65 protein-coding genes, 5 tRNA genes and 1 rRNA gene (1 of these 71 cut by a window edge) are annotated in these 56,626 nt (G+C 50.5%); 6 read left to right on the top strand and 65 right to left on the bottom strand.

The features are described 5' to 3' along the window. The 4 genes in view from ABD836_RS13395 to lpxL are tightly spaced (at most 39 nt apart) and all read right to left on the bottom strand, a layout consistent with a single transcriptional unit that may run on beyond the window. Positions 1-413, bottom strand: the beginning of a protein-coding gene (locus ABD836_RS13395) for a glycosyltransferase family protein (protein ID WP_344936771.1). The gene continues 631 nt to the left of window position 1, outside the view; 413 of the gene's 1,044 nt are visible here — the first part of the coding sequence; the start codon lies at positions 411-413; its stop codon lies off the left edge, out of view. Beyond that, the gene (locus ABD836_RS13390) at positions 413-1,549 is read right to left on the bottom strand and encodes a glycosyltransferase family 4 protein (protein WP_344936769.1); all 1,137 of its coding nucleotides are present in this window, start codon (positions 1,547-1,549) and stop codon (positions 413-415) included. The genes ABD836_RS13395 and ABD836_RS13390 overlap by 1 nt, the downstream gene beginning before the upstream one ends. A 39-nt stretch (positions 1,550-1,588) precedes the next feature. After that, positions 1,589-2,512 carry a mitochondrial fission ELM1 family protein gene (locus ABD836_RS13385; protein WP_344936767.1) on the bottom strand — a complete coding sequence of 308 codons (924 nt, stop codon included), beginning with the start codon at positions 2,510-2,512 and terminating at the stop codon, positions 1,589-1,591. After that, entirely contained in the window at positions 2,512-3,408 is an 897-nt protein-coding gene (gene lpxL / locus ABD836_RS13380) for an LpxL/LpxP family Kdo(2)-lipid IV(A) lauroyl/palmitoleoyl acyltransferase (protein WP_344936764.1), read from the bottom strand. The genes ABD836_RS13385 and lpxL overlap by 1 nt, the downstream gene beginning before the upstream one ends. A 168-nt stretch (positions 3,409-3,576) precedes the next feature. On the opposite strand from lpxL, the gene ABD836_RS13375 reads away from it, so the two are divergent. Then, on the top strand, positions 3,577-3,948 hold the full coding sequence (locus ABD836_RS13375) for a diacylglycerol kinase (protein WP_344937161.1): 372 nt from the start codon (positions 3,577-3,579) through the stop codon (positions 3,946-3,948). A 131-nt stretch (positions 3,949-4,079) separates the two neighbouring features. Next, positions 4,080-4,352 (top strand): 30S ribosomal protein S20, encoded by a 273-nt coding sequence (gene rpsT, locus ABD836_RS13370; RefSeq protein ID WP_344936762.1) that lies wholly within the window; start codon positions 4,080-4,082, stop codon positions 4,350-4,352. 86 nt (positions 4,353-4,438) lie between these two features. Here rpsT and proB read toward each other — a convergent pair whose 3' ends face one another. From proB to rplU, 4 genes are all read right to left on the bottom strand, one after another. Continuing rightward, a complete protein-coding gene (gene proB / locus ABD836_RS13365) occupies positions 4,439-5,566 on the bottom strand; it encodes a glutamate 5-kinase (RefSeq protein ID WP_344936760.1) in 1,128 nt (375 codons plus the stop codon). Positions 5,567-5,577: 11 nt separating this feature from the next. Continuing rightward, positions 5,578-6,780, bottom strand: coding sequence for an Obg family GTPase CgtA (cgtA, locus tag ABD836_RS13360; protein WP_344936758.1), 1,203 nt, complete (start codon positions 6,778-6,780; stop codon positions 5,578-5,580). Between the two features lie 98 nt (positions 6,781-6,878). Beyond that, the gene (gene rpmA, locus ABD836_RS13355; protein ID WP_159270096.1) at positions 6,879-7,136 is read right to left on the bottom strand and encodes a 50S ribosomal protein L27; all 258 of its coding nucleotides are present in this window, start codon (positions 7,134-7,136) and stop codon (positions 6,879-6,881) included. Positions 7,137-7,154: 18 nt separating this feature from the next. Further along, positions 7,155-7,466 carry a 50S ribosomal protein L21 gene (gene rplU, locus ABD836_RS13350; protein ID WP_008248242.1) on the bottom strand — a complete coding sequence of 104 codons (312 nt, stop codon included), beginning with the start codon at positions 7,464-7,466 and terminating at the stop codon, positions 7,155-7,157. A 274-nt stretch (positions 7,467-7,740) separates the two neighbouring features. Between rplU and ABD836_RS13345 the strand changes: the two genes are divergently transcribed. After that, entirely contained in the window at positions 7,741-8,700 is a 960-nt protein-coding gene (locus ABD836_RS13345; protein WP_344936753.1) for a polyprenyl synthetase family protein, read from the top strand. A gap of 139 nt (positions 8,701-8,839) precedes the next feature. Here ABD836_RS13345 and ABD836_RS13340 read toward each other — a convergent pair whose 3' ends face one another. Continuing rightward, on the bottom strand, positions 8,840-10,189 hold the full coding sequence (locus ABD836_RS13340; RefSeq protein ID WP_344936751.1) for a phosphohexomutase domain-containing protein: 1,350 nt from the start codon (positions 10,187-10,189) through the stop codon (positions 8,840-8,842). Continuing rightward, positions 10,186-11,022: a UTP--glucose-1-phosphate uridylyltransferase GalU gene (galU, locus tag ABD836_RS13335; RefSeq protein ID WP_344936749.1), complete on the bottom strand. Its 837-nt coding sequence runs from the start codon at positions 11,020-11,022 to the stop codon at positions 10,186-10,188. The genes ABD836_RS13340 and galU overlap by 4 nt, the downstream gene beginning before the upstream one ends. Positions 11,023-11,249: 227 nt before the next feature. Between galU and fabA the strand changes: the two genes are divergently transcribed. Together fabA and fabB are read left to right on the top strand one after the other, a co-directional pair. Continuing rightward, a complete protein-coding gene (gene fabA / locus ABD836_RS13330; RefSeq protein ID WP_344936747.1) occupies positions 11,250-11,771 on the top strand; it encodes a bifunctional 3-hydroxydecanoyl-ACP dehydratase/trans-2-decenoyl-ACP isomerase in 522 nt (173 codons plus the stop codon). 52 nt (positions 11,772-11,823) lie between these two features. Beyond that, a complete protein-coding gene (gene fabB / locus ABD836_RS13325; RefSeq protein ID WP_344936745.1) occupies positions 11,824-13,047 on the top strand; it encodes a beta-ketoacyl-ACP synthase I in 1,224 nt (407 codons plus the stop codon). Positions 13,048-13,117: 70 nt separating this feature from the next. On the opposite strand, the gene ABD836_RS13320 is transcribed toward fabB, so the two are convergent. The 5 genes from ABD836_RS13320 to ABD836_RS13300 form a co-directional block, all read right to left on the bottom strand. After that, positions 13,118-14,317, bottom strand: coding sequence for a molybdopterin molybdotransferase MoeA (locus tag ABD836_RS13320; protein ID WP_344936743.1), 1,200 nt, complete (start codon positions 14,315-14,317; stop codon positions 13,118-13,120). A gap of 2 nt (positions 14,318-14,319) precedes the next feature. Next, positions 14,320-14,847: a molybdenum cofactor biosynthesis protein B gene (gene moaB / locus ABD836_RS13315; protein WP_344936741.1), complete on the bottom strand. Its 528-nt coding sequence runs from the start codon at positions 14,845-14,847 to the stop codon at positions 14,320-14,322. After that, entirely contained in the window at positions 14,844-15,701 is an 858-nt protein-coding gene (locus ABD836_RS13310) for a sugar nucleotide-binding protein (RefSeq protein ID WP_344936739.1), read from the bottom strand. Before ABD836_RS13310 ends, moaB begins: the two co-directional genes overlap by 4 nt. A 230-nt stretch (positions 15,702-15,931) precedes the next feature. Next, on the bottom strand, positions 15,932-16,465 hold the full coding sequence (gene ssb, locus ABD836_RS13305; protein ID WP_344936737.1) for a single-stranded DNA-binding protein: 534 nt from the start codon (positions 16,463-16,465) through the stop codon (positions 15,932-15,934). Between the two features lie 83 nt (positions 16,466-16,548). Continuing rightward, entirely contained in the window at positions 16,549-17,898 is a 1,350-nt protein-coding gene (locus ABD836_RS13300) for an MFS transporter (protein ID WP_344937158.1), read from the bottom strand. A gap of 167 nt (positions 17,899-18,065) precedes the next feature. Between ABD836_RS13300 and uvrA the strand changes: the two genes are divergently transcribed. Continuing rightward, complete coding sequence (gene uvrA, locus ABD836_RS13295; RefSeq protein WP_344936734.1) at positions 18,066-20,915, top strand: excinuclease ABC subunit UvrA; 2,850 nt, start codon at positions 18,066-18,068, stop codon at positions 20,913-20,915. A 103-nt stretch (positions 20,916-21,018) separates the two neighbouring features. On the opposite strand, the gene rplQ is transcribed toward uvrA, so the two are convergent. The 50 genes from rplQ to rrf form a co-directional block, all read right to left on the bottom strand. Further along, complete coding sequence (rplQ, locus tag ABD836_RS13290) at positions 21,019-21,402, bottom strand: 50S ribosomal protein L17 (protein WP_184464435.1); 384 nt, start codon at positions 21,400-21,402, stop codon at positions 21,019-21,021. Between the two features lie 64 nt (positions 21,403-21,466). Then, on the bottom strand, positions 21,467-22,468 hold the full coding sequence (locus tag ABD836_RS13285) for a DNA-directed RNA polymerase subunit alpha (protein WP_344936731.1): 1,002 nt from the start codon (positions 22,466-22,468) through the stop codon (positions 21,467-21,469). 33 nt (positions 22,469-22,501) lie between these two features. Beyond that, entirely contained in the window at positions 22,502-23,122 is a 621-nt protein-coding gene (gene rpsD, locus ABD836_RS13280) for a 30S ribosomal protein S4 (RefSeq protein ID WP_344936728.1), read from the bottom strand. 23 nt (positions 23,123-23,145) lie between these two features. Beyond that, positions 23,146-23,541: a 30S ribosomal protein S11 gene (rpsK, locus tag ABD836_RS13275; RefSeq protein WP_008248301.1), complete on the bottom strand. Its 396-nt coding sequence runs from the start codon at positions 23,539-23,541 to the stop codon at positions 23,146-23,148. A 72-nt stretch (positions 23,542-23,613) separates the two neighbouring features. Next, a complete protein-coding gene (rpsM, locus tag ABD836_RS13270) occupies positions 23,614-23,970 on the bottom strand; it encodes a 30S ribosomal protein S13 (protein WP_008248303.1) in 357 nt (118 codons plus the stop codon). 126 nt (positions 23,971-24,096) lie between these two features. Beyond that, a complete protein-coding gene (gene rpmJ, locus ABD836_RS13265) occupies positions 24,097-24,213 on the bottom strand; it encodes a 50S ribosomal protein L36 (RefSeq protein ID WP_008248307.1) in 117 nt (38 codons plus the stop codon). Between the two features lie 36 nt (positions 24,214-24,249). Next, positions 24,250-25,578, bottom strand: coding sequence for a preprotein translocase subunit SecY (gene secY, locus ABD836_RS13260; protein WP_344936726.1), 1,329 nt, complete (start codon positions 25,576-25,578; stop codon positions 24,250-24,252). 12 nt (positions 25,579-25,590) lie between these two features. Then, positions 25,591-26,025 (bottom strand): 50S ribosomal protein L15, encoded by a 435-nt coding sequence (gene rplO, locus ABD836_RS13255; RefSeq protein WP_008248315.1) that lies wholly within the window; start codon positions 26,023-26,025, stop codon positions 25,591-25,593. Between the two features lie 12 nt (positions 26,026-26,037). Then, positions 26,038-26,214, bottom strand: coding sequence for a 50S ribosomal protein L30 (gene rpmD, locus ABD836_RS13250; protein ID WP_008248318.1), 177 nt, complete (start codon positions 26,212-26,214; stop codon positions 26,038-26,040). 19 nt (positions 26,215-26,233) lie between these two features. Then, positions 26,234-26,746, bottom strand: coding sequence for a 30S ribosomal protein S5 (rpsE, locus tag ABD836_RS13245; RefSeq protein WP_344936723.1), 513 nt, complete (start codon positions 26,744-26,746; stop codon positions 26,234-26,236). Positions 26,747-26,757: 11 nt separating this feature from the next. Next, positions 26,758-27,108 (bottom strand): 50S ribosomal protein L18, encoded by a 351-nt coding sequence (rplR, locus tag ABD836_RS13240; RefSeq protein ID WP_344936720.1) that lies wholly within the window; start codon positions 27,106-27,108, stop codon positions 26,758-26,760. A gap of 10 nt (positions 27,109-27,118) precedes the next feature. After that, complete coding sequence (gene rplF, locus ABD836_RS13235; RefSeq protein WP_344936717.1) at positions 27,119-27,652, bottom strand: 50S ribosomal protein L6; 534 nt, start codon at positions 27,650-27,652, stop codon at positions 27,119-27,121. A gap of 25 nt (positions 27,653-27,677) precedes the next feature. Beyond that, a complete protein-coding gene (gene rpsH / locus ABD836_RS13230) occupies positions 27,678-28,073 on the bottom strand; it encodes a 30S ribosomal protein S8 (RefSeq protein ID WP_344936715.1) in 396 nt (131 codons plus the stop codon). 51 nt (positions 28,074-28,124) lie between these two features. Next, the gene (gene rpsN, locus ABD836_RS13225; RefSeq protein WP_344936714.1) at positions 28,125-28,430 is read right to left on the bottom strand and encodes a 30S ribosomal protein S14; all 306 of its coding nucleotides are present in this window, start codon (positions 28,428-28,430) and stop codon (positions 28,125-28,127) included. Between the two features lie 14 nt (positions 28,431-28,444). Continuing rightward, positions 28,445-28,984: a 50S ribosomal protein L5 gene (rplE, locus tag ABD836_RS13220; RefSeq protein WP_008248334.1), complete on the bottom strand. Its 540-nt coding sequence runs from the start codon at positions 28,982-28,984 to the stop codon at positions 28,445-28,447. Positions 28,985-28,997: 13 nt separating this feature from the next. Further along, complete coding sequence (gene rplX, locus ABD836_RS13215) at positions 28,998-29,315, bottom strand: 50S ribosomal protein L24 (RefSeq protein WP_344936711.1); 318 nt, start codon at positions 29,313-29,315, stop codon at positions 28,998-29,000. Positions 29,316-29,349: 34 nt separating this feature from the next. Next, on the bottom strand, positions 29,350-29,718 hold the full coding sequence (rplN, locus tag ABD836_RS13210; protein ID WP_008248339.1) for a 50S ribosomal protein L14: 369 nt from the start codon (positions 29,716-29,718) through the stop codon (positions 29,350-29,352). A gap of 59 nt (positions 29,719-29,777) precedes the next feature. Next, positions 29,778-30,044, bottom strand: a complete 267-nt coding sequence (gene rpsQ / locus ABD836_RS13205; RefSeq protein ID WP_008248341.1) for a 30S ribosomal protein S17 — start codon at positions 30,042-30,044, stop codon at positions 29,778-29,780. Positions 30,045-30,046: 2 nt separating this feature from the next. Next, positions 30,047-30,238: a 50S ribosomal protein L29 gene (rpmC, locus tag ABD836_RS13200; protein ID WP_008248343.1), complete on the bottom strand. Its 192-nt coding sequence runs from the start codon at positions 30,236-30,238 to the stop codon at positions 30,047-30,049. After that, a complete protein-coding gene (rplP, locus tag ABD836_RS13195) occupies positions 30,238-30,651 on the bottom strand; it encodes a 50S ribosomal protein L16 (RefSeq protein ID WP_344936708.1) in 414 nt (137 codons plus the stop codon). The genes rpmC and rplP overlap by 1 nt, the downstream gene beginning before the upstream one ends. Before the next feature lie 11 nt (positions 30,652-30,662). Beyond that, positions 30,663-31,337: a 30S ribosomal protein S3 gene (gene rpsC / locus ABD836_RS13190; RefSeq protein ID WP_344936706.1), complete on the bottom strand. Its 675-nt coding sequence runs from the start codon at positions 31,335-31,337 to the stop codon at positions 30,663-30,665. Positions 31,338-31,351: 14 nt separating this feature from the next. Further along, positions 31,352-31,690 (bottom strand): 50S ribosomal protein L22, encoded by a 339-nt coding sequence (gene rplV, locus ABD836_RS13185; RefSeq protein ID WP_008248347.1) that lies wholly within the window; start codon positions 31,688-31,690, stop codon positions 31,352-31,354. A gap of 25 nt (positions 31,691-31,715) precedes the next feature. Then, the gene (rpsS, locus tag ABD836_RS13180; RefSeq protein ID WP_008248348.1) at positions 31,716-31,991 is read right to left on the bottom strand and encodes a 30S ribosomal protein S19; all 276 of its coding nucleotides are present in this window, start codon (positions 31,989-31,991) and stop codon (positions 31,716-31,718) included. A gap of 37 nt (positions 31,992-32,028) precedes the next feature. Further along, positions 32,029-32,853: a 50S ribosomal protein L2 gene (rplB, locus tag ABD836_RS13175; RefSeq protein ID WP_344936703.1), complete on the bottom strand. Its 825-nt coding sequence runs from the start codon at positions 32,851-32,853 to the stop codon at positions 32,029-32,031. 17 nt (positions 32,854-32,870) lie between these two features. Then, positions 32,871-33,167, bottom strand: coding sequence for a 50S ribosomal protein L23 (gene rplW, locus ABD836_RS13170; protein WP_344936702.1), 297 nt, complete (start codon positions 33,165-33,167; stop codon positions 32,871-32,873). After that, complete coding sequence (rplD, locus tag ABD836_RS13165) at positions 33,164-33,781, bottom strand: 50S ribosomal protein L4 (RefSeq protein ID WP_344936699.1); 618 nt, start codon at positions 33,779-33,781, stop codon at positions 33,164-33,166. The genes rplW and rplD overlap by 4 nt, the downstream gene beginning before the upstream one ends. Positions 33,782-33,792: 11 nt before the next feature. Next, positions 33,793-34,437 (bottom strand): 50S ribosomal protein L3, encoded by a 645-nt coding sequence (gene rplC, locus ABD836_RS13160; RefSeq protein ID WP_344936697.1) that lies wholly within the window; start codon positions 34,435-34,437, stop codon positions 33,793-33,795. Positions 34,438-34,557: 120 nt separating this feature from the next. Continuing rightward, a complete protein-coding gene (gene rpsJ, locus ABD836_RS13155) occupies positions 34,558-34,869 on the bottom strand; it encodes a 30S ribosomal protein S10 (RefSeq protein ID WP_008248372.1) in 312 nt (103 codons plus the stop codon). A 233-nt stretch (positions 34,870-35,102) separates the two neighbouring features. Further along, positions 35,103-36,326, bottom strand: coding sequence for an elongation factor Tu (gene tuf / locus ABD836_RS13150; protein ID WP_344936676.1), 1,224 nt, complete (start codon positions 36,324-36,326; stop codon positions 35,103-35,105). 30 nt (positions 36,327-36,356) lie between these two features. Then, positions 36,357-38,465, bottom strand: coding sequence for an elongation factor G (fusA, locus tag ABD836_RS13145; RefSeq protein WP_344936695.1), 2,109 nt, complete (start codon positions 38,463-38,465; stop codon positions 36,357-36,359). Between the two features lie 33 nt (positions 38,466-38,498). Next, a complete protein-coding gene (rpsG, locus tag ABD836_RS13140) occupies positions 38,499-38,969 on the bottom strand; it encodes a 30S ribosomal protein S7 (RefSeq protein WP_008248375.1) in 471 nt (156 codons plus the stop codon). A gap of 110 nt (positions 38,970-39,079) precedes the next feature. Continuing rightward, complete coding sequence (gene rpsL / locus ABD836_RS13135; RefSeq protein ID WP_008248376.1) at positions 39,080-39,454, bottom strand: 30S ribosomal protein S12; 375 nt, start codon at positions 39,452-39,454, stop codon at positions 39,080-39,082. A 137-nt stretch (positions 39,455-39,591) separates the two neighbouring features. Next, positions 39,592-43,803 (bottom strand): DNA-directed RNA polymerase subunit beta', encoded by a 4,212-nt coding sequence (gene rpoC, locus ABD836_RS13130; protein ID WP_344936691.1) that lies wholly within the window; start codon positions 43,801-43,803, stop codon positions 39,592-39,594. Between the two features lie 80 nt (positions 43,804-43,883). Next, positions 43,884-47,960: a DNA-directed RNA polymerase subunit beta gene (gene rpoB / locus ABD836_RS13125; RefSeq protein ID WP_344936690.1), complete on the bottom strand. Its 4,077-nt coding sequence runs from the start codon at positions 47,958-47,960 to the stop codon at positions 43,884-43,886. 192 nt (positions 47,961-48,152) lie between these two features. After that, positions 48,153-48,530, bottom strand: a complete 378-nt coding sequence (gene rplL, locus ABD836_RS13120) for a 50S ribosomal protein L7/L12 (RefSeq protein ID WP_344936688.1) — start codon at positions 48,528-48,530, stop codon at positions 48,153-48,155. Between the two features lie 54 nt (positions 48,531-48,584). Then, complete coding sequence (rplJ, locus tag ABD836_RS13115) at positions 48,585-49,112, bottom strand: 50S ribosomal protein L10 (protein ID WP_344936686.1); 528 nt, start codon at positions 49,110-49,112, stop codon at positions 48,585-48,587. Between the two features lie 286 nt (positions 49,113-49,398). Continuing rightward, entirely contained in the window at positions 49,399-50,097 is a 699-nt protein-coding gene (rplA, locus tag ABD836_RS13110; RefSeq protein WP_344936684.1) for a 50S ribosomal protein L1, read from the bottom strand. Between the two features lie 2 nt (positions 50,098-50,099). Continuing rightward, the gene (gene rplK, locus ABD836_RS13105) at positions 50,100-50,531 is read right to left on the bottom strand and encodes a 50S ribosomal protein L11 (RefSeq protein WP_344936682.1); all 432 of its coding nucleotides are present in this window, start codon (positions 50,529-50,531) and stop codon (positions 50,100-50,102) included. A 137-nt stretch (positions 50,532-50,668) separates the two neighbouring features. Further along, entirely contained in the window at positions 50,669-51,199 is a 531-nt protein-coding gene (gene nusG / locus ABD836_RS13100; protein ID WP_344936680.1) for a transcription termination/antitermination protein NusG, read from the bottom strand. Positions 51,200-51,208: 9 nt separating this feature from the next. Next, positions 51,209-51,574, bottom strand: a complete 366-nt coding sequence (gene secE / locus ABD836_RS13095; protein ID WP_344936678.1) for a preprotein translocase subunit SecE — start codon at positions 51,572-51,574, stop codon at positions 51,209-51,211. A 71-nt stretch (positions 51,575-51,645) separates the two neighbouring features. Then, positions 51,646-51,721: transfer RNA gene (locus tag ABD836_RS13090), tRNA-Trp, on the bottom strand. Between the two features lie 48 nt (positions 51,722-51,769). Beyond that, on the bottom strand, positions 51,770-52,993 hold the full coding sequence (gene tuf / locus ABD836_RS13085) for an elongation factor Tu (RefSeq protein ID WP_344936676.1): 1,224 nt from the start codon (positions 52,991-52,993) through the stop codon (positions 51,770-51,772). Positions 52,994-53,075: 82 nt separating this feature from the next. Then, positions 53,076-53,151: transfer RNA gene (locus ABD836_RS13080), tRNA-Thr, on the bottom strand. 31 nt (positions 53,152-53,182) lie between these two features. Beyond that, positions 53,183-53,256: transfer RNA gene (locus ABD836_RS13075), tRNA-Gly, on the bottom strand. A 35-nt stretch (positions 53,257-53,291) separates the two neighbouring features. Then, positions 53,292-53,375: transfer RNA gene (locus ABD836_RS13070), tRNA-Tyr, on the bottom strand. 91 nt (positions 53,376-53,466) lie between these two features. Beyond that, positions 53,467-53,542, bottom strand: a tRNA-Thr gene (locus ABD836_RS13065). Between the two features lie 35 nt (positions 53,543-53,577). After that, the gene (locus ABD836_RS13060; RefSeq protein WP_344936672.1) at positions 53,578-54,282 is read right to left on the bottom strand and encodes an SPOR domain-containing protein; all 705 of its coding nucleotides are present in this window, start codon (positions 54,280-54,282) and stop codon (positions 53,578-53,580) included. A gap of 15 nt (positions 54,283-54,297) precedes the next feature. Further along, positions 54,298-55,038 carry a type III pantothenate kinase gene (locus ABD836_RS13055; RefSeq protein ID WP_344936669.1) on the bottom strand — a complete coding sequence of 247 codons (741 nt, stop codon included), beginning with the start codon at positions 55,036-55,038 and terminating at the stop codon, positions 54,298-54,300. Further along, positions 55,035-56,009 (bottom strand): bifunctional biotin--[acetyl-CoA-carboxylase] ligase/biotin operon repressor BirA, encoded by a 975-nt coding sequence (gene birA / locus ABD836_RS13050; RefSeq protein WP_344936666.1) that lies wholly within the window; start codon positions 56,007-56,009, stop codon positions 55,035-55,037. The genes ABD836_RS13055 and birA overlap by 4 nt, the downstream gene beginning before the upstream one ends. 492 nt (positions 56,010-56,501) lie before the next feature. Continuing rightward, positions 56,502-56,617: ribosomal RNA gene (gene rrf / locus ABD836_RS13045) — 5S ribosomal RNA — on the bottom strand. Between the last annotated feature and the right edge of the window lie 9 nt (positions 56,618-56,626).

Genomic DNA, 56,626 nt, shown 5'->3' with positions numbered 1-56,626 from the left:
AAATCTCGCAAACCCGTAGTGACAAATACCGCATCGACCACCCCCGCGAACGCGGCAATTCTCTTGCTATTATTTGGCACAAACAAGGGATCGCAATTACAGTGAATTAATACGCATTCTGGACGACGCTGGCGAACCAGCTTCAAGCTTTCGACGGTAATAATATCGCTATGACCGATAATAATCAGATCAGGGTCATTGTGTTCAACAACCTCAAGAAAACGCCTATTTGCCGCTTTTTTGCCTAGATCGCGAATCCCCAATGGCGCCTCAAAAGCAGCCACATCACGATCAGAAAAACTGCGCACATAATGATTATTGCGAATTAATCCGTATTTCATTTTTTCCGCCCAGCTAATCCGGTTGGCACCGTAACTGCGCAGACGATCGTAATCCACGTGTAGCACTTTCATTATTTAACCTCGTCTTGACGCTGGTCTATTAAACGCCGATACACACCAAGGGTACTGGCCAACTGACTGCTCAGATAATAACTCTCTGGAAGCTTTATTTCGGCGTCGGCGTCAATTAAATCATCAACCCTAACCGCAAAAGCCACCACATCATCTGCGGGCACTAATCCCTGTGGAAAACCCGCATTAAGTGACTCACTTGCACCGCCGCGATCAAAGGCAACGACTGGCGTGCCTGTAGCCAAAGATTCTGGCACTGTACGGCCAAAAGGCTCTTCCTTATTGGACATATGACACGTCACTGAAGCGAACGCATAAAATGCCGAAATATCACTGCGGTGACCAACAAAGGTCACTTTGTCAGCCAAACCTAAGGCGTCGCGCTGGGCTATTAACTCTTCAAAATAGTGCTGTTTTCCCGGTTCAGCATCACCGACAACAACACCGTGACAATCCTTTCGCAAACTGACTAAGCGAACCATCATTTGCAGAAAAGCTTCTTGCCCTTTCCATCGACTTAAGCGACCCGGCATCAAAATTACATGTTTATCTCGTAGCTCGGGATAAGCAGTCAGTAATTCCTTTCGCCACTCCGGCGTACAGGCATCCACATTAAATGCCGCTGGATCTAGGCCCCGCGGAATCAAGGTGATTTTTTGTTCCGGCACGCGGTAATTGCTGAGGATATATTTCTTAACACAATCAGAAATAGCGATCACATGTTCGGCACGCGCCATCACCGCACTGTAAAAATTAATCGAATACATACCGTGAAAAGTACTAACCAGCCGAGGGCGAGTCTTTGGGTTCATTCCTCGCCACGCCAACCACACAATCCAAGCAGGCGCGCGCGACCGAACGTGGACAATATCGGCTTGCAACTCGACCAACAGTCGGCGCATTGGCCTCACCTGCAATAGCGACATGAGCGATTTGCGGTGTACAGGCATCTCAATATGCTCGCTACCCTCAGCAACAAGTCCCTCGACCATTCGCCCGCCGGCAGAAATAACAACCGACTGGTGACCACCGCGCACCAACTCCCTGGCCAGCTCAACGGTGCCGCGCTCAACTCCGCCGGAGTTCAATGCGGGCAAAACCTGCACAATTTTTAAGGGCGGACGATTATCAGCCATACTTTCACTCTTCCCAAAATGCTTGGTTTTGACCAAAACTTAAACTTTACGCTGCGCGTTGCTGGCAAGTTGTAATAGCCAATCCGCCGCGCGATCTGCCTCCCACAGCGGGTAGGCTGCTGGCGGGAGCATATTATGTAAATCAGCTGTTGCAACATCTGAGGCCAACCCCGTGGCCAAGACCTGCGCCATACTCTTGGTAACCCGCGACTTTCGTAGTGGCGGCAAAGCCAATAGACCGGTATTGGCTCCGGAACTGATGCTCTCGTAAACCATCGACACGCTATCGCAAGTCACCCACGCTTGACCAACCTTCGTTAAATTCGCTTGCAACCAGCCAGGGCCGGTCTGCTGATACGCGATAGTTTCGATATTCGCCGCACCAAGCCCCTCGACCTGCGCCAACAATCCAGCAGGAGTGCGCGGCGAGTCGGACACCAGCCACACCACCCCCGGCGCAGCGGCCGATATTCTCTCAAGCTGCGCCAGAATCGCCTCATTATCCCAGGCGAAGTGCTTATTAATTCCACCAAGTAAAATTAAGCCCCGCGCAGAGTCGCGGCCACTTGTCACCGGCACAATATGATTAATCACACCCTGGGTTGCCAGCACATTTTTACGAGCAGGCGGCGAATCGTGAAGCGGCATGCAAATCGCATCGAATAACAACAGCGGCCAACTCGGACGCATTAATACCAGCGCACGACCACCGGTTAACCACTTTAACCACAGCATTGGCAGATGCGTGCGACTGCCAGCACCAACGATCCAATCTGGCAGCTGCTCAGCCGAAAACTGCTTTTTCAATTCATGGCGCCCAGTATAGGCAAAGCCCTGTTCTGCAATATTGAGCCATGACACCGTGACCTCGGCCTTGCTTTGCAAGCGCGCAATCAGACCTTTGAGCTGATTTAGATGCCCAAGTCGTCCGTCAGTAATCACCCACACGCGCAATGCTGCCATCAGTAAACCCGCGCCTCTCCGTCTGGGCGTGTTTTAAAACGACGGTGCACCCACATATACTGGTCTGGCACGAGGCGAATATTGTCCTCAAGCAGAGCATTGATCGCTCTTGCATCAGCCGCCGGGTCCCCACTTGGGAAATTGTCCAGCGGAATAATTTCAACCCGATAACGGCGGCCGCCGTCTAACCGCTGCTGCTGCGCAAACACCACGCGCGCACGACCACTTCGCGCCAATGTGCTGGCGCCAATGGTGGTGGCAGCCATTACCCCAAAAAACGGCACAAACTCAGCTGACTTGCGACCATAATCTTGGTCTGGCAAGTAATACAGGCGCCGCCCTTCGCGCAGGCGGCGCAGCGCGCGCTTTATATCGCGGCGATGAATAGGCTCACCATAGCGCCCCCGCGAGCGACTTAGGATATATTCGAACACTGGATTCTTGTGCTTGCGATAAAAGGAATCAGTGGGGTATTTATAGCCTATCAAGGTGCCAGACACATCGAGGGACGTGAAGTGCGTACCCAGCACGATGACGCCAGCGCCGTCCTCGCCGATTTCAAGATGCTCTCCACCCACTAATTCGAACTCTACGCCCAATTTGTCTGGCGCCAGAAACCAAACTCGCAGCGTTTCCATTAGACCTATGCCTTGATTGCGCATAGTTTTACGAATTAAAACCTCGCGGTCGGCGTCGCTCAACTCAGGAAAACACAGACGAAGATTCACTTCACAAATATGGCGACGGTCTTTGGCAAAGCGATAAAACACATTACCAACCCCCGCACCCAGCGCGTAGCTTATGGGTCTTGGCAAATGCGCCAACAGCCAAAGTAGGCCAATCACTAGCCACGCAGGCCAATGCCGCGGGTAAATTAATTGTCTCTCAATTGTCATAGTTTGAAATTACACTATTGTTACAGTAGGTCTTACAACAACACGCCTATTAGGCTAAGACGGCTATTTCGCTACAGGGCCCAGCAGTTAAATTTAACGTGGTGCATTGTACACTGATTAGCTGCGTCAATCGCCAGAGAGCCACGACAGAGAATTACACAGCCCATGATGAACAAACCGAGCCGCACCGGGGTGACCCATGTTTTAGACGCCTACAGCTACTCATTGAAGGGGCTTCGTGCGGCGTGGCGGCACGAGGTAGCGTTTCGTCAGGAAACGGCCCTCGCTGCGGTCCTGATACCCTTAGCACTGTGGCTCGGTACAAGCGCCAGCGAAAGGGCAATACTCATTGCCAGCGTAGTTATGGTGATCGTAGTTGAATTACTCAACTCCGCTATTGAAGCCATCGTTGACCGAATCAGCACTGAGCTACACCCACTCTCCGGCCAAGCTAAAGACCTTGGCTCCGCCGCCGTTATGCTGAGCATGCTCCTATGTCTAGGCTGCTGGGCCATAATCGCTGCACAGCGGTTTTTATAAGCAAGCCCATCGCAACGCCAAATCCGAGGAATTATTCGCTGATTAGGCATAGACGCTATTGACAATGCAGGGGCAAACGTGAATAATTCCCGGCCTAAATTTTCAGTACTAGGTTTCAAGGAGTTATAAGGGTGGCGAATTCTCCACAAGCTAAAAAACGCGCACGTCAGGCGGAAAAAAGTCGTACGCATAACGCCAGCCTGCGCTCAATGGTACGCACATACCTAAAGAAAGTGTTGGCCGCAATCGCTTCTGGCGATCAAGAAGCCGCCAAGGCTGCTTACGTATCTGCAGCGTCAACAATTGACCGCATGGCAGACAAAGGCATTCTGCACAAAAACAAAGCAGCTCGTCATAAGAGCCGCTTGAACAGCAAAATCAAAGCAATGAGCGCAGCCGCTTAATTCGCTTTTGGTTTAGCCAATAAAAAACCCGCCTAGTGCGGGTTTTTTATTGGCTGCAATATCAACGCAAGCATAGCGCCAACACGCTATGTTATTAGCAAGTTGTCACGATGTATCAACTCTGACTCAGCAATATAACCCAAGACCTCAGCGATACGCGCACTGGGCAAGCCCAATACTTTCCGCGCATCTTCGATACTGTAATTCACCAGACCTCGCGCCACCTCATTCCCATCAGCATCAACACACATAACAAGGTCACCACGATCGAAGCGACCACTAACCGCCACCACCCCTACAGGTAGCAAGCTACGCCCCTGCTGACGCAAGACACGCACCGCGCCATCATCAAGCTGAAGCTTGCCACGCAATTGCAACTGACCAGCCAACCACTTCTTTCGCGCAGCAATTGGCCGCTGGCCAGACAGAAGCAAAGTACCCAAATCTTCACCAGCAAACACACGATCCAGCACCCGCGCCTCGCGCCCACCCACTATCACGGTATTTGCCCCAGAGCGCGACGCCAAGCGCGCCGCGCGCAGCTTAGTTAACATGCCACCGCGCCCCAGCGCTCCAGCACTACCACCGACCATCACATCAAGCTTACGATCGGCCGCCTCCGCCACAGAAATCAACTCCGCCCCAGGATTGCTGCGAGGATCTTCGGCAAACAATCCACGCTGATCAGTCAAAATCACCAAGGTGTCAGCATCAATTAAATTCGCTACCAGCGCCGCAAGGGTATCGTTATCACCAAAGCGAATTTCGTCGGTGACCACCGTGTCGTTTTCATTGACCACCGGTACTACACCCAACTCAAGCAAGGTCAACAAAGTGCCACGGGCATTGAGATAGCGGTCACGAGCGGAGATATCGTCGTGCCCAAGGAGAATCTGTGCGGTTTGCAGATTATGAGTGCGAAATCGCTGCTCGTAGGCCTGAACCAAGCCCATTTGCCCTACCGCAGCCGCGGCCTGCAATTTATGAAGATCATCGGGCCGCTCTTTCCACCCCAACCGCGTCATACCTTCCGCTACCGCGCCAGACGACACCAAGACGACTTCGCGCCCATCTGCGCGCAAAGCAGCGATTTGCGCCACCCAGGCATCCAAACCCTCAACACAAAGGCCACGACCGTCATTGGTGAGCAAGGCCGAGCCGATCTTGACCACGACGCGCTTACAGGCGCGCAAACTTTGCCGCTTATCAGACAAGCTTCTTCACCTCAGGGCCGGTAAACCACTTCAACATCATGGTCGTCATCTTCATCGTCGTCAAAATCATCAACATCACCCGCAGCGCGGCGCTCAGAGCGGCGCTTATCCGCCAATGCCTGAATACGCTCCCTGGCCTCAGACTGCATGGCATCTTGAATATCGCGCTCACGATCAGCCGCCTCAGTATCGGTGGCCAGCAGCTCTGCCTGCGCCTCAACAAACTGCAAAATATCCTGACAAAGCGCTTTAGTATTCGCGCCAGTTATCGCCGATACTTTATACACCGGACCAGTCCAGCCCAGCGCATCGACCACCTCCTGACAGCGCGCCTCGCGCTCTTCTTCGGGAATCAAGTCCAATTTATTTAAGACCAGCCACCGCTCACGATCCGCCAAAGTCGGGCTAAAACGATGCAATTCTTTAGCTATAATCGCCACAGCCTCCTGGGGTAGCGTCTCGTCATAAGGCGCCATATCCACCAAATGCAATAACAAGCGAGTACGCGTTAAATGCTTGAGAAAGCGAATACCTAAACCCGCACCCTCGGCCGCACCCTCAACCAAACCGGGAATATCAGCGATAACAAAACTCTGATGCTGCTGCACCCGCACCACACCCAAATTCGGCACCAAGGTGGTAAACGGATAATCCGCTACCTTCGGTTTAGCCGAAGACACCGCGCGAATAAAGGTCGACTTCCCGGCATTAGGCATACCCAGCAAGCCGACATCGGCAAGCACCTTCAACTCCAAACGCAGCGAGCGAATTTCACCATCACTGCCGCGAGTGAATTGGCGCGGCGCACGGTTAGTACTCGACTTAAAGCGCGTATTACCCAAACCATGGAAACCGCCTTGCGCCACTTTTATCGTGTCGCCCGCAGCAACCAGGTCACCCAAGACCTCAAGCGTATCTTCATCAATGATGGTCGTTCCCACAGGAACATCCAACACCAAATCATCAGCACTGCGACCACGGCAATTGGCGCCGCGACCACCCTCGCCAGGACGCGCGCTATAGGATTTAACGAAACGAAAATCAACCAGGGTGTTCATTGACGCATCAGCACGCAGTATCACACTACCGCCATCACCGCCGTCGCCGCCATCAGGACCACCCCAAGGAATATACTTCTCCCGCCGAAAACTGAGACAGCCGTTGCCACCGCGGCCTGCTTCAACTCGAATTACCGCCTCATCTACAAATTTCATTACCGCGCCAACCAAATAAAATGAATATACCGAAAAACCTGTCTACAGAAACAAAAAAGCCCCGTCAATAGACGAGGCCTTCAAGATCACCGAGAGGTTTATGCTGCAACTATACTAATATACTTGCGGCTCTTGGGACCTTTAACCTCAAACTTCACTACACCGTCTGCCTTAGCAAACAAGGTATGATCAGTACCACAACCAACATTTTCACCAGCATGAAAACGAGTTCCGCGCTGACGAACAATAATGCTACCTGCACTAACTACCTGACCACCAAAACGTTTAACGCCCAGACGCTTACTCTGTGAGTCGCGTCCGTTACGAGTACTACCACCAGCTTTCTTGTGAGCCATGAGTCTCTCCTAAATTCCTTAAGCACTGATACCAGTGATTTTCACTTCGGTGAACCACTGACGGTGACCAGCTTGCTTCATGCTGTGCTTCCGACGGCGAAACTTAACAATTTTCACCTTGGCGTGACGACCTTGCGCGATTACTTCCGCAGTCACTTTACCGCCTTCAACATAAGGCGCGCCAATCTTTAGATCGTCACCGGTTTTAACCATCAACACTTTGTCGAAGGTCAGACTTTCACCAGTGGCAACTTCAATTTTTTCTAACTTAAGGGTTTCACCCTCAATTACACGGTGCTGCTTACCACCGCTTTCAATCACTGCGTACATGTTTATATCTCCAAGAGCCTGCTTGCAATAGTTTGTTTCGGCCGAGCGCCAACACCAAGAAATAACTTTAGGCATCTGCGCCGGGACAAGTCCAGGCACCGTCACCACCACTTAACCATTAAGGGGCCGCACGGTTTTGCTTCAGGGGCGCGAATTGTACGCAGTTTTCAGAAAATAAACAACACCCAGAATTGCAAGTACCCCTCAGACCTTGACAGCTCGCGGCTACGCTCATACGATGCCAGCCGACTCCGCCAGACTACTCTTCGCCACCATGCAACAGATTAGACAGGTCGTGGACAGCGAATTTACCGCTGTTAACGATTTCATCATTGAACAACTGCATTCTAATGTGCCCCTCGTGGAAAATATCGGCCACTATATTGTCGATGCCGGCGGGAAACGACTGCGCCCATTACTCAGCTTACTTTGTGCTGGCGCGATCGGAAGAATCGACGAGAAACACTTGCACCTAGCGGCCGTCATCGAGTTTATTCACACAGCAACCTTGCTCCACGATGACGTAGTCGACATTTCCGCGCTACGTCGCGGCCGCCCCACTGCGAATGCCAATTGGGGCAATGCCCCCAGCGTATTGGTCGGCGATTTCCTGTATTCCCGCGCTTTTCAGATTCTGGTCAAAATCGGCAGTTTCCCGCTCATGGGCCTGCTGTCGGACACCACCAACACCGTGGCCGAGGGCGAAGTACTGCAGCTGACCCGAGCTGGCAACCCCGACACCAGCGAAGCAACCTACTTTGAAGTGATTCGCAGCAAGACCGCAGTATTATTTGGCGCCGCCTGCAGTGGCGCGGCCATTCTCAGCGACAGCGCCGAACACCAATCCGCACTACACCAGTACGGCGTCAATTTAGGGATCGCCTTTCAGCTGATCGACGATATCCTTGACTACGAAGGCGACCCAGCAGAAACCGGCAAAAATGTTGGTGATGATCTCGCCGAGGGCAAACCCACCCTACCCCTGATTTACTTACTAGAGCACGGCAGCGAAGCGCACAAGGAATTAGTACGCGACGCCATCAGCAATAAATCTGCCGAGCAACTAGACGCCATCGTCGGCGCCGTAAAGCAGTGTGGCGCCCTAGATTATTGCCATGCGGCAGCCAAACGCTACACCGACGCAGCAATAGCAGCTTTAAACGGCCTCACACCAAGCCCCTATCGCAGCGCACTCGAAGGGCTGACCGAAATCGCGCTGTCACGCCGAAGCTGATTCGCCGCCGCAACACCAAAAGCCCCGGCACAATATAGCGCTCGCCACGAAGCCAAACGCACATAGAATTTCAAAGCTGTACCACAAACAAGAAAGGCGCCTCTCGGCGCCTTTCTTGTTTGCTTCTTAGCAACAATTTTTACAGCATCGCTAACAACTCAGCGGTTTTTGCTTCCATCAATGCGATATTGCCATCGCTCTCAACATTGAGTCGCACCACTGGCTCTGTATTGGACATCCGCACATTAAAGCGCCAGCCATCAAAGCTCATACTGAGGCCGTCGGTAAAGTCTACCGCCGCAGCCAAGGGCGTGTAATGAGCCTCAATCGCCGCAATGACGGTTTTAGCATCTGCTACTTCACGGTTTATTTCGCCGCTACAGGGGAATAGTGCGACGCGCTGCTCTACCAGCGACGACAAACTCGCCGATTTCACCGACATTAGCTGTGTCACCAGCAACCAAGGAATCATGCCACTGTCACAAAAGGCAAAGTCTCGGAAATAATGATGAGCGCTCATCTCGCCGCCATACACCGCATTTTCAATGCGCATGCGCTCCTTAATAAACGCATGGCCTGTTTTACACTGCACAGCCGTGCCGCCAGCTTCTTCAACAATGGCAATGGTATTCCAGGTTAAACGCGGGTCGTGCACCACTTTTTCACCGGGATTTTTCAGCAAGAACGCCTCGGCCAGCAAACCTACAACGTAGTAACCTTCAATAAAATCGCCGGTCTCGTCGAAGAAGAAACAGCGATCGAAATCACCATCCCAAGCAATACCCAAATCAGCACCATGGGCTTTAATAGCATCAATACTGGGCTGACGATTCTCAACCAGCAAAGGGTTAGGTACACCATTAGGGAAATGGCCGTCGGGCTCGTGATGCACCCGAATAAATTCAAAGGGCAAATAGGGCTCAAGTAAGTCCACCACCCGACCAGCGCCGCCATTACCCGCGTTCACTACGATTTTTAGCGGTTTTAAAGACTCAACATCAATATAACCAAGCAAATGCTCGACATAGGCCGCTGCAGTATCCAGCGCCTGCAAGCTGCCGCGCGCTGCCACTGGCGCAAAGTCATTTTGTTCAGCGAGCGCCTTAATATCAAACAAACCGGTGTCACCACTGATTGGCTTAGATCCCTCGCGAACAAACTTCATGCCGTTATAGTCTTTAGGGTTATGACTCGCCGTAACGGCTATACCGCCATCCATACCTGCATGTGATGTAGCAAAGTAAATCTCTTCAGTGCCGCACAGACCAATATCGTAAACATCGACACCCTCGTCGCGCAAACCTTCGGTTAAAGCACCTTTGATAGACTCGCTGCTTAAGCGGATATCATGACCGACCACAACTTTTTGCGGCTTGATTACCTGAGCAAATGCACGACCAATTCGGTAGGCAATGTCTTCATTTAATTGATCGGGAATACGTCCACGAACATCGTAGGCTTTAAAACATGTTATTTCACTGCTACTCACGCGGATGCCTCATCATAAATATTTTCGTAAACGTAGTTTGTCGCCTCAATAAAGCCTGGCACGCTACCGCAATCAAAACGTTTACCGCGGAATTTATAGGCTAGCACGCAACCATTTTGCGCCTGCGTCATCAGTGCATCCGTTAACTGCACTTCGCCATTCTTACCAGGCGGGGTCTCGCGCAAAATATCAAAAATATCTGGCGTAAGAATATATCGACCGATGACCGCCATATTTGTTGGCGCATCTTCTGGCTTAGGCTTTTCGACCATGGTGCTAACACGGTACAAACCGTCACCCATTAACTCGCCCGCAATAACACCGTATTTTTCAATTTCTTCCATAGGCACTTCTTGAATCGCAACAATACTGCAACGGAACTGCTTATAGAGCGCAACCATTTGCGCCATTACACCGTCATCGTCCTGATTCAGACACAAATCATCCGACAAAATAACACCAAAGGCTTCATCACCAATCAAGCATTCACCCGTTAGGATTGCATGACCCAAGCCTTTCATTTCACGCTGACGAGTCATCATGAAGGTGCCTTCAGTTAACACATTGCGAATACAATCGAGGTAGCGCTCTTTACTTGTTCCGGCAATTTGGTTCTCTAACTCGTAGCTAATATCAAAATGATCCGCGATGGCGCGCTTGCCCCGCCCAGTCACCAACGCTATTTCTTTCAGACCCGCCTGAATAGCCTCCTCTACACCATACTGCACGAGCGGCTTATTAACGATTGGCAGCATCTCTTTGGGCATAGACTTGGTTGCAGGAAGAAAGCGCGTGCCGTAACCGGCCACGGGAAACAAACATTTTCTAATCATAATATCGAGTTCCTTTCGGGATATGGCCCGAATCCTTTTAAAAATTTAATGTTAACGCTGATGGCATTCTCCCAACAGCTGCGGCACTTGGCAAGTACCGGTATTTACACCTTGAATATGACAGTTTAAAGGCAGCAAGCATCGCGCCAATGTTGACATTTTAATGCGCCGCCGAAAATCTTCGTGCTAAGATAAGCCCAACATTTTCCAACTGAAACTATGGCCTCATGTCTTTAATCCATCAAAACAGTTTTACCAAGCAAGAACTCATCGACTGCGGACACGGCAAGCTATTTGGTCCCGGCAATCCCAAACTTCCAGTAGACAATATGCTGATGGTAGACCGGATTACCCACATTAGCACTGAAGGCGGCACTTTCGACAAAGGTGTTTTAGTGGCCGAACTGGATATCAACCCAGACCTCTGGTTCTTTGACTGCCATTTCAAAGGCGACCCAGTTATGCCCGGCTGCCTAGGTCTCGATGCCATGTGGCAGCTAGTCGGTTTCTACCTCGGCTGGCGCGGCAATAGCGGCAAAGGTCGCGCGCTGGGTGCTGGCGAAGTGAAGTTTACCGGGCAAATCCTCCCTGACTCCAAACTTGTCACCTATACACTGAACTACAAGCGCCTTATCGAGCGGAAATTAATTCTAGGCATCGCCGACGGCGAAGTCGCTGTCGATGGCAAGGTCATCTACACCGCAAAAGATCTTCGTGTTGGCCTGTTCAAAGACGACGCCAGTTTTTAATACTTAATACACAATTTTTATTTAACCTACAGATTAGGTAACGAGGGATCCGATGAAACGTGTTGTCGTAACCGGTATGGGAATAGTATCCAGTATTGGCAATGACATGTCAGAAGTTTTGACGTCACTGCAAGAGGGTAAGTCAGGCATCGCATTTAATGAGAAATACAAGGAAATGGGATTTCGCAGCCAGATTTCAGGCTCGATCAAAAACCTTGACCTCAAAGAACACATTGACCGCAAACAACTTCGATTCATGGGCGATGCGGCAGCGTATGCCTACATTGCAATGCAAGAAGCCGTCAGCGACTCAGGTCTAGCTGACGACCAAGTCAGCAATGTCCGTACCGGCATTATCGCGGGTTCCGGCGGTGCGTCTTCAGCAAATCTCATTGAATCTGCTGACACACTTCGCGAGCGCGGCGTTAAACGTATTGGGCCCTATCGTGTTACTCAAACCATGGGCAGCACAGTCTCAGCGTGCCTGGCCACCCCGTTCAAAATTAAGGGGGTTAACTATTCAATTTCCTCTGCATGCGCCACCAGCGCCCACTGCATTGGCAATGCCATGGAGCTTATTCAGCTCGGCAAACAAGACGTAGTTTTTGCTGGCGGCGGCGAAGAGGAACACTGGTCATTAAGCTGTTTGTTTGACGCCATGGGCGCCTTATCGACCAAGTACAACGATACGCCGGAGCAGGCGTCGCGACCCTACGATGCCAACCGAGATGGCTTTGTTATCGCTGGCGGCGCAGGCATGGTGGTGCTAGAAGAGCTCGAACACGCCAAAGCGCGCGGCGCCAAAATTTACGGTGAATTAGTTGGCTATGGCGCAACCTCTGACGGCTACGACATGGTTGCACCAAGCGGTGAAGGCGCTGCACGCTGTATGGCTCAGGCGCTACAAGGTGTGAAAGGCGACGTTGATTACATCAACTCCCACGGCACCTCGACCCCAGCCGGCGACATGCAAGAATTGAAAGCCGTTAAGCAAGCCTACGAAGGTAAAACTATTCCGGCTATCGGCTCAACCAAATCCCTTGCTGGCCACTCACTCGGCGCAACCGGTGTGCAGGAAGCCATATTCTCATTACTGATGATGAAGCATAATTTTATTGCTGCCTCTGCCAATATTGAGACCGTGGACGATGAAGCTGCCGGTGTACCGATTGTTCTAAAGCGCCAAGACAACGTCACGCTAAACACGGTGATGTCGAACAGTTTTGGCTTCGGCGGCACCAACGCTAGCCTCGTATTTCAGCGCTATCAGGCGTAACACTGCCTGAGACACTTGCAGCGCAATGCGCTGCAAGTGTCTCTCCCCGACAATTTCCAATATTATTTTCTTAGCAAAGATCCCGCAAAAATATCACGTCTACGCTATCGCCACGGCTCAAGGTTTTGCCAATGGGGATAATCGCCAATGCATTACACCAAGACACCGAAGACAATGCGCCCGAGCTTTGCTGCGGATGAATTTCAACGCCCATGCCGATCTCGCTTGACGTCACTCTTGCGCGCAAATACTCTTGCCGAGTGCCCGCTCGCGGCCAGTCAAATGATGCCAGCGCTTTCCATACCGGAGGCCGAGGATCCACTACACCCAGCATTTTTAGTATATAAGGCCGCACCAACAGACAAAAGGTAACAAAGCCCGACACCGGATTTCCTGGCAAACCAAAAAATGGTACATCCGCCACCCGCCCATAAGCCAGCGGCTTGCCCGGTTTAATTGCTAACTTCCACAAGTCTAATGAACCCAAGGCTTCAACTTGCGCTTTGACATGATCTTCCTCACCAACGGACACACCGCCACTGCTAATCACCATATCCGCACTTGCCGCGGCTTTTTGCAATGCATCCTTAGTCGCCAAGGGTGTGTCAGCAACAATACCAAGATCAACCACATCGGCGCCAAGCGCCTGAAGCAACGCGGCTAACATAGGTCGATTAGAATTATATATTTGACCAGCCGCCAATATTTCGCCGGGCTCACGCAGCTCATCCCCGGTCGACATCAAGGCGACCCTGAGCCGCCGCGCAACCACAACAGAAGCAACTCCCAGCGACGCCAACAACCCAAGATCAGCGGGTTGCAACCGGCAGCCCTTGGCAAGAATGAGCTGCCCCCTAGCGATGTCCTGCCCCCGCGGACGGATATGCTGAGCTAAACGTGGCGCTGCCTTTACCAAAAGCATGTCGCCATCAAGCTCGCAGTCCTCCTGAGCCACGACCGTATCGGCACCAGCAGGAATTGATGCGCCGGTAAATATCCTTGCCGCCGTGCCCGCTTGAAGTGCAGCGCCAGTCGCTCCCGCCGGAATACGCTGGCTAACCGGCAACGCGTTTCCCGTGGCAAGATCCGCTAAACACAGCGCATAGCCATCCATCGCACTGTTATCTGATGGTGGCACGTCCATTTCCGCGTATACATCAGCAGCTAAAATCGCGCCCTGTGCATGTGCCAAGTCTCTCGACTCGACGCCCCACAACGGAACGTCTGCCAACAATTGGTGCAAAGCGTCATCCACTGTGCGTAGTGCCACCTTTATAGACCTCCGCCATTGCGGGCCTTTAGAACACCGACAAAATTGCAAGGTCGATGCCGGCTATCCAGCTGCTCCTGAATAACGGACTGCCAGGCTGTTTTACAGGCGCCGGTAGAACCCGGCATACAAAATAGAACTGTATTGTTCGCCAACCCAGCAATAGCCCGCGACTGGATAGTCGAGGACCCTATTTCCTGCAAAGACACCGCCCGAAAGACCTCGCCAAATCCCTCAATGACTTTATCAAAGAGCACCGATACCGCTTCAGGTGTTGAGTCCCGCCCAGAAAAACCCGTTCCACCAGTAATCAATACCGCCTCGATACTCGGGTCGGCAATCCACGCCGACACAGAGGCGCGAATCTGGTAAATATCGTCTTTAACAATTTGCTTATCAATTAATTGATGTCCAGCCTCGGTGAGGGCGCTCACCAAATATTGACCAGAACTATCTGAACTCTCGTTTCGCGTATCCGACACCGTCAACACCGCCATTCCCAGCGCGTGAAAATCTGTACTGCTGCTCATTTAGAAGCCTCTTCACATACCGTTTTTATCATCCGCGGCAAATATGCCCGCCAGGGCAAACGTTTAATACCAAAATCCTGCAGGATTCGCTCACAACTTATCACTGGCGCATCAGGACACCACCCCGGACTGTCATCATCCACCGCCAAGTCCGCCATCGGCGCAACAAATTGCGACGCGAAGGCGCAAGCAACCTCGGCAAACTCATAGGCGCTGGCGGCCCCACTACTACAATAATGATAAACACCACGACAGGATGCACCGCAACTAATTTGATCCACCAACCCTGAAATAACCCTAGCCAAATCAGACACCGGAGTGGGGTAGGAAATACGCGTATCATTAAGGCGCAAGACCTCTCCGCCACGCATGGTGGCAAGACAGTCTCCCAAAAAACTGCCGGCTTGCACCGAGACCAATGGCCCAGTGCGCAAGACCATCACTTGTTCACTTTGTGCGAGTATCGATTGCTCTAACGCTGCAAGTTGCCGACCCGCGATACACGACGGCGCCAGCGCATCGAGCTCAAGACTTTCCGCATCGCCGCTGTCACCGGCACCAAAAACTCGGCCGTCGCTCAATAAGATTATTGGAACATCGAACCGCCGACAACGAGCCCAAAAAGCCTGCCTTAGCGCTAGCAGCCGCTGATATTCTTTATCACTGTAAGCGGTATTGCGTTGCAGAAAACACAATGCATCAGCATCGACAATCATAGCGCCGCGCAATAGCTCATCACCAAGCCCAGCCAGCTCATCGATGACCATACTGATACTCGCGCGGCCGCGAGAAGAAAACTGACTTTGCAAAGCGGCACTTAAACCACCAGGCGGGGAAATTACAATAACATTCACAGAATAATCACAGCATGTAGCGGTAAAGCAAGTTATTGAAACCTGCGGAAATTGTGTAGATCGCGCAGCAAAAAATGCGGCGAAAGTGCATCAACATTACTCAATGCCGAAAGGATGCGCAAGAACATCTCTGCATCGCGGTACGTGCACACGAAGATACAGAGACATTAAAAAACCCCAACTGGTGGGGTTTTCAGGACAATATTTTACATTATGATCTATGGTGTTTTTTAAAATGGAATATCATCATCAAAATCATCAAAACCTGCCGGCGGGTTTTGTGCTGGTGCTGGTGCGCGATTCTGTGGTGGAGGCGGCGCTCGGCGAGGCGCTGGCGCGGCAGCCTGTGCTTGCGGCGCCGACTGCTGACCATATGCATCGTCACCATAACTATTGTCGCCGCCTCCAGCACCACCACCGGAACCACCACGACCATCCAGCATCTGCATCTCTGCAGCGACGATTTCAGTGGTGTATTTGTCTTGTCCGCTCTGGTCCTGCCACTTGCGCGTGCGCAGGGAACCCTCAACATACACCTTAGAACCTTTCTTTAGATACTCGCCAGCAATTTCCGCTAAACGATTAAAGAATACCACTCGGTGCCACTCAGTACGCTCTTGAGGCTGACCGCTTTGTTTGTCCTTCCACGTTTCACTTGTCGCGATGGTGACATTAGTCACGGCACCGCCGGAAGGCATGTAACGGGTCTCGGGATCTTGGCCCAAATTACCGACCAAAATAACTTTATTTATACCACGCGCCATGCGTTCTCTCCTGTTTTTCTATGGATGCAGACCAACGCCCGCAACAGATACTGCACTATACCGGATTCCGCTAGGAGCGGCTATTAGCTGCCCAGCCGCAGGCCTTCGGGCAAATTTTCGGGGTCAAAATCGCTACCAACCCGCAAATAGGCAATACGCTCACTTTCGAGCACCGTAATATCCAGCGCACCGGGCATGGCCAAAAATTCACGACGAATGCCAGCGGCATCCCAAGTACCGAATTGCCAATTTACAATGAGGCTTTCAGACTTAGGCGGCACGATCATACCCCAGGCAACGACCAACCAAGCACCGGCCAGTACTGCCGCACCAGCAAACACGGCGCCGCTGCCCCAGCGGCCGAGCAATCCACCGCCAATAGCGCCGCCGCAAAATGCGCCAAAAAACTGAAACGTAGAATAAACGCCCATCGCAGTACCTTTGCCACCCGGATATACCGTCTTACTTACCAGCGAAGGGAGGGACGCTTCCATCAAATTAAAGGCCACGAAAAATAAGGTGACAATAATAATTAATGGTATAAACAACTGCCCAAGGTAAACAGCAACCGCTAGGACCAGCATCATGCTAGCTATACCAAACAAAAACACTTCACGCATTTTATTACGTGTTTCGGCCACTATAATAAGCGGGACCATTGCGATAAAGGCGACGACCATCACTGGCAAATACACCTGCCAATGATCATCCCGAGGCAAACCTTGCTCTTCGAACATCCCCGGCACTGCAACGAATATCGCCATCAATATAGCGTGCAAACTGAAAATCCCGATGTTCAGTCGCATTAGATTGCTATCTCTAAGGCATCGTCCCAACAAACCGCCCAAGGATTGATTATTCGCATCGACACCTTGCACATCGGGTGTCGGCACCAAAAACAAAGTAATCAATATTCCCAAGCCAGCAAGGATCGACGTGGAAAAAAACAAACCTGACACACCGAACCACGAGGCGATTAACGGGCCAAGCACCATCGCCACCCCAAATGACACACCAATACTCATACCGATGGCCGCCATCGCCTTGGTGCGATGTTGCTCCCGAGTGAGATCGGCAAGAAGAGCCGTCAAGGTACTCGCAATTGCACCGGTACCCTGAAGCAACCTACCAACTATGACGCCAAAGATCGTGTCGGCTCCGGCAGCGATGAGGCCACCGGCAATAAACAACAGTAAACCACTAATAATAACTGGCTTGCGACCAATGCGATCTGACAACATTCCCAATGGAACTTGCAAGGCCGCTTGCCCCAAGCCATAAACACCGAGCGCCAGACCAACTAACACCGGCGTGCTGAACTCATACTCCGCCGCGTACAAACTTAATACGGGCAGCAGCATAAATAAGCCAAGCATTCTGAAGGTATATAAGCTAGCTAGCGATACAACAGCTCGTCGCTCGGTTGCACTCATCGACTGATGATTCAAGGGCGGGGAAATCCTACAAAATTTATGGGCTTAAACCGTCATTCTAGCAGCTATACCCTCACCAAAAAACCTTACATATTGGTGACGAGCTTATTTTGCGCGACCATGCGTCGGCGTCGTATAATGTCCGGTTTATCAGGCCGGGAAAATATATGGATCGGATTATCGTTCGCGGTGCCCGCACCCACAATCTAAAGAATATCGATCTTGATATACCCCGCGACAAATTAGTCGTTATTACTGGGCTGTCTGGTTCTGGCAAGTCGTCACTCGCTTTCGACACGCTCTACGCCGAAGGTCAACGCCGTTATGTAGAATCCTTGTCGACATACGCGCGCCAATTTTTATCGATGATGGAAAAGCCCGACGTTGATCACATCGAAGGCTTGTCACCGGCTATTTCTATCGAGCAAAAATCCACATCACACAATCCGCGCTCGACCGTGGGCACCATCACCGAGATATACGATTACCTGCGCCTATTGTTCGCCCGCGCGGGTGAGCCACGCTGCCCGGACCATAACGCGGCGCTTTCAGCACAAACTGTAAGTCAAATGGTCGACACCGTACTGGCCCTACCCGAAGGCAGCAAACTGATGATGCTTGCGCCTATCGTCCAAAATCGCAAAGGCGAACATATCCATACCTTTGAAAAACTACGCAGCCAAGGTTTTGTTCGCGCCAGAATCAATGGCCTCGTTACCGATCTAGATGATCTGCCCACGCTCGATAAAAACAAAAAGCACACTATAGAAGTGGTGGTAGATCGCTTCAAAGTGCGTGACGATCTTACCCAGCGCCTTGCCGAATCATTTGAGACCGCACTAGAACTCACGGACGGCATCGCCAGCATTGCCGATATGGATGACGACAAAGCACCGGAGCTCACCTTCTCTTCAAAATTTGCCTGCCCGCACTGCGGCTACAGCCTATCTGAACTCGAACCACGACTATTCTCGTTTAATAGCCCGCTGGGGGCCTGCAGCAGTTGCGATGGTTTAGGCGTAAAACAATTTTTTGATTCTTCACGCATCGTCCAGCATCCAGACGTAAGCTTATCGACCGGCGCGATCCGTGGCTGGGACCGCCGCAGCGTTTACTATTTTCATATGCTCACCTCACTTGCCGAACACTACGGGTTTGATATCGACGCGCCCTTCGAGGAATTAAGCGAGGAGCACCGCCACAAAATTTTATTTGGCAGCGGGAAAGAGGAAATCAGTTTCACCTATATCAATGATCGCGGCGACAACTTCCAGCGTAAACACCCCTTCGAAGGCGTTATTCCCAACATGGATCGCCGATACAAGGAAACCGAATCGCAAACGGTTCGCGAAGAACTGAGCAAATTTCTGAATTCACAATCCTGCCCCGACTGCGCAGGCACTCGCTTACGCAAAGAGGCACGCAACGTATTTATTCTCGACAATACCTTGCCGGAAATCACCGCAATGCCGGTAGGCGCAGCGCGCGAGTATTTCACCAAACTGGAACTAACTGGCCGCCGCGCACAAATTGCTGAAAAAATATTAAAGGAGATTAATGACCGCCTGCGTTTTCTTGTCGACGTTGGCCTTAACTATTTAACCCTAGATCGCAGTGCAGATACCTTGTCCGGCGGCGAGGCCCAGCGTATACGCTTAGCCAGTCAGATCGGTGCAGGCCTAGTTGGCGTGATGTACATCCTCGATGAACCATCGATCGGACTTCATCAAAGAGACAACGAACGCCTGCTAAAAACCCTGCGCCACCTTAGAGATATTGGCAACACAGTTATTGTCGTTGAACACGACGAAGACGCAATCCGCACTGCCGATCACATTATTGATATTGGTCCCGGCGCGGGCGTGCACGGCGGCCGTGTTATTGCCGAAGGCCAACTCGAAGATATTTTAAACAGCCCTGAATCACTGACCGGCCAATATTTGTCTGGCAAACGCGCCATTGCAATTCCAGCGATACGCCACCAAGCAAAGCCAGACCAATGCCTGCGCATAGAAGGCGCAACCGGCAATAATCTGCGCGATGTAGATCTAACAATACCCTTGGGTTTAATGACCTGTGTGACCGGGGTTTCTGGCTCAGGGAAATCTACGCTTATCAACCACACACTCTACCCTGTCGCAGCAACAGTTCTTAACGGGGCAACGACGCTTACCCCTGCGGCCCACCGCAGCGTTTCTGGCTTAGATCAAGTTGATAAATGCATCGATATAGACCAGAGCCCAATAGGACGTACACCACGCTCAAACCCGGCAACCTACACCGGCATATTCACGCCGATTCGCGAACTCTTTGCCGGCACCCAGGAAGCACGATCACGTGGCTACAAGGTCGGTCGCTTTAGCTTTAACGTAAAAGGTGGTCGCTGTGAGGCCTGCCAGGGTGACGGCGTCACCAAAGTAGAGATGCACTTTCTTCCTGATATTTACGTCGCCTGTGAAGTATGCCGCAGCCAGCGCTACAACCGCGAAACACTGGAAATTCTATACAAGGGCAAGAATATCCACGAAGTCTTGGACATGACCGTTGAGGACGCAAATGCATTTTTCGAAAATGTCCCGTCGATAAGTAAAAAACTGCAAACACTTATGGACGTGGGCCTAAGCTATATACGCCTGGGACAGGCCGCAACGACGTTGTCCGGTGGCGAAGCCCAACGAGTGAAATTAGCTAAGGAGCTGTCTAAGCGCGATACCGGAAAGACACTCTACATTCTAGATGAACCAACCACTGGCTTACACTTTGAAGACATTCAATTATTACTTACGGTACTGCATCGCCTCCGGGATCATGGCAACACCGTCGTCGTAATCGAACATAATCTCGATGTAATTAAAACTGCCGACTGGATCGTTGACCTTGGACCCGAAGGTGGGAGCGGAGGCGGTATGATTATCGCTGAAGGCACACCAGAAGAAATTGCCACCATGCCGCAATCGCATACCGGCCATTTTTTAAACGATGTCCTAAAACTCGCAAAGCAGCGCAGCGCTAGCTAGTCGCCCAATAGGGCAGCCCGGCGGGCTGCCCTAGCTATATCCCAATAAATTCCAGACAAAAAAAAGCCGACCATCAGGTCGGCTTTTTTACAGAACGTGAGATTTACTCGTCGTCAGCTTCTTCTGCAACTGGACGATCAACTAACTCAACGTAAGCCATTGGCGCTTTATCACCAGTACGAAGACCGCACTTCATGATACGGATATAACCGCCAGGACGACCCTCGTAACGAGGACCTAAATCAGTAAACAATTTACCTACAGCAGCATTACAACGCAATCTGGCGAAAGCCAAACGACGATTAGCAACACTATCAACCTTAGAAAGGGTAATCAAAGGCTCTGCATAACCGCGCAGTTCCTTTGCCTTTGGCAAGGTAGTTTTAATCATTTCGTGCTCTACCAACGACGCCGTCATATTGCGGAACATCGCTTTACGATGTGAGCTATTACGGTTTAATTGACGGCCACTATGACGATGACGCATGGCTTTTTCCTTTAATAAACGTTGCTATCTCAGCAAAAAATATTCGAGAGTGGCTTACTTAAAATTAAGCAAGCACTCGGTCGTCGTTTCTAAGACTTGCTGGCGGCCAGTTGTCTAGGCGCAAACCTAAAGACAAACCACGCGACGCCAATACGTCTTTAATTTCAGTCAGTGACTTCTTGCCAAGGTTAGGTGTCTTGAGCAATTCAACTTCGGTACGCTGTACCAAGTCACCGATATAGTAGATGTTTTCAGCTTTCAGGCAGTTGGCAGAGCGTACAGTCAGCTCTAGATCATCTACCGGACGCAAGAGAATCGGATCAACTTCATTCTCTTCACGTGATGGCTCGTTCTCGCCCTCGCTCTCGAGGTCGACAAACACCGCCAGCTGTTGCTGCAGTATCGTTGCCGCGCGACGAATCGCTTCTTCAGGGTCAATCGTACCGTTGGTCTCCAAATCGAGAACCAATTTATCTAAGTCAGTACGCTGCTCTACACGAGCGCTTTCAACTACGTAACTTACGCGGCTGATCGGGCTGTAGCTAGCATCAAGCTGAAGACGACCGATAGAACGAGTTTCTTCTTCGCCATTATCACGCGCATCCGCTGGAACATAACCGCGACCACGAGCGATAGTAAGGCGCATATTAATCTCGCCATCATCATTCAGGTTAGCGATTACATGCTCAGTATTAACAATCTCGATCTCGTGATCAGTCTGGATATCACCTGCAGTAACAATACCCGGGCCTTTTTTGTTCAAGCTCAAAATCGCTTGATCTTTGCCGTGCATAATTACTGCAACTTCTTTCAGGTTAAGCAGGATTTCGATTACATCTTCCTGCACACCTTCCATTGCGCTGTACTCGTGCAACACACCGTCGATCTCGACTTCGGTGATTGCACAGCCCGGCATAGAAGACAGCAAAATACGGCGCAAGGCATTACCCAAGGTATGACCGAATCCTCGCTCTAGCGGCTCGAGGGTCACTTTCGCGCGGGTCTGACCAAATTCTTCAACTTGGATGACTCGCGGGGTTAAAAATTCATTGACTGCACTTTGCATAGGTCACCTGTAGTGATTTGTCCGGAGGTTAACTTACTTCGAGTAAAGCTCAACGATCAATTGTTCGTTGATCTCTGAAGACAAGTCGCTACGATCTGGCACGCTCTTAAAAACGCCTTCCATCTTAGTGGCGTTAATGTCGATCCATGCGCAATCACCGCGCTGTGCGGCCAGAGTAATTGCAGATTGAATCCGCAATTGAGTCTTAGCTTTCTCACGAACACTTACTACGTCACCAGCTTGAACTTGGTATGAAGGAACGTTTACCGTCTTACCATTTACAAGTACAGACTTGTGAGATACCAACTGACGAGATTCGGCGCGAGTAGAGCCGAAACCAATGCGGTATACCACGTTATCTAAGCGGCTTTCTAAAAGTTGCAGCAGGTTCTCACCCGTTGCGCCCTTACGACGTGCGGCCTTTGTATAATAAGCGCGGAATTGCTTTTCAAGAACACCGTACATACGACGTACTTTCTGCTTTTCACGCAACTGAACACCATAGTCTGATAGACGACCACGACGAGCACCGTGCATACCTGGTGCAGTTTCAGCTTTACATTTTGAATCCAGCGGACGAACACCACTCTTCAGGAACAGGTCGGTACCTTCCCGTCTGGATAATTTACAGCTCGGGCCTAAATATCTAGCCATTTTCTGTATTCCTCAACTGTTAATTAAACGCGACGTTTCTTGGGAGGACGGCAACCATTGTGCGGAATAGGCGTCACGTCGGTGATGTTTGTAATCTTGTAGCCACAATTATTCAGGGCACGGACCGCAGATTCACGACCTGGGCCAGGTCCTTTAACTTGTACATCAAGATTTTTTAAACCGTAATCTTTCGCAGCATTGCCGGCGCGCTCTGCAGCAACCTGAGCAGCGAAAGGCGTACTCTTACGTGAACCACGGAAACCACTTCCGCCGGCCGTAGCCCAGCTCAGTGCGTTACCCTGACGATCAGTAATCGTTACGATAGTGTTGTTAAATGACGCATGTATATGTGCGACACCGTCCACGACGGTCTTTTTGACCTTTTTCCGTGGAGCTTGTTGCTTGCCTGGTTTGGCCATGTTCTATTTCCATCTCTAATATCAACACTACACAAGTGGTGTAGCTACACTAAAGGAATCGCTGCCTTTAAATTACTTACGAATCGGCTTACGTGGACCTTTACGCGTACGCGCATTAGTCTTAGTACGCTGACCGCGAAGCGGCAGGCCTTTACGATGACGAAGACCGCGGTAGCAGCCCAAGTCCAGCAGACGCTTAATGCTCATAGAAACAGCACGACGTAAGTCGCCTTCTACAGACATTTTGGCGATCTCGCCGCGAAGCGCATCTAGTTGCTCTTCAGATAAATCACCGATCTTTGCATCTTCGGCGATAGTGGTTTTGGCACACAGTGCTTTTGCAGTTGTGCGGCCAATGCCAAATATATAGGTCAACGAAATAACAGCATGCTTGTTATCTGGTATGTTGACACCTGCTATACGAGCCATTCAGGTTACTCCAATTAAGCCTAATTCTTCCAACGCCTAGCAATGACCGGTAAACGGGAAACCACCGCACGAAAGGCGCAGCAGTCTATCCGCATTGGGATTGAAAATCAACCCCAACCGCATTACTTAGCCCTGCCGCTGCTTGTGACGAGGTTCTACGCTACAAATAACGCGAACAACACCCTTGCGGCGAACAATTTTACAGTTTCGACAGATCGTCTTTACTGATGCGCGTACTTTCATTGTGACACTCCAAACAAGCAATCAGGTTGGTGCGCCTTAGCGCACTCCACCGCCGTAATTTTTAAGATTAGCCTTTTTCAAGACCGAGTCGTATTGCTGAGACATCAAGTGCGATTGAACCTGCGCCATGAAATCCATCACTACAACCACTACAATCAGCAATGATGTACCACCGAGATAAAACGGTACGTTCCACATCACTACCAAGAACTGCGGTAACAAACACACGCCGGCAATATACATAGAGCCAAACATGGTCAATCGGGTTAATACACCATCGATGTAATTAGCCGTTTGCTTACCAGGACGAATCCCGGGTAAAAATGCGCCTGAGCGTTTCAAATTATCGGCAACTTCATCAGGGTTAAACATCAACGCTGTGTAGAAGAAGCAGAAAAACACGATCAAAGCTGTAAACATAATAATGTTCAACGGCTGTCCGGGCCCAATTGCTAGAGCAAGCTCTTGCAACCATTCCATGCCTTCACCGCTCTGGCCGACCCACTGCGCAATCGACGCGGGGAACAACAATATTGAGCTAGCGAAAATAGCCGGAATAACACCCGCCATATTCACTTTCATCGGCAAATGGCTAGACTGTGCCTGATACATCTTATTGCCGCGCTGCTGTTTTGCGTAGTTAACCGTAATGCGGCGTTGACCGCGCTCGATAAAGACCACCAAATACACCACTGCAACCGCCAGCACTAACACCGCTAGCAATACTAAAACGTTAAGCTCACCCTGGCGCGCTTGCTCCAGAGACTGCCCTACCGCCGAAGGCAAGCCCGCAACGATACCCGCGAAAATCAACATGGAGATGCCGTTACCAACACCACGCTCGGTAAGCTGCTCACCAAGCCACATCATGAAAATCGCACCTGTTACCAATGAAACTACGGCAACAAAGTAAAAACTAAAATCTGCACTGTAAGCCAAACCCTGATTCGCCAGACCTACAGTCATACCAACTGCCTGCAACAGCGCAAGTAGCACCGCCAAATAGCGGGTGTACTGACTGATTTGCCGACGCCCGGCCTCACCTTCTTTCTTAAGCGCTTCTAACTGAGGACTAACCGCAGACATAAGCTGCATAATAATCGATGCAGATATATACGGCATAATGCCCAGCGCTAAGATACTCATACGCTCAAGGGCACCGCCCGAGAACATATTAAACAAGCCAAGTACCGTTCCCTGATTCTGATTAAACAGCGCGGCGAGCTGATCCGGGTTTATGCCCGGTACCGGAATGTGGGTACCGATGCGATAAACAATTATCGCTAGCAGTAGAAAACGAAGGCGAGCCATCAGCTCGCCTACTCCGGATTGACTTCCAGTAGATAATGGACTGGATTTCGCCATGGGGATCTCGCCTTATTCCTCGACTTTGCCGCCCGCTTTTTCAATAGCTTCGCGCGCGCCTTTTGTTACTGCCAAACCTTTCACAGTAACTGCCTTGTTCAGATCTCCAGATAGGAAGATCTTTGCACGCTCAATGTTACGGCCAACGAGATCGGCACGCTTCAGAGCATCCAGGTCAATCACGCCATCACCAGCTGCTGCTAATTCAGCAGTGCGGATTTGTGCAGTCACACGAGACAGCCGCGAAGTAAAACCATACTTCGGAAGACGCTTTTGCAAAGGCATCTGACCGCCTTCGAAGCCAGGACGTACACTACCGCCTGAACGCGACTTTAGACCTTTGTGACCACGACCTGCGGTTTTACCCAAGCCACTACCGATACCACGACCTACCCGCTTACTATCTTTAACTCGACCGGGTGCCGGGCTCAGCGTGTTTAAACGCATATCGCTCATCACTTATCCCTCAACACGTACTAAATAGTTGACCTTATTGATCATACCGCGAACTGATGGAGTGTCTTCCACTTCAACAGTGTGGCGAATACGACGCAAGCCAAGACCGGCAACGCAGGCCTTGTGCGACTTTAGCCGTCCTGTAACGGAACGAACTAGTGTGACTTTAATCTTGCTCATTGCAAATCCTGCCTATTTCTTAGCCCAAGATCTCTTCAACAGTTTTGCCGCGCTTAGTTGCGACCTCTTCTGGAGAAGAAACGCTTACCAGTGCTTTAATAGTTGCACGAACCACGTTTACCGGGTTAGTAGAACCATAGCACTTGGCCAGTACGTTATGAATGCCAGCAATTTCAAGTACAGAGCGCATTGCACCACCGGCAATAACACCAGTACCTTCTGATGCAGGCTGCATGTAAACCTTGGAGGCGCCGTGACGGCCTTTAACCGCGTATTGGATGGTGTCACCCTTTACGTCGATTTGAACCATATTACGGCGCGCGGCTTCCATCGCCTTTTGGATAGCAACCGGCACTTCACGCGCCTTGCCGCGGCCAAAACCGACTTTACCATTGCCATCACCAACTACAGTCAGGGCAGTGAAGCTGAAAATACGGCCACCCTTGACCACCTTGGCAACACGGTTTACCTGCACTAATTTTTCTTGCAAGCCTTCAGTGTTTGCTTTGTCTTTCTGATCGTTATACGCCATCGCCTAAAACCTTAGAATTCCAAACCACCTTCACGGGCAGCATCTGCCAGCGCCTTGACACGGCCGTGGAATTTAAATCCACTGCGGTCAAAAGCGACCTTTGTCACGCCTGCGGCTTTCGCGCGGTCGGCGATCAACTTGCCCACACTTGCGGCTGCGGCGACATTACCGGTCGCTCCAGCACGCAATTCTTTATCTAGTGTAGAGGCACTCGCCAACACGATATCACCTGTAGCAGCTATAAGCTGAGCATACATATGACGCGGCGTGCGGTGAATGCTAAGACGTACGGCGCGGAGCTCACGCATTTTAAAGCGAGCACGGCGGGCACGACGTAATCTTGAAACTTTCTTATCGCTCATAACCTAGCCTTTACTTTTTCTTCGCTTCTTTACGACGGACGTTTTCGTCTGCGTAGCGAACACCCTTACCTTTGTACGGCTCTGGTGGACGGAACGCGCGGATCTCGGCCGCTACCTTACCCAGTACTTGCTTGTCGGTACCACTCAAGACGATTTCTGTCTGAGTAGGAGTATCGACAGATACGCCTTCTGGCAGTGCGTAATCAATTGGGTGGGAAAAACCCAGGACCAAATTAATACTATTGCCAGTGGCCTTAGCACGGTAACCAACACCGTTAAGGATCAACTTGCGCTGAAAGCCTTCGCTAACACCAACACACATATTGTTAGCCAACGACCGCGTGGTGCCCGCCATTGCCCAACCATTTTTCGCGCCTTCACGCGCTGAGAATACTAAACGCCCGTCTTCTTGCTTAACTTCGACAGACTGGTGCAAAGGCAGTACTAAACTACCTTTTTTACCTTTGACTGCGATGCTGCTGGCGTCGAGTTTGACTTCAACCCCTGAGGGGATGGTCACTGGACTTTTCGCTACTCTTGACATGTTAAGAACTCTTTAAACTGTCGCGTTAGAAAACAGTGCAAAGCACTTCGCCGCCCACACCGGCCGCTCGCGCTGCACGATCGGTCATTACACCATTACTGGTAGACACAATCGCGATACCCAAACCTGCACGCACTGATGGCAATTCGTCTTTACCGGCGTAAGAGCGCAGACCTGGACGGCTTACCCGATGAATCTCAGCGATTACCGGCTTACCCTGATAGTATTTCAACTCAACCGTTAGCTGCGCTTTGCCATCATTGGCATCGACGCGTGAACTAGCGATATAACCTTCGTCTTCAAGTACCTTAGCAACAGATACCTTAAGGTTAGAAGAAGGCATCTGAACAGCAGTTTTACCTGCCATCTGAGCGTTGCGGATGCGTGTAAGCATATCCGCTAAAGGATCTTGCATGCTCATGTTTTGCTCCCATTAAACGCCGCGGCCATGGCCAGCGACAGCAAAATTCTATTACCAGCTAGCCTTAACTAAGCCGGGGACATCGCCGCGCATTGCGGCTTGACGAAGCTGGTTACGGCAAAGACCGAACTTACGGTAAACACCGTGAGGACGACCCGTAATCTGGCAACGACGACGCTGACGCGAAGGGCTTGCGTCACGCGGAAGCTTTTGCAGCTTAACCTGAGCATCCCACTTTTCTTCATCGCTAGAGCTTGCACTGGCGAAAATCGCTTTAAGCTCAGCACGCTTTGCAGCGAATTTTTCGACAGTTTGGGCACGTTTCAATTCGCGCGCTTTCATTGACTGCTTTGCCATGTCCCCTGAACCCCTTAACCTTTAAACGGAAAGTTAAACGCCTTTAACAGCGCGCGACCTTCATCGTCATTACGTGCAGTAGTCGTGATGGTAATATCCATACCGCGTAGTGTATCAATTTTATCGTAATCAATTTCCGGAAATATAATCTGTTCCGTTACGCCCATCGCAAAGTTGCCGCGACCGTCGAATGATTTCGGGCTGATACCGCGGAAATCACGTACGCGAGGAATAGCGATACTGACTAAGCGATCCAGAAATTCATACATGTTTTCGCCGCGCAAAGTGACTTTACAGCCAATCGGCCAGCCATCACGGATTTTAAAACCTGCGATAGATTTGCGCGCCTTGGTCACCACTGGCTTTTGACCTGCGATTTTCGTCAGATCGGACAGTGCTGCCTCAAGAACCTTTTTGTCTCCAGCTGCTTCACCTACACCCATATTAAGAGTGATCTTAGTGATGCGCGGAACTTCCATAGGGTTAGCCAAAGCCAGCTCTTCAATCAGCTTTGCTTTTAACTCGGTTTGGTAAAGTTCGCCTAATCGTGCCATTTCTCAATAACCCCTACGCGTTGATCGCTTCGCCGCTTGATTTAAAAATACGGGTCTTGCTGCCGTCTTCGGCCACCTTGAAGCCCACGCGATCCGCCTGCTTGGTAGACGGGTTATAAATTGCAACATTAGAAACCTGGATTGCCGCTTCTTTCTCGACAATACCACCGGCCACACCCAGTTGCGGGTTCGGACGCTGGTGCTTCTTAATCATATTGATGCCGGAGACCAGCAGCTTGTTGTTGTCCAATACTTTCTGAACAACACCGCGCTTACCTTTGTCTTTCCCGGTTAAGACGATAACTTCGTCTTCACGCTTAATCTTACGCATAACCCTGACCTCAGCCTTCTCTCTACACCTGGAACTACAGTACTTCCGGTGCCAGAGAGATTATCTTCATGAACTTCTCGCCACGCAATTCACGCGTTACTGGCCCAAAAATACGGGTGCCAATAGGAGCGTTATTATTGTTTAGCAACACTGCAGCGTTATCGTCAAACTTGATCAGTGAACCGTCTGGACGGCGTACACCTTTCTTAGTACGAACTACAACAGCTGTCATTACCTGACCTTTTTTCACTTTGCCACGAGGGATAGCCTCTTTGACTGTGACTTTGATCAGATCACCGACTCGTGCATAGCGACGATGAGAGCCGCCAAGCACCTTGATGCACATAACGCGACGTGCGCCACTATTATCTGCAACTTCCAAATAGCTTTCTGTTTGAATCATTTCTTACTCCAAACCAGTCAACAGTGCATCAAGCGATTGCACACAGGCCGCCGGCGAAATTAAACCTGGGTAGCCGTTACATCAACGCTCAACAAAGCCCAAGTTTTTAACTTGGACACTGGACGCGTTTCGCAAACTGTCACTACATCACCAATTTTGCACTCATTATTTTCATCATGAGCGTGAACTTTAGATGAGCGCGTTATGTACTTACCGTACATCGGGTGCTTAACCCGACGCTCAATCAGTACCGTAATGGTTTTATCCATTTTGTCACTGACCACTTTACCGGTGGCTGTACGAGCACTTTTTGCTACTTCTGACATTTTTAGTTACCTGCCTTTTCCTGGAGCACAGTTTTAACGCGTGCGATTTCCTGACGAGTTTTCTTCAGCAAATGCGTTTGCGCTAACTGGCCGGTACTCTTTTGCATGCGAAGCTTGAACTGATCTTCAAGCAGCTGCAACAGTTGGGCATTAAGATCTTCAACTGATTTATCGCGTAACTCTAAAGCATTCATCACATCACCACCCGTCTAACAAAAGCGGTCGGCACAGGAATCTTTGCTGACGCCAAGGCGAATGCTTCACGCGCTAATTCTTCAGACACGCCTTCTACTTCGTATAAAACCTTGCCTGGCTGAATCTGTGCGACCCAGTATTCAACATTACCTTTACCCTTACCCTGACGAACTTCGAGAGGCTTCTGGGTAATTGGCTTATCTGGAAAAACACGAATCCAGATTTTACCACCACGTTTGATGTGACGCGTCATTGCTCGACGTGCCGCTTCAATCTGGCGTGCTGTAATACGACCGCGACCGACTGCTTTAAGGCCAAATTCGCCAAAGCTTACCCGGCTACCGCGTTCTGCCAGACCACGGTTGCGTCCTTTGTGTTGCTTGCGAAACTTTGTGCGCTTCGGCTGTAACATTTGCGTAACCCTTACTCTGAACCTTTCTTAGCCTTAGCTTCGACCGCTTCTTTTCTGGCTCCCAGGATTTCTCCCTTAAAGATCCAGACTTTGACACCAATGATGCCGTAGGTCGTAGCTGCTTCGTGTGTCGCGTAGTCAATATCAGCGCGCAGTGTGTGCAATGGCACACGTCCTTCGCGATACCACTCGGTACGAGCAATTTCTGCACCACCGACACGCCCACTAACCTGTACCTTAATGCCTTCTGCACCCTGGCGCATTGCGTTCTGTACCACACGCTTCATAGCGCGACGGAACATAACACGGCGTTCAAGTTGCTGAGCAACATTCATGGCTACCAACTTCGCTTCCATATCCGGCTTGCGGATCTCTTCGATGTTGATATGAACTGGCACACCCATTTTCACTGACAACTCTTTACGGAGCTTGTCGACATCCTCACCCTTTTTACCGATAACGATACCGGGGCGCGCTGTGTGAATCGTGATGCGTGCAGTTTGTGCCGGACGCTCAATAACAATACGACTTACTGAAGCGTGAGAGAGCTTTTTCTCAAGCAACTCACGTACTTCCAAATCCATTACTAGGTGCGCGGCGTAGTTTTTGCCACTCGCGTACCAAACGGAATTATGTTCTTTTACGATTCCCAGCCGGATGCCGGTCGGGTGTACTTTCTGACCCATGTGGTCTCTCCTACCTAGCCTTCGCCGTCTGCAACTTTAATCGTGATATGACAAGATCTTTTCAGAATACGATCCGCACGACCCTTTGCACGAGGACGAAGACGTTTCATCGTCGTACCTTCATCAACAAAGATTGTCGATACTTTCAATTCGTCAACATCTGCGCCTTCATTATGTTCAGCATTGGCGATAGCGGAGTTAAGCACTTTCTTAATAATGCTCGCCGCTTTCTTAGAGCTGAACGTCAGCAGATCAAGCGACTCTTCTACACCCTTGCCGCGAATTTGGTCAGCAACCAAACGCGCCTTTTGGGCAGAGATTCGTGCGCCTTTTAAACGTGCTGCTACTTCCATCTTAAAAGCCTCTCTCGGCCCAAGCTTAACGCTTGGCCTTTTTATCGGCCACGTGACCCTTATAGGTCCTAGTCGCGGCAAATTCACCCAATTTGTGACCAACCATATCCTCGGAAATAATAACCGGGACATGCTGACGACCGTTGTGAACAGCGATTGTCAGAGCCACCATTTCAGGCAGAATCATTGAGCGACGCGACCACGTTTTAATGGGGCGACGATCGTTTTTTTCTACCGCTACTTCAACCTTCTTCAACAAATGAAGATCGACAAACGGACCTTTCTTTAATGAACGTGGCACAAGCTAATCCTCTTTACTCTAATTGACGTCTTTTCGATTACTTATCGCGACGACGTACAATTAGTTTGTCTGTACGCTTATTTTTACGGGTCTTATACCCTTTAGTCGGCATACCCCAAGGAGATACAGGGTGACGACCACCAGAAGTACGACCTTCACCACCACCATGTGGGTGATCTACCGGGTTCATCGCCACACCGCGAACGGTAGGACGAACACCACGCCAACGCGAGGCACCGGCTTTACCCAACTTCCGCAAGCTGTGCTCGCTGTTGGATACTTCACCCAATGTTGCTTTGCACTCTGATAATATCTTGCGTGTCTCACCGCTACGCAGACGAATCGTCGCGTATTGGCCTTCGCGAGCAACCAACTGAGCCGAAGTACCAGCACTGCGCGCAATTTGCGCACCTTTACCAGGCTTCATTTCCACACAGTGAACCGTGCTTCCCAGAGGGATGTTACGAATCGGCAGGGCATTACCAGCCTTTATTGGCGACGCTTCACCAGAGATAATTTGATCCCCAGCAGAAACACCTTTTGGCGCAATAATGTAACGACGCTCACCGTCTGCATACATTACAAGAGCAATGAATGCGGTGCGGTTAGGATCATACTCTAAACGCTCGACGCGTGCAGGAATACCGTCCTTATTACGCTTAAAATCTACCAAGCGGTAATGTTGCTTGTGACCACCACCAACGTGACGTGTGGTGATACGACCGTTATTGTTACGGCCGCCATTGCGCGACTGACTCTCAAGCAGTGGCTTGTGCGGTGCACCTTTGTGTAGATCCGGGTTTACAACCCGAACAACAAAGCGACGGCCGGGAGAAGTCGGTTTACTTTTTACAATTGCCATTTGACTAAACTCCAGACTTATTCAGCGACCGCAAAGTCAATGTCTTGACCCTGCGCAAGGCTCACATACGCTTTCTTCCAGTTTGACTTCTTACTCAAACCAAAACGATTGCGCTTAACCTTACCTTTTACGTTCACTGTACGAACTTCCAACACACTGACTTTAAAAAGCGATTCAACCGCTTTCTTAATTTCCAGCTTGTTAGCGTTCGGCAGCACCCGAAAAACTACCTGATTACTAAGCTCTGTGCTCGCTGCACTTTTTTCAGAAACGTGCGGGCCGAGCAGTACCTTATAGATGCGCTCTTTATTCATCCCAACAGCTCCTCAAACTTTTTCAATGCAGCAACAGTGATAACCACTTTGTCGTAACCAATCAGGCTTACCGGGTCAACACCACTAACATCGCGAACATCAACATTGTGCAGATTACGAGCAGCAAGATACAAATTGCCATTCACTTCTTCTGTCACAACCAAGGCACCTTCAAGACCGTACTCACCAAGCGACTTAACCAGCAACTTAGTTTTTGGTGACTCAAGTGCAAATTCTTCAACCACAACCAAGCGCTCCTGACGAGCCAACTCAGACAAGATCGTGCAAAGCGCAGCACGATACATTTTGCGGTTTACCTTTTGAGCATGATCCTGTGGACGCGCAGCAAATGTTACACCGCCCCCACGCCAAATTGGCGAACGGATCGTACCAGCACGTGCACGGCCAGTACCTTTCTGACGCCAAGGCTTCTTACCACCACCACGGACATCAGAACGTGTCTTTTGAGCACGAGTACCCTGACGCGCACCAGCCATATAGGCCACTACTACTTGATGCACCAGATCTTCGTTAAACTCGCGTGCAAACGTGACGTCAGATACCTGAACCGTCCCGGCTGCCCCGTTACCGGGTTTCGCAATACTTAATTCCATTGCATCGCCCCCTAGGATTTTTTAGCTTTTACAGCAGGACGTACGAATACATCACCACCTGGAGCACCTGGAACCGCACCCTTGATCAAAATCAAGTTGCGCTCAGCGTCCACACGAACAACCTCAAGAGTCTGAACCGTTACGCGCTCAGCACCCATATGACCAGACATCTTCTTGCCCTTAAATACTCGACCAGGCGTTTGGCACTGACCGATTGAGCCGTTAGAACGATGCGACAAAGAGTTACCATGAGTTGCGTCTTGCATGGAAAAGTTCCAGCGCTTAATACCGCCCTGAAAACCCTTACCTTTAGACTGACCAGTGACATCAACCTTTTGGCCCGCTTCGAATGCAGCAACAGTTAGCTCAGCACCAACTTCTGGTGCATCTTCGCCCTGCTCCAAACGAAACTCCCACAAACCACGCCCAGCCTCAACACCGGCTTTTGCAAAGTGACCTGCTTCTGCTTTAGGGATACGCGACGCTTTGCGAGCACCAGTAGTAATCTGGATCGCCCGATAGCCATCGACATCATCTGCCTTGACACGAGTAACACGATTGGGATCAACCTCAATCACCGTTACCGGGATAGAAATACCGTCTTCTGTAAAAACGCGCGTCATGCCGCTTTTACGACCGACCAAACCTATAGTCATTGCTCCAACCTCTCAGTGTACGGGGCTAACACCCTCTATGGCCGCGCTCTAACACGCGTTACACAACCCAGGGCCAGCCCCCGAGCGGGTCTGAAAAAAATATTCAGTGTTTACTTGTTTTTAGCCGAGGCTAATTTGAACTTCTACACCAGCCGCCAAATCTAACTTCATCAGCGCGTCTACAGTTTTTTCTGTAGGCTCTACGATGTCCAACATGCGCTTATGGGTGCGGATCTCATACTGATCACGCGCATCCTTGTTTACATGTGGAGAGACCAGGATTGTAAAACGCTCTTTGCGCGTAGGCAGAGGAATTGGACCTCTAACCTGAGCACCAGTACGTTTTGCAGTGTCCACAATCTCTTGCGTAGACGCGTCAATGAGGCGGTGATCAAAAGCTTTTAAACGAATTCTTATCCGTTGGTTCTGCACCTGATCAAACTCCCATCCCGAATAAATCCGGACCCTCGCCATTTGTCGCCGAGGTAACCCGAAAAAAGGAAGCGGAATGTTAAAGATATACCCAGACATTGTCAACACAATATCCAATGATTTCTCTACGCAAACCACAACTAATTAAAACACTGGCAAAATGCCGGACAAACAATTAAGAAAGGGAGGCCAAACCCCCCTTTCCAAAACAAATACCGCCTAGGCGGCAATGCTTATTCTACGATTTTAGCAACAACGCCGGCGCCAACAGTACGGCCACCTTCACGAATTGCAAAACGCAGACCTTCTTCCATCGCGATTGGCGCAATCAAAGTTACGTCCATTTTCACGTTGTCGCCAGGCATAACCATTTCAGTACCTTCCGGCAGCTCACAAGCACCAGTCACATCCGTGGTACGGAAGTAGAACTGAGGACGGTAGCCTTTAAAGAACGGCGTGTGACGGCCACCCTCTTCTTTGGACAGTACGTATACTTCACCTTCGAAACGAGTGTGAGGCGTGATTGAACCGGGCTTAGCCAGTACTTGTCCACGCTCCACATCGTCACGCTTAGTACCACGCAGCAATACACCAACGTTCTCACCAGCGCGACCTTCGTCAAGCAGCTTGCGGAACATTTCAACACCAGTACATACGGTCTTGGTGGTGTCGTGAATACCAATGATTGCAATCTCATCACCGGTGCGCAAAATACCACGCTCAACACGGCCTGTCACAACAGTACCGCGACCAGAGATAGAGAACACATCTTCAATAGGCATCAGGAACGGCAGGTCAATTGCGCGCTCAGGCTGTGGAATATAAGTATCCAGAGCTTCGATCAATTTCTTAACAGCGGTGGTGCCCAATTCGTTGTCGTCTTGGCCATTCAGCGCCATCAGTGCAGAACCCGCAATGATAGGGGTATCGTCACCAGGGAATTCGTACAAATCAAGCAGCTCGCGCAGCTCCATTTCAACCAATTCAAGCATTTCATTGTATTCTTCGCTGCCTACGCCACCGCAATCTTCAGCCAGCAGGTCAGCCTTATTCAGGAATACCACGATGTACGGTACACCAACCTGACGTGAAAGCAGGATGTGCTCACGAGTCTGAGGCATTGGGCCGTCTGTAGCGCCACATACCAGAATCGCGCCATCCATCTGCGCAGCACCAGTGATCATGTTTTTGACATAATCGGCGTGACCTGGGCAGTCAACGTGCGCGTAGTGACGAACTGACGAATCATATTCGACGTGAGAGGTCGCAATGGTGATACCACGTGCACGCTCTTCAGGTGCATTATCGATACCATCAAACGCCACTGCCTTACCGCCATACACTTCCGCACATACACGGGTAAGTGCTGCAGTCAGCGTGGTTTTACCATGGTCAACGTGACCGATGGTGCCCACGTTCAAGTGGGGCTTATTACGTTCAAACTTTTCCTTAGCCACAATATAATCCTCGCATAAAGGTGTTAAAAATTAAGCTCTATTTTTAGCCATGATTTCTTCGGTAACATTACGAGGCGCCTCGAAATACTTTTCGAACTCCATCGTAAATGTCGCCCGCCCCTGGGTAGCACTGCGCAAATCGGTTGCATAACCGAACATCTCTGCCAGCGGTACCTCGGCGTTGATGACCTTGCCAGACATGCATTCATCCATGCCCAAGATTATGCCGCGGCGACGATTAAGATCGCCAACGACGTCACCCATATTTGCCTCAGGGGTAACAATCTCTACTTTCATAATGGGTTCAAGCAATACCGCCCCGCCCTCTTGAGCGAGCCGCTTCGTTGCCATTGAGGCAGCAACTTTAAACGCCATTTCATTAGAGTCTACGTCATGGTATGAGCCATCAAATGCGGTCGCCTTAAGGCCCAGCAGCGGGTAACCCGCTAGCACACCATTTTGCATTTGCTCAGCAATACCTTTTTCGATCGCCGGAATATATTCTTTAGGAACTACACCACCGACAATTTCACTGACAAATTCTAAGCCTTCGGCCCCAGAGTCCTCACCGGGTTCAAAACGAATCCAGACATGGCCAAACTGACCGCGACCACCAGACTGCCGAACGAACTTACCCTCAATCTCACAGGTATTGCGAATTGCCTCGCGGTAGGCAACTTGCGGCTTGCCGATATTCGCCTCGACGCCAAATTCACGACGCATACGATCAACAAGTATGTCGAGGTGCAATTCGCCCATGCCCGAGATAATACACTGACCAGTCTCCTCGTCAGTTTTCACCCGGAAAGATGGATCTTCTTGGGCCAATTTACCTAAAGCAATACCCATTTTCTCTTGATCAGCCTGAGATCTAGGCTCCACTGCAACCGATATAACTGGCTCAGGGAACTCCATACGCTCAAGCACGATGACATTATTGGGATCACACAAGGTGTCGCCTGTCGTTACGTCCTTTAAGCCGATGGCAGCGGCGATATCACCCGCCCAGACTTCTTTGATTTCCTGACGATCATTAGCGTGCATTTGCACCATACGACCAACACGCTCCTTCTTACCCTTTACAGAATTAATAATTGCCGTACCACTTTCTAACTTACCGGAATAAACCCGAAAGAAAGTCAATGTACCAACGAAGGGGTCGGTGGCAATTTTAAACGCAAGCGCAGAAAAGGGCGCATTATCGTCTGCTTCACGCGTAGCAAGCGTTTCATTCTTATCGTCGAGCGTACCCTCAATGGCCTTAACTTCGGTTGGCGACGGCATGTATTCAATAACGGCATCAAGCATTGCCTGAACACCTTTATTTTTAAATGCCGAACCACCAAACACCGGAATGATTTCATTGGCTAGCGTACGCTTACGAATACCAGCCTTAATCTCTTCCTCGGTTAGCGCCTCACCTTCAAGGTACTTCTCCATCATCTCGTCAGTCGCCTCTGCGGCAGCCTCGACCATGTACTCGCGCATTTTCTCACACGCGGCCAGCATCTCAGCAGGTATCTCTTCGTACTCGAAGGTCATACCCTGATCGACTTCATTCCAGACAACAGCTTTCATCTTTATCAGATCGACAACACCGCGAAACTCTTCTTCGCTACCAATTGTCATCTGCATTGGCACAGCTACCGCACCCAGACGGGTACGCAACTGCTCAACAACTCGCTCGAAATTCGCCCCCATCCGGTCCATTTTATTTACAAAGACCAAACGGGGAACTTCGTATTTATTGGCTTGACGCCACACCGTTTCAGTCTGGGGTTGCACGCCAGACGACCCGCACAAAACCACAACAGCACCATCGAGCACCCGCAAAGACCGCTCAACCTCAATAGTGAAGTCAACGTGCCCCGGGGTATCAATGATGTTGATACGATGCTGTTCAAATTGCTGCTGCATACCGGACCAAAAACAGGTGGTCGCAGCGGAGGTAATAGTAATACCACGCTCCTGCTCCTGAGCCATCCAATCCATGGTCGCAGCACCATCATGAACTTCGCCGATCTTGTGCGACAAACCGGTATAGAACAGCACCCGCTCTGTCGTCGTCGTCTTGCCCGCGTCTACGTGGGCACAGATACCAATATTGCGATATCTTGAGATAGGCGTTTTACGTGCCACTATGCTTCCCCAATTAAACTCTGGTGTAATTTCTTAGAAGCGGTAATGGGAGAACGCTTTGTTAGCTTCAGCCATGCGATGCACATCTTCACGCTTCTTAACTGCAGAACCCTTGCCCTGCGACGCATCGATGATTTCACCAGCCAAACGCTGACGCATGGATTTTTCACCACGGCCACGAGAGTAATCAACCAACCAACGCATTGCCAAAGCAGTACGACGGCTTGGACGCACTTCTACAGGAACCTGATACGTTGCACCACCAACACGGCGAGACTTAACCTCGACCATAGGCGCAATGTTTTCTAGGGCAGTATCGAAAGCCTCTAGGGGATCAGTGTTCAGGCGCTCTTTAACCAAGTCCAGAGCTCCATATACGATGCGCTCTGCAACTGATTTTTTACCACTAACCATTACGTGGTTCATGAATTTAGCTAGGGTCAGGTTTCCAAACTTTGGATCTGGCAGTATTTCCCGCTTTGCGGCGACGCGTCTTCTTGGCATATCTCTATCTTCCTTTGTCTTCAGGTAAATCCAAACACCGGGTCGCCTTACAGCGATGAGACGATGGTTTGGCCTTACTTAAGGTCTGTTTTAAGTAGCGTTAAATCGAATTACGACTTAGGACGCTTAGTACCGTATTTAGAACGAGCTTGTTTACGGTTGTTAACACCGGATGTATCCAGACTGCCGCGAACTGTGTGATAACGCACACCTGGCAAATCCTTTACACGACCGCCGCGAATTAGCACAACACTGTGTTCTTGCAGGTTGTGGCCTTCACCGCCGATGTAAGATGAAACCTCAAAGCCGTTAGTCAAACGTACACGACATACTTTACGCAGTGCCGAGTTAGGCTTTTTCGGGGTAGTGGTGTAAACACGAGTACATACGCCGCGACGCTGTGGACATGCCTGCAATGCAGGAACGTCACTTTTAGCCGCTTTACGCTTTCTCGGCTGACGAACCAACTGGTTGATCGTTGCCATTAATTAACTCCAAAAAACTAAAGACCAGGGCACCAATGCACTGGCCGACCAACTGCCGAAACCACCGACAGCTTATAAAAAAAGTGGAGCGCGAATTCTAAAGACGCACTCCACTCCCGTCAAGTAATCAAATTTACTCAGCCGTTGTCGCTGAGCGCCTCTGACAATGCCGCTTCAACATCTTGTGCTGATACGGTTTTACTCAGTTCGTCTTTCTTGATCTTGCGATCACGATGGTATGCCAAGCCTGTTCCCGCTGGGATCAAGCGGCCTACAACCACGTTTTCTTTCAAACCGCGCAGATGATCGCGCTTGCCGGTAACCGCCGCCTCGGTTAGAACCCGGGTAGTTTCCTGGAAGGAAGCCGCCGAAATAAAAGATTCTGTTGCTAGCGAGGCCTTGGTGATACCCAACAATTCACGTTCATAACTTGCACAAATCTTATCGGTGTTGTGAAGAATCTCGTTCTCCTCAACCACTCGCACGTACTCAGCCTGCTCACCTTTAATAAAGGATGAGTCGCCAGAAGTCAGGATATTGACCTTGCGGAGCATTTGACGAACGATAACTTCGATGTGCTTATCGTTAATCTTAACGCCCTGCAGGCGGTAAACGTCCTGAATTTCATTGACGATATACTTGGCCAACTCTTCAACGCCTTTCAGGCGCAGAATATCATGTGGGCTCAAAGGACCTTCCGACACGATTTCGCCCTTTTCTACCTGTTCGCCTTCGAACACGGTAAGCGTACGCCACTTCGGAATAAGTACTTCGTAGTAATCAGAGCCATCAGCCAGCGGCTTGCCGTCTGCTGGAGTGATAATCAAACGACGCTTGCCCTTTGTTTCTTTACCGAAGCTCACGGTACCGGAAATTTCCGCCAAAATGGCCGGCTCTTTCGGCTTACGCGCTTCAAATAAGTCAGCAACCCGTGGCAGACCACCGGTGATATCACGTGTCTTTGAGCTTTCCTGCGGAATACGAGCAACAACGTCACCAACTTTCACGGTAGCGCCATTTTCTAGCGATACAATCGCGTTTTCAGTCAGGAAGTAGTGAGCCGGCACGTTAGTACCTGCCAGACATAGCTCGTCACCATTAGGGTCGACCAAGGTCACTGCGGGGCGCATATCTTTACCCGCTGCTGGACGCTCGCCCTGATCCATAACCGAAATACTGGTCAAACCGGTTAATTCATCAGTTTGACGCTTAACGGTAATCCCCTCTTCCATACCGGACATCTTAACGATACCCGCTACTTCAGTGATGATGGGGTGAGTGTGCGGATCCCAAGTTGCAACAATATCGCCCGCCGCCACTTCGGCGCGGTCGGCAACCTTAATCAAGGCACCGTAAGGAAGCTTATACCGCTCGCGCTCACGACCGCTCTTGTCGGTAATAGCCAGCTCACCAGAGCGGCTTACCGCAACAAGGAAGCCATCTTCTCGCTCAACGTATTTCAGATTGTGCAAACGGGCTTTACCGTCTTGCTTAACCTGAATATTGTCGACCGCCGTTGCCCGCGATGCCGCACCACCAATGTGGAAGGTACGCATGGTTAACTGGGTACCCGGCTCACCAATAGACTGAGCGGCGATTACACCGACTGCCTCACCACGGTTAACTAGGTGCCCGCGCGCTAGATCGCGACCGTAACAGGCAGAACATACGCCGTGACGGGTTTCGCAAGTGATTGGCGAACGCACATCGATCTCATCAATGCCCATCTCTTCCAGCGCGATTACAGCCTTCTCGTCGAGCATGACACCCGCTTCGACGGCAATTTCTTCGGTGCCAGGAATGAATACATCGCGCACAACCAGACGACCCAATACGCGGTCACCCAAAGTCTCAATGATGTCGCCACCTTCGATAACCGGAGTCATGGTCAGACCCTCAGTTGCACCACAATCGTCTTCGGTAATAACCAAATCCTGAGCAACATCAACCAAGCGACGAGTCAGATAACCGGAGTTAGCCGTTTTCAATGCCGTATCAGCCAAACCTTTACGCGCACCGTGAGTCGAGATGAAGTACTGAAGTACGCTCAAACCTTCACGGAAGTTCGCGGTAATCGGCGTTTCGATGATTGAGCCATCTGGCTTGGCCATCAAACCACGCATACCGGCCAACTGACGAATCTGGGCTGGCGAACCACGAGCACCGGAGTCAGCATAGATGTAAACCGAGTTGAAAGAGTCTTGCATCTCTTCCTCACCCTTGCGGTTTATCACTGGCTCTTTAGACAAACCTTCCATCATCGCCTTGGAAACCATGTCATTTGCACGGGACCAAATATCGATAACTTTGTTGTATTTCTCACCCTGGGTTACCAGACCAGAAGCATACTGCTTCTCGATCTCAACCACTTCCGCGTCGGCAGCAGCAACAATGCGCGCCTTGGCTTCAGGAATTTCAAAATCGTTTACGCCGATTGATGAACCCGAGCGAGTCGAGTACTCAAAACCGGTGTACATCAGCTGATCACCAAGGATTACGGTAGCCTTTAGGCCAACGCGACGGTAGCACTCGTTAAGAATACGAGAGATCGCCTTCTTGGTCATGGCGTGGTTAACCATGTCGAAGGGCAGACCTTCGGGCACAATCCGCCACAATAATACGCGGCCGATAGTGGTGTCTACGATAGAACGGGTTTCGGTACGCTCGCCGTTTTCACCAAAGCTGACTTCAGTCAAACGACACTTAATGCGCGCCTGCAAATGTGCCAAGCCCGTAACATACGCGCGATGCACTTCTTCTGGGTTGGCAAATACAGTGCCCTCACCAGCGCCGTTTACACGGTCACGCGTCATCCAGTACAGGCCCAACACCACATCCTGCGAAGGAACGATGATTGGCTCACCGTTAGCAGGCGAAAGGATGTTGTTGGTAGACATCATCAGCGCGCGCGATTCTAGCTGCGCTTCGATTGTCAGCGGTACGTGTACCGCCATTTGGTCACCATCAAAGTCAGCGTTGTAGGCTGCACACACCAATGGGTGCAACTGAATTGCCTTACCTTCGATCAATACTGGCTCAAACGCCTGAATACCCAAACGGTGAAGTGTTGGTGCACGGTTCAACAGTACCGGATGCTCACGAATAACGTCAGCAAGGATATCCCATACTTCTGGCGGCTCGCGCTCGACCATTTTCTTGGCCGCTTTAATCGTCGTTGCTAAACCACGCGCCTCAAGCTTACCAAAGATGAATGGCTTGAACAGTTCAAGAGCCATTTTCTTAGGCAGACCACACTGATGCAAACGCAGAGTAGGACCAACCACGATAACCGAACGACCAGAGTAGTCGACTCGCTTACCCAATAGATTTTGACGGAAACGACCTTGCTTACCCTTGATCATGTCGGCCAAAGATTTCAGTGGGCGCTTGTTGGAACCAGTGATTGCTCGGCCACGACGACCGTTATCCAACAGCGCATCTACCGATTCCTGAAGCATACGCTTTTCGTTACGCACGATGATGTCAGGCGCGTTTAGATCAAGCAGACGCTTTAAACGGTTGTTACGGTTAATAACACGGCGGTATAAATCGTTCAAATCAGAGGTCGCAAAACGACCACCATCCAGCGGCACTAATGGGCGCAAATCAGGCGGCAATACAGGCAACACCTTCATGACCATCCACTCAGGCTTATTACCTGAATCAGCCAAGGCTTCGATCAGTTTTAAACGTTTAGACAACTTCTTGATCTTGGTTTCTGAGTTAGTCGCCGGGATTTCTTCACGCAGACGCTCAATTTCAACCGGGAGATCAAGCTCCATCAATAGGTGCATGATGGCTTCGGCACCCATTTTGGCCACGAAGTCATCACCAAACTCCTCCATTGCCTCAAAGAATTGCTCGTCGCTTAGCAACTGGCCTTTCTCTAAGGTAGTCATACCTGGATCGGTAACCACGTAGGATTCGAAGTACAAAATACGCTCGATATCACGCAGGGTCATATCCAGCAACAAACCGATCCGGCTTGGCAGTGACTTCAAAAACCAAATGTGAGCAACTGGGCTAGCCAGTTCAATGTGACCCATGCGCTCGCGACGCACCTTAGCCAGTGCGACTTCAACGCCACACTTCTCACAGATTACGCCCCGATGCTTCAGGCGCTTATATTTACCGCACAGACATTCATAGTCTTTGACGGGTCCAAAAATTTTGGCACAGAACAAGCCATCGCGCTCAGGCTTGAAAGTACGGTAGTTAATGGTTTCTGGCTTTTTTACTTCGCCAAAAGACCACGAACGAATTAGCTCCGGTGACGCCAAACCGATACGAATAGAGTCAAACTCATCGTTCGGTTGTCCCTGTTTTAATAGACTTAATAAATCTTTCAAGGCCGTTCCTCCGCAAGGGTATTCAACAGGTGCCCGCTACAAAGCTGCAGCGGCACCCCTTGCCATCTCGTTGTTGATACTTATTCCGTGTCCAGCTCGATATTAATACCGAGTGAGCGGATCTCTTTGACCAATACATTGAAAGACTCGGGCATACCCGGCTCCATGCTCTGATCACCATCAACAATATTTTTGTACATCTTGGTACGACCGTTCACGTCGTCCGACTTCACCGTCAGCATTTCCTGCAGGGTGTAAGCCGCGCCGTATGCTTCCAGCGCCCACACTTCCATTTCCCCGAAGCGTTGACCACCGAACTGGGCTTTACCACCCAGAGGCTGCTGGGTAACCAAGCTGTAAGAACCAGTAGAACGTGCATGCATCTTGTCATCAACCAAGTGGTTCAACTTGAGCATGTACATATAGCCAACAGTGACTGGACGATCAAATTCCAGACCAGTACGCCCATCGCACAACTTCAACTGACCGCTGTCTGGCAGATCAGCTAAGCGTAGCAGACTTTTGATTTCTGCTTCGTTAGCGCCGTCAAACACCTGGGTTGCCATTGGCACACCACCACGCAGGTTCTTCGCAAGATCCATAATCGCTTCATCGCTAAAGCTATCGAGATCTTCGTGACGACCTGCGCCATCGTTGTAGATCTCGCCCAAGAACTTGCGAACATCGGCAATTTGACGCTGCTCACGGATCATTGCATCGATCTTGCTACCTAAACCTTTCGCCGCGAGGCCAAGGTGGGTTTCAAGCACCTGACCAACGTTCATCCGCGACGGTACGCCCAGCGGGTTCAAGACGATATCAACTGGCTCGCCAGTTTCGTCAAAAGGCATGTCTTCGACAGGCATAATGACCGAGATAACACCCTTGTTACCGTGACGACCAGCCATTTTGTCACCAGGCTGAATGCGACGTTTGATGGCTAAGTAGACCTTAACAATCTTCAGCACACCCGGCGCCAGATCGTCGCCAGTAGTCAGTTTGCGACGCTTGTTTTCAAAACGCTCTTCCAACGTTTTGCGATGGGCAACCAACTGCTTGTCGGCATCTTCCAGTGCCGCGTTCAAAGCTTCATCTGAAAGACGTAGCTTGAACCAATCGTCAGTCTTAACCTCTGCCAAACCCGCTGCAGTAAGGACATCGCCTTTCTTCATACCTGGACCGCTAAGAATCGCCTGACCATCTAAAGCCGACGACAGACGTGCAAACGTCGCCTCTTCGACAATGCGGTACTCTTCGTTCAGGTCCTTGCGGAACTGGTCGAGCTGCATTTTTTCAATTTCGAGCGCGCGCTTGTCTTTCTCAAGACCGTCACGGGTGAAAACCTGAACATCGATAACCGTACCCTTGGTGCTAGTAGGCACGCGCAGGGAGGTGTCTTTTACGTCAGAGGCTTTCTCACCAAAGATAGCTCGTAGCAGCTTTTCTTCTGGGGTTAATTGGGTTTCGCCTTTAGGCGTCACCTTGCCGACCAGAATGTCGCCAGGGCCAACTTCAGCACCGATATACACGATACCGGACTCATCGAGGCTCGCCAGTGCGCCTTCGCCAACATTGGGAATATCAGCAGAGATTTCCTCTGAACCCAATTTCGTGTCACGGGCAATACAGGTCAATTCTTGAATATGAATAGTAGTAAAGCGATCTTCTTTCACTACTCGCTCAGAAACAAGGATCGAATCCTCGAAGTTGTAACCATTCCAAGGCATGAAGGCAATACGCATGTTCTGGCCAAGTGCCAGCTCACCCATATCAACAGACGGGCCATCAGCCAAAATATCGCCGCGAACGACGTCGTGACCTTCGCTCACTATGGGGCGCTGATTAATACAGGTGTTCTGGTTCGAACGGGTGTATTTAGTCAGGTTATAAATGTCTACCGGTGGCTGACCAGGCTGAACTTCTTCATTATTTACACGAACAACAATACGCGAAGAGTCAACACTGTCGATCACACCGCCACGACGCGCAACAACACACACGCCTGAGTCAGAAGCAACATAGCGCTCAAAACCAGTACCGACCAAAGGCTTATCGGCCTTCAATGTTGGCACCGCCTGGCGCTGCATGTTCGAACCCATCAAGGCGCGGTTTGCATCATCGTGCTCTAAGAATGGAATCAATGACGCTGCTACCGAAACAACCTGCTTGGGCGAAACGTCCATGTAGGTTACTTTTTCTGGCGGCATTACCGTAAATTCGTTCATGTGACGAACGGCAACCATTTCGTCGGTCAACTCGCCCTTGTCGTTCATGACCGCAGAGGCCTGAGCGATTACTTCTTCAGCTTCGTTGATTGCCGACAAATACTCGATATCGTCGCTTACCTTGCCGTCTTTAACTTTGCGGTAAGGACTCTCAAGGAAACCGTACTCATTGGTGCGCGCATACGTCGCCAAAGAGTTAATCAGACCAATGTTTGGTCCTTCCGGCGTTTCAATAGGACATACCCGACCATAGTGTGTCGGATGAACGTCACGAACCTCGAAGCCAGCGCGCTCGCGCGTCAGACCACCAGGCCCAAGCGCAGAAACACGACGTTTGTGCGTGATTTCTGACAGCGGGTTGTTTTGGTCCATAAACTGCGACAACTGTGAAGAGCCAAAAAACTCTTTTACAGCGGCAGCAACAGGTTTGGCATTGATCAAGTCCTGAGGCATCAGGCCTTCACTTTCGGCCATAGACAAACGCTCTTTAACAGCGCGCTCTACCCGAACCAAACCAACGCGGAATTGGTTTTCAGCCATTTCACCAACAGAGCGAATACGACGGTTACCAAGGTGATCGATATCGTCGACAATACCCTTACCGTTACGAATGCCAACCAGCATTTTCATAACCGCGACGATATCACTTTGATCAAGTGTACCGGAGCCCAAAATTTCTTCTCGGCCAACACGGCGGTTGAACTTCATACGACCAACAGTAGACAGGTCATAACGTTCTGGAGAGAAGAATAGATTCTGGAACAAATTCTCAGCCGATTCTTTAGTTGGCGGCTCGCCGGGGCGCATCATGCGGTAAATTTCTACCAATGCTTCCAACTGAGTATTGGTTGGATCCGCGCGCAAGGTATCACTTACGTATGGACCACAATCCAGCTCATTGGTGTAAAGCGTGTCAATTTCCTTAACACCAGCTTCTTCAAGCTCGGTCAGCATCTCTGCAGTAATCAGAGAATTACAAGGGAAAAGAACTTCGCCAGTCTTTTTATCGACGATGTCTTTAGCCAGCGCACGGCCGACCAAGTATTCAACCGGCACTTCGAGTTCGGTCAATCCAGATTTTTCAATCTGACGGATGTGGCGGGCGGTGATACGACGGCCAGTTTCAACGATGACTTCACCGTTCTTAGCGGCGATATCAAAAGTCGCAACTTCACCACGCAGACGCTCTGCGATTAACTCAATGGTAAAGCCGCCCTTTTTAGCAACTTTAAACGTATTTACGTCGTAGAAGAGCTCTAAAATCTCTTCTGCTGTCATACCCAGCGAGCGAAGTAGAATCGTAGCCGGCAATTTACGACGGCGATCGATACGCACAAACACCATGTCTTTAGGATCGAATTCAAAATCCAACCAAGAACCACGGTAAGGAATAATCCGCGCAGAATACAGCAGTTTGCCCGATGAATGGGTTTTACCACGGTCGTGATCGAAGAATACACCGGGTGAACGATGTAACTGAGAAACGATAACCCGCTCAGTACCATTGATAACGAAGGTACCGTTTTCCGTCATCAGCGGGATTTCGCCCATATAGACTTCTTGTTCTTTAATATCTTTGATGCTTTTGTTGGCAGATTCGCGATCATAAATAATCAAGCGGACCTTCACCCGCAACGGCACGGAATAAGTTACACCGCGTAGCTGACATTCATTCACATCAAAAGCCGGCAAGCCAAGCACGTAATCAACGTACTCTAAAGCCGCATTGCCGGAGTAGCTCACTATCGGGAATATTGATTTAAATGCGGCGTGCAGACCATACTCGCCGCGCTCACCCGCAGGAATACCCTGCTGAGTGAACTTCTTGTAAGAATCCAGCTGAATCGCAAGGAGATAGGGCACGTCCATGACGTGCGGCATCTTGCCAAAATCCTTACGGATACGTTTTTTCTCAGTGTACGAGTAAGCCATCAGTACTCCCCAGCATCATTTCTTGACCCCGTCGCGACCGGCGACGGCATCGTTAGTACGGTAGTTTTTCATCTACCGCTGGTCAGCTCCCAAAAGAAACCGACTGTAATATCTCAAATAACAGCAAAAGGCCGGCGGGATTAACCCACCAGCCTCGCTTGAGATTGACCTGCGAGCAGGCCAACAAGCAACTTACTTAAGCTCGACGCTAGCGCCAGCTTCTTCAAGCTCTTTCTTCGCAGTTTCTGCATCTGCTTTAGAAGCAGCTTCTTTAATAGTAGAAGGCGCGCCATCTACCATTTCTTTAGCTTCTTTCAGACCCAGACCGGTGATAGTGCGGACAGCTTTGATAACGTTAACTTTCTTCTCGCCAACAGCGGTCAGAACTACGTCAAATTCAGTCTGCTCTTCAGCGGCAGCGCCACCTTCAGCAGCGGCAGCTGGTGCAGCAGCAACAGCCGCGGCAGCAGTAACGCCAAACTTCTCTTCCATCGCTTCGATCAGACCAACTACGTCCATTACGCTCATTTCAGCGATTGCATTCAAAATATCGTCTTGTGACAGAGCCATTGTAAACTCCCTACTGTGTCAATTACTTAAAGAAAAACCATTAAAACGCTGCGCTTACGCAGCTTCTTTCTGCTCGCGAACTGCAGCTAGAGTACGAACCAATTTTCCTGGGACTTCGTTCAGTGTACGTACCAGTTTCGTTGCCGGTGCTTGCATAACGCTCATCAACATAGAAAGCGCTTGGTCGCGGGTCGGCAATTTCGCCAGTACATCTAACTGATCGGCGCCCATCAATTGGCCACTGACTGCCAGTGCTTTTACTTCAAATTTTGCATGTTCTTTCGCAAAATCCTTGAAGATACGCGCTGCCGCACCAGGATCTTCCATCGAGAAAGCTAACAGAGATGGGCCTTTAAAGGCCGTCTCTGCGCACTCGAAATCAGTTCCCTTCAACGCACGAATCGCAAGGGTGTTACGCACTACACGCACACTTACATTTGATTCACGCGCCAATTTGCGGAGCTCAGTCATTTGTCCTACTGAACACCCACGGGCGTCAGCAACAACTAATGACAATGCACTCGCAGCAGTCTCGTTAACATCAGCTACTATCGCTTTCTTGTCGTCGAGTCTTAATGCCACTTGGATAACTCCTGGATTTGTCAGTTATTTACCGTAGACTCAAAACACAAGGTTTCGAGTCGTTTGCTGGAGAACAAATCCACTCCACCATCTGCGTAGGCCAATGCCGGTAAACGTTGACGAATCAACACATCGATTAAGGGGTAAGTCTAAATAACCCAAACCCCGCCTACGGTCTTTGATGGTCTCTGTCTTTTGACACAGTAGGTCAGCTGTCAAAGACCACAAAGCCTAAAAAACGGTCTCCGAAAAGACCGCTTCATTCAAAGCGACTAGCGCCTTAAAATTATTTTGCCGACAAGCTCGCCATATCGATTGCGATACCGGGGCCCATCGTTGAAGAAAGAGTAACTTTCTTCATATAAACGCCTTTTGCTGAAGATGGCTTACCCTTACGCAAGTCACCCAGCAATGCTTCAAGATTATCCTTGAGGACATTGGCATCAAAACTGATACTACCGATTGCGCCGTGGATAATGCCGTTTTTATCTGTACGGTAGCGAACCTGACCCGCTTTGGCATTTTTAACTGCAGTTTCAACATCAGCAGTTACAGTGCCAGTTTTAGGGTTAGGCATAAGGCCGCGTGGACCAAGAACCTGACCCAGCTGACCAACAACGCGCATTGCATCTGGAGACGCAACTACAACGTCAAAATCCATCATGCCGCCTTTAACTTCAGCAGCCAGATCATCCATACCAACAAAATCTGCGCCCGCCGCTTTTGCTTTTTCTGCATTTTCACCTTGGGTGAAAACAGCTACGCGAACGGTTTTACCGGTGCCGTGAGGCAGGGTAGTAGCACCGCGAACGGCCTGGTCAGATTTACGCGCATCAACACCGAGGTTGATCGCAACATCAATCGCTTCAGGGAATTTGATTACAGATACTTCTTTGAGCAGCGCTACTGCATCTTCAAAGCTGTACTGTTTACCAGCAACCACTTTTTCACGGATTGCTTTTTGACGCTTAGTGAGCTTAGCCATGATTACACACCCTCAACTTCAATACCGGCGGCACGGGCACTGCCCGCAATAGTGCGCACTGCTGCATCCATATCAGAAGCAGTCAAATCAGCCATTTTAATAGTGGCGATTTCTTCAAGCTGAGCGCGAGTCACTTTACCGACTTTTTTGGAGTTAGGCGTACCAGAACCACTAGCAACACCCGCAGCCTTCTTCAACAAGTAAGAAGCCGGCGGCGTTTTAGTAACAAAGGTAAAGCTGCGATCCGAATAAACAGTGATCACAACAGGAATCGGCATGCCAGCTTCAAGGCTTTGCGTTTGAGCGTTAAAGGCTTTACAAAATTCCATAATATTTACACCGTGCTGACCCAATGCAGGACCAACTGGTGGACTTGGGTTGGCCTTACCGGCGGCAACCTGAAGCTTAATATAAGCTTGTACTTTCTTAGCCATAACTTCCTCCTAGTGGGTACAAACGCCTCACGATTATGCAATCGCCGATTGGCTCCCCGGTTTTAACTGCCAGCTTGCGGGGGCGAGCCCCACAAACAAGCAACAATATTTCCACTAAACAGACACACTTAGTAGAATTAAGCTTTCTCGACCTGCACAAAATCCAGTTCAACAGGCGTTGACCGCCCAAAGATAAGCACCGCAACGTGCAGACGGTTTTTCTCGTAATTCACTTCTTCAACAACGCCGTTAAAATCGTTAAACGGCCCATCGATAACCCGCACCATTTCACCCGGTTCAAACAAGGTTTTTGGCTTGGGTTTATCACCACTCTCGACGCGCTGCAAAATCGCCTGCGCCTCTTTCTCGGTAATCGGTGCTGGCTTATCTGCCTTGCCACCGATAAACCCCATAACGCGTGGCGTTTCTTTCACTAAATGCCAAGTATCGTCGCCGAGTTCCATCTGAATCAGCACGTAACCTGGAAAAAATTTGCGCTCGCTCTTACGCTTCTGACCACCGCGCATTTCGATTACTTCTTCAGTTGGTACCAACACTTCACCGAAACGATCAGCAAAACCTGACAGCTCGATACGCTCTTTAAGTGCTAGCGCAACTTTCTTTTCATACCCAGAATAGGCGTGTACAACATACCAGCGCTTTGTCATGCCCTACCTCTAGCCGATAACCATGGATGCCAACCAACCCAACAGAGTGTCTAAGCCCCACAGAATCAATGCCGCAACTACAACAAACGCCACAACAATCAGCGTGGTTTGGGTGCTTTCCTGACGCGACGGCCAGACAACTTTGCGAATTTCGGTGCGCGCCCCTTTGAGCAACTCAAAAAAAGCCTCGCCTTTAACTGTACCGTAAGCGATGTACCCTGCCACAAGTGCCAACACTAACAGTGCGATGACACGATAAAGCAAAGACTCGCTAGAGAAATATATATTGCCACCAACTCCGCCGGCCACTAACAGAGTTACTAGACTCCATTTTAGACCGTCGAGGCGACCAGCATCTTCCGCCTTAGCACTCATTGTTAAAACATTTCCCTTTTTCGCTAAGCGCAAAACACCACTACGCATACGCGAAGCGGTGTCAACGTAAATGGCAGGCCAGGAGGGACTCGAACCCCCAACAGCCGGTTTTGGAGACCGGTGCTCTACCAATTGAACTACTGGCCTACAAGTGCCGGACGTATACGCCCGGGCTTTTACCCAATATAGCCGGGCTTATTCTACGATTTTAGCAACAACGCCGGCGCCAACAGTACGACCACCTTCACGAATTGCAAAACGCAGACCTTCTTCCATCGCGATTGGCGCAATCAAAGTTACGTCCATTTTCACGTTGTCGCCAGGCATAACCATTTCAGTACCTTCCGGCAGCTCACAAGCACCAGTCACATCCGTGGTACGGAAGTAGAACTGAGGACGGTAGCCTTTAAAGAACGGCGTGTGACGGCCACCCTCTTCTTTGGACAGTACGTATACTTCACCTTCGAAACGAGTGTGAGGCGTGATTGAACCGGGCTTAGCCAGTACTTGTCCACGCTCCACATCGTCACGCTTAGTACCACGCAGCAATACACCAACGTTCTCACCAGCGCGACCTTCGTCAAGCAGCTTGCGGAACATTTCAACACCAGTACATACGGTCTTGGTGGTGTCGTGAATACCAATGATTGCAATCTCATCACCGGTGCGCAAAATACCACGCTCAACACGGCCTGTCACAACAGTACCGCGACCAGAGATAGAGAACACATCTTCAATAGGCATCAGGAACGGCAGGTCAATTGCGCGCTCAGGCTGTGGAATATAAGTATCCAGAGCTTCGATCAATTTCTTAACAGCGGTGGTGCCCAATTCGTTGTCGTCTTGGCCATTCAGCGCCATCAGTGCAGAACCCGCAATGATAGGGGTATCGTCACCAGGGAATTCGTACAAATCAAGCAGCTCGCGCAGCTCCATTTCAACCAATTCAAGCATTTCATTGTATTCTTCGCTGCCTACGCCACCGCAATCTTCAGCCAGCAGGTCAGCCTTATTCAGGAATACCACGATGTACGGTACACCAACCTGACGTGAAAGCAGGATGTGCTCACGAGTTTGAGGCATTGGGCCGTCTGTAGCGCCACATACCAGAATCGCGCCATCCATCTGCGCAGCACCAGTGATCATGTTTTTGACATAATCGGCGTGACCTGGGCAGTCAACGTGCGCGTAGTGACGAACTGACGAATCATATTCGACGTGAGAGGTCGCAATGGTGATACCACGTGCACGCTCTTCAGGTGCATTATCGATACCATCAAACGCCACTGCCTTACCGCCATACACTTCCGCACATACACGGGTAAGTGCTGCAGTCAGCGTGGTTTTACCATGGTCAACGTGACCGATGGTGCCCACGTTCAAGTGGGGCTTATTACGTTCAAACTTTTCCTTAGCCATTGCGACAGTCTCCTAGCGGACCTTTCGTCTAGTCACTACAAAAAGACAAAAGCCGACCAATCAGCTTTTGCCGCCAAATTAATGGAGCTCATAAGCGGATTCGAACCGCTGACCTCTTCCTTACCAAGGAAGTGCTCTACCGACTGAGCTATATGAGCACCGCAATTCACACCTTAAACCTGCCCATACTGGAGCGGGTAGCGGGAATCGAACCCGCACCATCAGCTTGGAAGGCTGAGGTTCTACCATTGAACCATACCCGCTGAAATCTTTGTTTTCTGGCAAGTCTAGCAATTAATGGTGGAGGGGGGTGGATTCGAACCACCGAAGCTCGCGCGTCAGATTTACAGTCTGATCCCTTTAGCCACTCGGGAACCCCTCCCCAAGAAATGGAATATTTTGTTTTAGCTAAAATACCTATCAACCAATGCCTTGGCCGAATAAGCGATACCTTACCCGCAACAAAAAATATGTGGAGCTGGCGAGAGGAGTCGAACCCCCGACCGGCTGATTACAAGTCAGCTGCTCTACCAACTGAGCTACGCCAGCAAGCTACCACGTCGCTTCCAAACGAGGGCCGCATTCTAGTCTAACCGTTTATAAGACGCAATCAGATTACAGCTTTTTTTCGCTAGCTTTTTATTATCATCAGCGATGACCGCCATTTCAGCCTCCACCTGACCGTAATCAACCGAGGCGTCGCCGCCATTGAAAACCAGCCAATACCGCGTCGCAAGCTTACTTATACGTCTAATTTCAGCCGTATAGCGTTTCTTTGCCAGCCCCTTAGCGTGGGTAGCCGCACGCTCAGCGTCTGTAAATACACCCAGCGAAACCGCATTCTTTAACTCCCCTTTCCGAATCACGAAATTATCAATTCGCTTCGACCGGAGCTCAGCGCTGACCTTGCTCGCTGCAGCAAAAGAATTATAAGGGCCAAGGTGAACCCAATAATCAGCGCCACGCTCGTACTCGTCGCTGTAAATACGCAGATCAGAATTTTTTGCCTGCAACTCACTCACGAGGGGCAACTGAATAATTGGCCCCAAAACCAAGCACTCCCCCTCCGCCAGCACCGGCCTATCTCTATGCACCTCAGAATCAATATCAGAATCAATATCAGACAAAGGCTCTGAAGCCACTAGATCGCGCTCGGAAAGCAGTACTATATTGCCCTCGCGACCCATTGACACCACACGATCAGCAATCAATTCGAAACCGTTCTCCGATTGAACCGCGAGATACACAACGCCATTTGCTAGCAGCAGTAATAAAAAGAACCAGCGCACCAAACTCTCCCTAAATTAGGATGCCGCCATGACAGCCGCAAGCCCGTCCAGCACCAATTCGTCACGATATCGCCATTGCTCAGCTCGCGCCCCCGCTAAGGTAAGCAGAGCCGGGGCGTCTCCCCCAGTGATATAGACGTTAAGCTTACCTCCGACGGCCAATTCGGCCTGTTCAAGCGCCGCATTCACGGCCCCAAGTTGCGCCAACCATTTACCATGATGGACACAGCTCTCGGTATCGATACCGGGCGCAAGACTGACTTTCTCGTCACCTGCAAATCGCACCCGACCAGTATGATCCGCGAGCGCCTTGGCAGATAACCCCACTCCCGCAATAATATACCCACCCAAATGAACGCCGCCGTTGCCTACTATATCAACAGTTAACGCTGTCCCCGCATCTATTACCGCGCATGACGCGGAGCATTCTGCATACGCCGCAATCATCACCAACCAGCGATCTACGCCCATTTTACCAACATCAGCATAACTATTAGTCACACCGGCACATTGCCGTTGGCTGCGCGCGAATGTAAACGGCACGCCAGACCGACTTAACACATCAACCAGATCCCGCTCCCGCGCAGCAGAACCGACGGAAGCGATATAAACCATGGCAGGCCCAGACTTAAGTAAAGCTAGAACTTCGTCTGACGAGCCATTAATACGCCCACCATCAATACGCTGCCCACCTCGCATATAGCGCCATTTAAGCGAGGAATTACCGACATCCAACTCCAATCGCAATACGCTCACGAACCAGCCCCTCTCAGACTGACTTCACCACCGCGGAATATCTTTTCGCCCTCATCAGTCTCGAGCACCAAGCCGCCACCAGCATCCACACCCTGAGCTCGGCCCTCAATATACCGCTCACCTAACTGGACGCGTACCTGCTTACCGGCGAATACGTCATAGCGACACCACTCTTGCCGCAGATACTCAAACCCATCACGAGTAAATTCTGCCTGCACAGCATAAAGCTCAGCAATCAGCGCAGCAGCGAGGACGTTGCGATCCATTCGCCCCGCAATCGTTCGCAGATCAGTCCAGGGCTGAGTAATCGCGCTTGTATCACAGGACGCCAAATCGACATTCAAACCTACACCAACAATTACCTGGCACAAGCCTGCTGGATCCCCCTGCATCTCGAGTAAAATACCCGCGAGCTTCTTGCCCTCATGCAAAACATCGTTAGGCCATTTCAAACCAACACTGGTAACACCCAATTTCGCTAGCGCCCTGACCACAGCCAAGCCCACGGACAGACTCAAGCCTTCCAATGCCGCAGCACCCGACTGAAACTCCCATACCATCGACAAATAGATATTTCGGCCAAAAGGACTCCGCCAATCACGACCGCGCCTACCGCGACCAGCAGATTGCTGCTCGGCCATACAGCAATAATTACCGCCACGACCCTTTCGGATAGCCTCGGCTGCCGCATCATTCGTTGAGTCTACCAACGAAAAGACATCAAACTCACCCATGCTCGACAGGGCAGAACTCGGCAGCAAAGCTCTAATACTTTCGGCAGACAACAAATCCAAACCACCGGCAATACGGTAACCGCGCCCCTTAACCGACTCTATCGCCAGCTCAAGCGCCTCTAGTTTATGCGATTGCTTCCAAACAGCTGCACGACTAATGCCGAGACGCGCCCCCACTTCCTCGCCCGAATGAAACTCACCGTCAGCAAGAATCATTAATAAAGCTGAATTATCCACACCTAAAGCCCGTTTCCGAATCGTTTCGGATCATAGCAGACTAATCGGAACGACCCCAAGAGCGCCGAGCAAAAGCCCTCCGTGAGAAAGGAATTGAGAGACGCTTGACGGGAGACGGTGAACGCTAAAACGAAAAAGCCCCAGCAGGAGGATCTGCTGGGGCTTTTTTGTGGATATTGCGTGAGGCTGAGATCCAGAGTTTTGGTTTTGACTTTATCTTTTGCGTTCACCGTCTCCCATCTGGCGTAGCGCTGCTGAGGGTTATAAAAAGACTTACAGCAACCCGCGGTTCTTAATAGGTGTAGCGCGTAGATGACCTACTTTGTGTTGGAAGCAGTGCTTCCAATCGCTGCGCGACGCCTATCGGCGCACCAAGCTCGCACCGATGGTGCAGAGCTTGTCGCATGGGCCCGGTATTTAGTGAGAGACGCTAACCGCGTTCTAAATAAAAAACCCCGCACAGCGAAGCTGAGCGGGGTGTTTTATTTAGAAGCCTGGCGATGACCTACTCTCGCATGGGGAAACCCCAAACTACCATCGGCGATGACACGTTTCACTTCTGAGTTCGGGATGGGATCAGGTGGTACCATGTCTCTATGGTCGCCAGGCAAACTGGC

Origin of the sequence: Zhongshania borealis, from assembly GCF_039539625.1 — a bacterium.
GTDB lineage: Bacteria > Pseudomonadota > Gammaproteobacteria > Pseudomonadales > Spongiibacteraceae > Spongiibacter > Spongiibacter borealis.
The sequence above is the reverse complement of the archived record's forward strand: the minus strand, read 5'-3'. Positions and strand labels throughout refer to the sequence as shown.

Excerpts from the sequence above, each read along its gene's own strand:
- rplC (WP_344936697.1), bottom strand. The coding sequence starts at position 34,437 with ATGACTATAGGTTTGGTCGGTCGTAAAAGCGGCATGACGCGCGTTTTT.
- rpsN (WP_344936714.1), bottom strand. The coding sequence starts at position 28,430 with ATGGCAAAGCAGTCAATGAAAGCGCGCGAATTGAAACGTGCCCAAACT.
- rplQ (WP_184464435.1), bottom strand. The coding sequence starts at position 21,402 with ATGCGTCATCGTCATAGTGGCCGTCAATTAAACCGTAATAGCTCACAT.
- secE (WP_344936678.1), bottom strand. The coding sequence starts at position 51,574 with ATGAGTGCTAAGGCGGAAGATGCTGGTCGCCTCGACGGTCTAAAATGG.
- fabB (WP_344936745.1), top strand. The coding sequence starts at position 11,824 with ATGAAACGTGTTGTCGTAACCGGTATGGGAATAGTATCCAGTATTGGC.
- ABD836_RS13345 (WP_344936753.1), top strand. The coding sequence starts at position 7,741 with ATGCAACAGATTAGACAGGTCGTGGACAGCGAATTTACCGCTGTTAAC.
- rpsK (WP_008248301.1), bottom strand. The coding sequence starts at position 23,541 with ATGGCCAAACCAGGCAAGCAACAAGCTCCACGGAAAAAGGTCAAAAAG.
- rpsQ (WP_008248341.1), bottom strand. The coding sequence starts at position 30,044 with ATGTCAGAAGTAGCAAAAAGTGCTCGTACAGCCACCGGTAAAGTGGTC.
- rplF (WP_344936717.1), bottom strand. The coding sequence starts at position 27,652 with ATGTCAAGAGTAGCGAAAAGTCCAGTGACCATCCCCTCAGGGGTTGAA.
- ABD836_RS13390 (WP_344936769.1), bottom strand. The coding sequence starts at position 1,549 with ATGGCTGATAATCGTCCGCCCTTAAAAATTGTGCAGGTTTTGCCCGCA.
- rplL (WP_344936688.1), bottom strand. The coding sequence starts at position 48,530 with ATGGCTCTGTCACAAGACGATATTTTGAATGCAATCGCTGAAATGAGC.
- rplE (WP_008248334.1), bottom strand. The coding sequence starts at position 28,984 with ATGGCACGATTAGGCGAACTTTACCAAACCGAGTTAAAAGCAAAGCTG.
- lpxL (WP_344936764.1), bottom strand. The coding sequence starts at position 3,408 with ATGACAATTGAGAGACAATTAATTTACCCGCGGCATTGGCCTGCGTGG.
- nusG (WP_344936680.1), bottom strand. The coding sequence starts at position 51,199 with ATGACAAAGCGCTGGTATGTTGTACACGCCTATTCTGGGTATGAAAAG.
- rplB (WP_344936703.1), bottom strand. The coding sequence starts at position 32,853 with ATGGCAATTGTAAAAAGTAAACCGACTTCTCCCGGCCGTCGCTTTGTT.
- rplP (WP_344936708.1), bottom strand. The coding sequence starts at position 30,651 with ATGTTACAGCCGAAGCGCACAAAGTTTCGCAAGCAACACAAAGGACGC.
- rplN (WP_008248339.1), bottom strand. The coding sequence starts at position 29,718 with ATGATTCAAACAGAAAGCTATTTGGAAGTTGCAGATAATAGTGGCGCA.
- secY (WP_344936726.1), bottom strand. The coding sequence starts at position 25,578 with ATGGCGAAATCCAGTCCATTATCTACTGGAAGTCAATCCGGAGTAGGC.
- rpsE (WP_344936723.1), bottom strand. The coding sequence starts at position 26,746 with ATGGCGTATAACGATCAGAAAGACAAAGCAAACACTGAAGGCTTGCAA.
- rpsC (WP_344936706.1), bottom strand. The coding sequence starts at position 31,337 with ATGGGTCAGAAAGTACACCCGACCGGCATCCGGCTGGGAATCGTAAAA.
- rpsL (WP_008248376.1), bottom strand. The coding sequence starts at position 39,454 with ATGGCAACGATCAACCAGTTGGTTCGTCAGCCGAGAAAGCGTAAAGCG.
- rpsM (WP_008248303.1), bottom strand. The coding sequence starts at position 23,970 with ATGGCTCGTATAGCAGGTGTCAACATACCAGATAACAAGCATGCTGTT.
- rplO (WP_008248315.1), bottom strand. The coding sequence starts at position 26,025 with ATGCGTTTAAACACGCTGAGCCCGGCACCCGGTCGAGTTAAAGATAGT.
- rpmA (WP_159270096.1), bottom strand. The coding sequence starts at position 7,136 with ATGGCTCACAAGAAAGCTGGTGGTAGTACTCGTAACGGACGCGACTCA.
- rplX (WP_344936711.1), bottom strand. The coding sequence starts at position 29,315 with ATGCGTAAGATTAAGCGTGAAGACGAAGTTATCGTCTTAACCGGGAAA.
- rplU (WP_008248242.1), bottom strand. The coding sequence starts at position 7,466 with ATGTACGCAGTGATTGAAAGCGGTGGTAAGCAGCACCGTGTAATTGAG.
- cgtA (WP_344936758.1), bottom strand. The coding sequence starts at position 6,780 with ATGAAATTTGTAGATGAGGCGGTAATTCGAGTTGAAGCAGGCCGCGGT.
- ABD836_RS13300 (WP_344937158.1), bottom strand. The coding sequence starts at position 17,898 with ATGAGTGCAACCGAGCGACGAGCTGTTGTATCGCTAGCTAGCTTATAT.
- rplW (WP_344936702.1), bottom strand. The coding sequence starts at position 33,167 with ATGAATAAAGAGCGCATCTATAAGGTACTGCTCGGCCCGCACGTTTCT.
- rpmJ (WP_008248307.1), bottom strand. The coding sequence starts at position 24,213 with ATGAAAGTACGCGCATCAGTAAAGACGATCTGTCGAAACTGTAAAATT.
- ABD836_RS13385 (WP_344936767.1), bottom strand. The coding sequence starts at position 2,512 with ATGGCAGCATTGCGCGTGTGGGTGATTACTGACGGACGACTTGGGCAT.
- rpsH (WP_344936715.1), bottom strand. The coding sequence starts at position 28,073 with ATGAGCATGCAAGATCCTTTAGCGGATATGCTTACACGCATCCGCAAC.
- tuf (WP_344936676.1), bottom strand. The coding sequence starts at position 52,993 with ATGGCTAAGGAAAAGTTTGAACGTAATAAGCCCCACTTGAACGTGGGC.
- ABD836_RS13375 (WP_344937161.1), top strand. The coding sequence starts at position 3,577 with ATGAACAAACCGAGCCGCACCGGGGTGACCCATGTTTTAGACGCCTAC.
- rpmC (WP_008248343.1), bottom strand. The coding sequence starts at position 30,238 with ATGAATGCTTTAGAGTTACGCGATAAATCAGTTGAAGATCTTAATGCC.
- uvrA (WP_344936734.1), top strand. The coding sequence starts at position 18,066 with ATGGATCGGATTATCGTTCGCGGTGCCCGCACCCACAATCTAAAGAAT.
- rpsD (WP_344936728.1), bottom strand. The coding sequence starts at position 23,122 with ATGGCTAGATATTTAGGCCCGAGCTGTAAATTATCCAGACGGGAAGGT.
- fabA (WP_344936747.1), top strand. The coding sequence starts at position 11,250 with ATGTCTTTAATCCATCAAAACAGTTTTACCAAGCAAGAACTCATCGAC.
- galU (WP_344936749.1), bottom strand. The coding sequence starts at position 11,022 with ATGATTAGAAAATGTTTGTTTCCCGTGGCCGGTTACGGCACGCGCTTT.
- rplK (WP_344936682.1), bottom strand. The coding sequence starts at position 50,531 with ATGGCTAAGAAAGTACAAGCTTATATTAAGCTTCAGGTTGCCGCCGGT.
- rpoB (WP_344936690.1), bottom strand. The coding sequence starts at position 47,960 with ATGGCTTACTCGTACACTGAGAAAAAACGTATCCGTAAGGATTTTGGC.
- ABD836_RS13285 (WP_344936731.1), bottom strand. The coding sequence starts at position 22,468 with ATGCAAAGTGCAGTCAATGAATTTTTAACCCCGCGAGTCATCCAAGTT.
- rpsG (WP_008248375.1), bottom strand. The coding sequence starts at position 38,969 with ATGCCAAGAAGACGCGTCGCCGCAAAGCGGGAAATACTGCCAGATCCA.
- moaB (WP_344936741.1), bottom strand. The coding sequence starts at position 14,847 with ATGAGCAGCAGTACAGATTTTCACGCGCTGGGAATGGCGGTGTTGACG.
- rplD (WP_344936699.1), bottom strand. The coding sequence starts at position 33,781 with ATGGAATTAAGTATTGCGAAACCCGGTAACGGGGCAGCCGGGACGGTT.
- rplA (WP_344936684.1), bottom strand. The coding sequence starts at position 50,097 with ATGGCTAAGCTCACTAAGCGTCAAAAAGCAATCCGTGAAAAAGTGGTT.
- ssb (WP_344936737.1), bottom strand. The coding sequence starts at position 16,465 with ATGGCGCGTGGTATAAATAAAGTTATTTTGGTCGGTAATTTGGGCCAA.
- rpmD (WP_008248318.1), bottom strand. The coding sequence starts at position 26,214 with ATGAGCAAGATTAAAGTCACACTAGTTCGTTCCGTTACAGGACGGCTA.
- rplV (WP_008248347.1), bottom strand. The coding sequence starts at position 31,690 with ATGGAAGTAGCAGCACGTTTAAAAGGCGCACGAATCTCTGCCCAAAAG.
- rplR (WP_344936720.1), bottom strand. The coding sequence starts at position 27,108 with ATGAGCGATAAGAAAGTTTCAAGATTACGTCGTGCCCGCCGTGCTCGC.